Here is a 46,994-nt window from a genome sequence, read left to right as displayed (position 1 = left end):
CAGCGCGACTTCCGAGCCCGCGCCGCCGTGCAGAAGGCAGATGCCGGGGGTGTGAACAGGAACCGGGGCTTGTGGACCCGTTATTTCCTGTCCCCAGGCCCGGTTTGATGTTCACCGCCCCGACAACTGGCAGCTCCGCAGCGCGACTTCCGAGCCCGCGCCGCCGTGCAGAACGCAGATGCCGGGGGTGTGAACAGGAACCGGGGCTTGTGGACCCGTAATTTCCTGTCCCCAGGCCCGGCATGGAATCCACCACCCCGACAACTGGCAGCTCCGCATCGCGAGTTCCGACGACTGGGTGCCCGAAGCGAGTGGCGGCTGTGAGGCGGCGGCTGTGAGGCGGCGGCTGTGAGGCGGCGGCTGTGAGGCGGGGGTCAGCGGCGGCGGAGGGCTCTGAGGGCTTGGGTGGGGACGAGGCGCACGTTGTAGACCTCGGTACGCCGGCGCGGCGCGTCCAGTGGATGCTCTGCGATCTCGAGGAAGTCTGCGCCCACGCGGTCGATGGTGCCGGTCACAGGTCCACCGCCGCTGCAGAACAGCGTCACCGGCGACCGGTCCCGAGCGATCCCGCGCAGCAGATGGGCCAACCCGAGCTTTCCCTCGATCGCGCCGACGGCCGGCTCCGCCCACGGCCCCAACCGGTGTACGGCGACGAGCGCTTCGACCGGGATCAGCCACTCCTCGTACCGCTCGGTTTCGATCAGCAGGCAGTCCTTCCCGACCCGGCTGAGCAGCCCCCGGACGGGATCGGCGTCGTTCAGTTCGACGCGTACGACGGTGTTCACCGCGCCACGCAGCCGGTCGAGCACGGTGATCTTCCCGACCTCGGCGCGGATCCGATCCGCCACCTCGCCGTACAGATCACTGTCCTGGAGCGCCTCGAACTGAGACTCCAGATCCGCGAACAACGCATCCCACCGCATGCCGTGAACCTACCGTCCCCTGTCCCGGCGCGCGCTCCGACCCGTCACTGTCCGCAGCGAATACCGACGCAGAGTGGGTCAAGGACTTGCAAACCACGCCTAGCAGCGGTCTATAGTGGTCAAGCCAAAGCAAACTAACGCAAACTCATAGGTCAGAGAGGAAGCGGGATGAACGCGATGATCCGGCTGGTCAAAGGCACCTTCGCGGTGTTCGCGCTGGTCGTCGCCGGTTTCCTGCTCCGCTGGATGACCGCGGGCACGATCACCGGCCTCCGGACGTACGACTTCGACTCGCTGACCGTCCTCGCGGTCAGCACGGTCGCCTGGATCGCGTACGGCTGGCTGGTGCTGGCCGTCCTGCTGACCGTCCTCGAGCAGCTTCCCGGCGCGGTCGGCACCCTCGCCGGCGTTGTCGCGGGCCGGATCACCACACAAACCGCCCGCACCCTCCTCCGCTCCGGCCTCGGCGTCGCCGCCGTCACCCCCCTCACCATCGCCGCCGCCCACGCCGCCCCCGCCGACACCACCCACGTCCGCCAATGGACCCCAGGCGCCACGAGCGACGCGGTCGCCGGTACGCCGGACCTCACAGGTGCAAGCGCTACCTTCGGCGGTACGCCGGACCTCACAGCAACGCGATCGCACACGCCGCCGTCCGAGAACGTGGGCGGGGGCAACGCCGCACCCAAGAACGCGACACTCGGGAACTTGGCGCCAGGCAGCACAGGTCCTCAGGTGGGTGCCAGCGAGTTCCGCGCCACAGAGCCGCGCTCGACCGTGCAGATCGGCAACGACAGCACGCCTCAGGCGAGCAAGCCGCCCACCAACCAGATCGCCCCGGACCACCGCGCCACCGAACCGCAGTCCGGTCAGCGCACTGCGGACTTCCGCGCGACCGAGCCGCCGTCCACGGTGCTGGGCTCCACCCCGTCGCCGAAGACCGCGCCCACCCCGGAACGCCCCACCGAACCGCAGACCGGTCAGCGCACTGCGGACTTCCGCGCGACCGAGCCGCCGTCCACGGTGCTGGGCTCCACCCCGTCGCCGAAGACCGCGCCCACCCCAGACCGACCCACCACACCGGAACGCACGGACACACCGGAACGCACGGCCACACCGGAACGCGCGGCCACACCGGAACGCGCAGCGACGCCGAAGCGCCCGACCACGCCTGAGCCGCCGGCCACGCCTGAGCCTCCGACCACCCCTGAGCGGACCGTGGCACCGGAGCGAGTGGAGGTGCCGGACCGGCCGACGTCGGGGGCACCTACCCGGTACACCGAGCTGCGGCCGAAGGTCCCCGTCCGCATCGTCGTACGCGACGGCGACACCCTCTGGAGCCTCGCCGCCCGCGAACTCGGCCCGAACGCCACCACCGAAGCCATTGCAGCGCGCTGGCCGCAGTGGTACGCCGCCAACCGTCACGTGATCGGGAGCGACCCCGATCTCATCCTTCCCGGGCAGGTCCTCCGCATCCCGCCCACGCCGACCGGCGACCGCCTTCCGCCCCAGCAGCAGGAGCAGTGACATGAGCCAGCCCCAGAACCTCCAGCCGGACGACCTCCAGCTGAACGGAACGCACCCCACTGCGCCGCTGTCCGTCGTCCCCACCCGTACGACGGACCCCGCTCACCACCACCCGACGCTCGCTCACCCGGACGCACCGGAGGCTCCGATGGCCGTCACCCCGACCTCGCCGACCACCAAACTCACCCAGCCCGCGGGTACCCCCGTTGCACCGGTCGGCGCAGCCATGGACCCGCAGCAGGTGCTCGCCGAGATCACGCGGCCGCGGCTGTCGTCGGTGGGCGGTTCGGGACACTCACTGCCGGCCACCGCGCGGTACGCCGATCACCTCACCCACGGAGCCCTGGCACTCCGGCGCCAAGCCCTCACCCGCCTCGGCCTCGACCCCGTGTCCACGCACCCCAACTCGAAGGCTGACCCGAGCCGGCAACTGGCCTCAGCCACCGACCCCAGCCGAAAGCTGACAGTGGTTCCCGAGGTCACCCCGGACCCCACCAGCGCCGAGTCGCCGCAGGCCACCACTCCCGCCACCGAAACCCCAACGACCAAGGCCGCTGGGGTGAAGGTTGCTCGGGGCACCGAGGCGGCGGGCGGGCAGGAGCAGGCGCGGGAGCTGGGGACGGCGCCGCCCTTGCCGGAGGTACGGGCCTGGGCGGGGCGGATGGCGCAGGCGGTGTCCGAGGTACTCGCGGGAGATCGGCCGATTTCGCAGCTGGTGCGGTTCACCGACGACGCCGTGTTCATGGAACTGAACCGCCGTGTGCGCCTCCTCGGGCTCAACTCGACCGCGGACACGCGTGGCGCGCGGGAGAAGAGCATGGTGCGTTCGGTGCGGGTGTTCATGCCCGAACCGTTCGTCGCCGAGGTTGCCGCCCACGTACGCCACGGCCAGCGTTCCCGCGCCGTCGCCTTCCGCCTCGAAGTCCGCCGCCACCGCTGGGTCTGCACCGCCCTCGAGCTCGGGTGACCTCACCAGGTACCTCGGCTCCGGCGGATCCCGCCGCCCTCGAACTCGCCTGACCTCACCAGCTACGTCGACTCCGGTGAATCCCACCGCCCTCGAGCTCGGCTGACCTCACCAGCTCTGTCGATCCGACGGACGCCCACCACTCAGCAACCCGCCACTCCCCGGCCCACCCGAGCCTGACCATCGCCTGAAACACGCCGATGAGTTGGGTTTGGTGAGTGACGCACGTCCGCCAGCCGATGATTCCGGAGGTGGTAGTGGTTGGGAGCGCCGGCGATGCCCAGCGGGCTGAGTTCGGTCGTACGTGGGGCTTTGGGTGTGATGCGTTCTGCCGGGCCGTACAGCGGTTCGCTGGTCGCGCGGTCGAACAGCCCGCAGGCACCTCGAACAGTCTGCGGTGACCTTGGACAGGCAATTGCCTGTTCAAGGTGCCCCGACGTGTCCACACCGACCGCCGACTGTGCACACCTCCGGATGGCTGTCAGTGCGCGGCGCCGCGGTAGTTCGCGGGGACCGTGGACGGTCCGTGGGGCCTTGGACGATCCGCGGTGACCTCGGACAGGCAATTGCCTGTCCAAGGTGCCCATGACCTGTCCACGCCCACCGCCGACTGTGCACACCCCCGCGCCGCTGTCAGCTCCACGGCACCAGCGCCACTCGCAAGCACCTCGAACAATCCATGGGGGCCTTGAACAAGCAATACCTTGTCCAAGGTGCCCACGACCTGTCCACATCCCCGCCTCGCTGTCAGATCCACGGCGCCAGTCTGCTCCACGGCACCAGGGCCACTCGCAAGCACCTCGAACAATCCGCGGTGACCATGGACGGTCCCGCGGGGTTAGCGCGCGGGGTGGGAGTGCAACTGGATTGTGGGGGTTTGTCATGAGGTTGGGGTGGGGTGGGTCGTACGGTGGCGGAGGTCTTCTGGTCGGGGGGCGGGATGTCGGAGAGTACGGCTGCTGCTTGGCAGGTTGGAGTGGGCGAGCTCACCGCGGCTGAGCGGGCGCGCATCGCGCCGGTGGTGGGGCGGCGGCGGTGGAGTGAGCGGGTGCGGGGCCTGTATCCGTTGGCGGTTCGCTATCACCGGGCGGTTAGACGGCTCGAATGGATGCGTTCCACGACGCCGTACGCCGCAGACCGCAGCGCAGCCGGCTTACCGCGCCGGATCAAGCAGCATCGGTCGTTGTTGTTGCGGCAGCTCGGGGAGAGCGAGATGTGGATGCAGCACAACAAGGTGCTGAATCTCAAGCTCGCCTGTGCACAGGTCGACGGGCTGCTGATTCGGCCGGGTGAGACGTTCTCGTTCAACAAGGTGGTGGGGAACGCGACCCGCCACAAGGGCTACCGACCGGGGATGCGGCTGTCGAACGGCGAGGCGAAGCCGGGGATCGGCGGTGGCATCTGCCAGCTCGCCAACCTCCTGCACTGGATGGTGCTGCACTCGCCGTTGACCGTGACGGAGCGGTCGACGCACAGCTTCGACCCGTTTCCGGACAACGGGCGGGTGCTGCCGTGGGGTGTGGGGTGCAGCATCGTCTACAACTATGTGGATCTGCAGTTTCGTAACGACACCGAGCAGACGTTCCAGCTCAAGGTGGGCGTCGGCGCGCGGTACCTCGAGGGCGAGCTCCGGGCCGATCGGCCGGCCGCGACGACCTACCGGGTCTTCGCCAAGGACGAGCGGTTCCTCCGGGTCGGCGCGCAGTACTTCCGGCGCAACGAGATCTGGCGGACCGTGATCGATCGCCGCACGGGTACGGCGCTGTGCGACGAACTGATCCGCGAGAACGTTGCCCTGGTCAAGTACATTCCGACCGGCGTCCCGGTCCTCGACGTGGTACTGCCAACCTGAGCACTCACTCCAGCAACGCACACCCGTACTTCTCGAACAGCGCCGCCACATCCCCCGAGAATCCGCCATGCAGCTCCCGCAGCAGCGCATGTGTGGTCGCCGACATCACCAGCACATACCGCGCCGGCTCCGCCTCCGGGTTACCGAACGTATGCGGCACACCTCGCGGCCCCACGATCCCGGAGCCGGCCGGGACGTCGTAGTCCTCCCCGTCGATCCGCATCCGCATCGTCCCAGACAGCACGTACCAGGCCTCGTCGTCAGCGTGATGAACGTGCATTGGCGCCTGCCAGGCGACCTCGTCGGTCGTGCGCCCCGCGGCTTCCCACTCGGCGAGCACCAGCCCGGACCCCTCGGGCGCCACGGTACGACCGAGTAGCGGCACCCCAGCCAAATCGTCACGACGAGTCACGGCAGTACTCATGCCCACGACGCCCAGATGCAAACTGTCGGTACGCCGTAGCAAACTGGAAGCGTGACGGGAACGGTCGAGCCGTACCGGGAGCGCCCCGCGCGCGTGCCCGGCGCCGACCTGTGGACGCGGACGGCGGCGGGCGGGGAGTACCGGATCCTCCCCGACGGCTGCATGGACCTGCTGCTGATGGACGACGACCTCGTGGTCGCAGGTCCCGACAGCCGCGCCTGGACGGGCAGCGCGCCACGCGGCACGCGGTACGCCGGGATTCGCTTCCCGCCCGGGACCGCGCCGGTCTTCCTCGGCGTTCCCGCCCGCGAGTTGCTGAACCAACGCGTCCCGCTCGCCGACCTGTGGTCCCCGACCAAGACCAGACGCCTCCTCGACACGGTCCGCGCCGCTCCCGATCAAGCCGCGGCGCTCGACCTCGAGGTCGCCAGACTCCTCGAAGAGCCGGCCGACAAGCTCTCGGCCCAGGTATTGCGCAGCGTCCGCGGCGGACTGCTTCGCGGCTCGGCCGGTGTGTCCCGCCTCGCGCGTACGATCGGGCTGAGCGAGCGGCAGCTGCACCGCCGCTGCCTCGACGCGTTCGGGTACGGACCGAAGATGCTCGACCGGGTCCTGTGGATGAACGTCGCGCTCGACCACGCCCGTACCGGGCTGCCGCTTGCCGACGTCGCCGTCCGCACCGGGTACGCGGACCAGGCGCACCTCACCCGCGACGTCAAGGCACTGACCGGCCTGCCACCCACAATCCTGCTCGCCTGAGACAGGCACCTGCGACACTGGTGGTCATGACCGAAGTCGGTACGACGACGCTGCGGCACAACCCCCTCAACGCGGTGACGGCGACTGTCGAGCGGGTGACGTACGCCGACGGGCGCACTGCGGTCCGCAAGGAACTGAAGAAGCCGACCGAGACCGAAGGCCCCTGGGCCGCTTCGACCGACCCGCGGCACTGGAACTACTGGCGCCGCGAACTCGAGGTCTACCGCGACGACGAGCTCCGCGCCCAACTCGCCGGCACCGGACTGATCCTCCCGGCCGCACAGGTCGACGAAGGACCGGACGGCGGTGTCCTGCTGATGGACGACATCGACGGTACGCCGGGTACGCACTTCAGCCTCGCCGAGCACGCGGCGCTCGCCCGCGCGTGCGGCCGCTGGCAGGCACGCCCCGCCCCGGAGCGTCCGTGGACGTCGACCGGATTCCTGCGCGACTATTCGACGACCCGTGCGGTGCCGTGGGACCTGATGACCGACGACGCGGCATGGCAGCAACCGCTGATCCGTGAAACCTGGCCGGTCGAACTCCGCGAAGCCTGGACCGGTCTGCTCATCCATCGCGACACCCTGCTCGCGCTGGTGGCGAGTCTGCCGCGCGCCCGCTGCCATCTCGACTTCTGGGTCTCGAACGTGATCCAGCGCCCGACCGGCGAACTCGCCCTGTTCGACTGGGCGTTCGTCGGCGACGGCGCGCTGGGCGAGGACATCGGCAACTACATCCCGGATGCGGTGTTCGACCTGTTCTGGCCGGTCGAACGCCTGCCCGAGCTCGCCGACACCTGTATCGCCAACTACCTCGACGGCCTCAAAGAAGCCGGCTGGCAGGGCAACCCGGACGATGTGTACCTGGCGGTGCTGGCGTCGGGCGTGAAGTATGCGTGGCTCCTGCCCCTCCTGCTGGGCCAGGCCTCGCAGCCCACGCACAACGCCTACCACCGCCAGGTGGACAGCAGGCACCTGTTCCATCAACGCGGACAGGCCCTGCTGTTCCTCGCGAACTGGTGCGCCGAGGCGCTCAGTCGAGCACGACGGTGAACCCACCCGGTACGACGAGCGAAGCGCCGCGCGCGATCAGCCGGCCACCGGAGTCGTAGGTGTACGTACGCCGCCCGCGCACGTCGACCACCCGCGGACGAGAATCGACACTGACAAGCAGCGTCGCGTTCCCGACCCGCAGACGGCTGATCGTCGGCAGCAGCAGTACGGCGTCGACCTGAGCTGTACCGGTCGCACGCGCGGTCAGCGTGGTCGCACCGGCAGGCAAGACCTTGCCGAGTGTCAGTGGCAGCAAGGCCCCTGGCGCTGCCGAGATGCCCTGCGCACCGCACTCGTGCGTCAAGGTGCCGAGAGCAACCTCGCCACTGGTCCACGCCGTCCGAGGCGCAGCCGTGGAAACGAGGTTCACGACTGGTAGCACCAACCGCTCCTGCGTCGACGCCGGCACGGTCCACGTCGCCGTACCGTCGAACGACAGGTAGGCGCCGTTGCTCCACTGCGACTCACCGGTCCACGCCGACGGCGGGGCGACGACCGTGCCGCCACTCCCCGACTCGCCCTCCACGACCTGCAGACCGTCGTACGCCGTCGCGCCCGACAGGTGGGCGACGTCCGGGTGCGCGTCGAGGGCGAGCATCGACAGTTGTCCGTGGATCGTGGACTCGGCGCCGGAGTTGCGGTTGATGACACCGTCGCCGGAGATCCCGTCGTACGTGCGGCCGGTGGTCGCGTCGTACATCGGCTCTCCTGCGCGGTTGGCGCCGAAGTACCAGGCCGCGACGAAGGCGGCGAGGTGGCGCTGCCCCGGACGGTCGATCGCGAGCAGCGCGTGCAGCCGCGCATCGACGCCGTAGGCGATCTGCGAACGGTCGATCGGCACCGGCAGCCAGCCGTTGTCCGGACCTCCCGACGTCAGCAGGAGCGGCGTGAAGCCCGCCGTGTCACCGATCGCCGCACTCAGCAGCGCGGGCTTGCGGAGCACCTCGGCAGCGGCAGCCAGCGCACTTGGCATCTGGGCACCCCATGCGTGCCAGTCCGAGATCGACTCGCCCCACGGGAGCAGCGCGCGGAACGGCCACTCGCGAGTCGAGCCGGCGTGCATCTCGGCGATGCCTTCGGCGAAACGGCCCAGGGCACGGCGCGCGGCCGCGGATCCACCTGCCTCGACGTACGCGGAAAGTCCGAGCACTGCTTCGGACGTCGCGTCCGCACCGTTGACGATCAGCCACGCAGGGAGCCGACGGCCGTCGACCACGTTGTAGCGGCCGTATCGCACCAGCACCTGGCGTTCCAGCGCGGCGATCGCCACCTCGAGCCGGTCCCGCAGGAAGTCGGCGAAACCCCGGTCGACGCCGCGGAAAACGCTGTACCCCTCGCCCAGCGCCCACACCGTCCGGGCCAGCCAGTACGACGGACCGGAATCGGACGGGTCGGGCAGTTCGACCGGGTCGGCGCTCGGGTTGAGCGTCCCGTCGGGCTGCATCCAGAGCACGACGTTCCCGTTCGGTGACTGCAGGAAGGTCAGCCCACGCAGCAGATCGCGGGCCACGCGCAGCGACGACTCCTCGTGGAACTGCTTCCAGTGCCGCAGGTACACGACCGCGGCCCGGGCGATGTCGTCCGCGTTGAAAGCGCCCTGCCCGTAGGAGTCCGTCACCGGATCGTAGGTGCCCCCACCGATCCGGCGGTACGAACCGTCGGGCTGGTGGTCGGCGTACGTCCACAACACACCGAGCGGGCCGGAGCCGTAGGTGGTGTGCCCCGCGGCCGGCGGCGGCGTGACGAAATCGCGCAGGAAATCGAGATGACCGAGGTTCGACAGGCGCCCGGCGGTCGGCCGGCGCGTGGTCGCACCGGCAGGCAGCGTGGTGGCAGCAGGCAGGGCGACCGCCGACGCCGCGGCCGCCGCGACTGCCCCGCCGAGGAGGGTCCGGCGGGTCGGGTTCACGACTGCCGGTCCAGGCGGGCCACGCCGATCGCGGCGTCGGCCATGCCGTAGAAGACGTAGTGCACGCCGGCGACCTCCTCGATGGCGGTCGGGAAAACGACGTTTCCGACCGTTCCGACTTTTTCCTCCTCGGTTTCCGGAACCATCAGCGGCTCGGTGGTCCGGGTGACGACCTTCGTCACGTCCTCGGCGTCCAGGATCAGCGCGCCGGCCGCGTAGCAGACCTTCTGCGTGGTCGGGTCGAAGCCCTCGGGCTGCTCCCCGGTGACACCGTGGTGGATGACGAGCCAGCCCTCGGGGATCCGCAGCGGCGCCGGCCCGGCGCCGATCTTCAGTTCCTCGAACGGGTACTCCGACATCGCGACCAGCCGGTGGTGGCGCAGGTGAACGAGGTTGCGCACATCCTCCTCGACCGCGGCCACCGGGACGAACGACACCCAGATGCCCGGACGGTCGTCGGTGACGCCGGCCGGCAGGTGCACGCCCTCGCCCTCGCGGAACCAGCCCAGGTCCCACATCGGCCGGTGCAGCATCGCGTACGACGGCGCACCGTCCGGGCCGGGCACCGGCTCGGGGAAGAAAACGGTGTCCTTGTTCGGGAACAGGTTCAGGTCGGTGTCGAGATCCGGCTGGTACTCGAAGTGCAGCGGTCCGAGCCGCCGCCACTCGCGCAGGTCCGACGACACCGCGAGCGCCGGCTTCGGCCCGAGCGGACCGTAGGCGACGTACGTCATCACGTGCAGCCCGAGCGACGGAATGAAGGTGACCCGCGGATCCTCGACGCCGGCGTTGTTCTTGCCGCGCTCCCAGCCTTCGTCCGGCGCGAGCACGACACCTTCGCGGCGTACCCCGGCCGGCACACCGTCGTCGAGCTGCACGGCGGCCAGGCCGACGCGCGACACGTTGCCGGTGGCAACCAGGCGCGGCAGCAGGTACAGCTCGCCGTCAGGGGTGTGCCCGGTGGCCGGGTTCAGCACCCCCTCCGCCTCGAGCTCGTTGCCCGGCTCGGCCGTCATCAGCACGCCGACGCGGGTGAGGGAGTAAGGAACAGTCACGGAAAAGCCTTTCGGAAATTAGCCCTTGACGCCGGAGGACAGGTTCGTGGAGATGAACCGGCGCTGGAAGATGATGAACAAGGCCACCGCGGGCGCGGCCAGCACACAGGCACCGGCCAGCACCGCACCGAACGGGTTCGCCGCCCGGGCGGACACGGTGGTCAGATAGTTGGACAGCGAGACCGCGAGCGGCTGCAGGTCCTGCTGCTTGGTGATCAGGAACGGCCACAGGAACTCGTTCCACGGACCGATGAAGGTCAGCAGCACGGCGGTCAGCAACGCCGGCCGGACCAGCGGAAGCGCGATCCGCCAGAGGATGCTCAGCTCGGACGCACCGTCGATCCGGGCCGCGTCGAAGAGCTCGGCCGGCAACTGCAGGAAATACTGCCGGAAAATGAACACCGCGGTCGAGTTGATCAGGAACGGCAGGATCATCCCGAGGTAGCTGTCGGCCAGCCCGTAGCTGCGCACGATCAGCACGTAGAGCGGGATCGTGAGCAACTGGAACGGCACGACCTGGATCAGCAGCATCAGGTTGAACACCACGCCCCGGCCGCGGAACTGCAGCCGGGCGAGTGCGTAGCCGGCGAGCACCCCGAACACCAGCGTGCCGAGGATGACGCCCCCGGTGAAGATGCCCGAGTTCAGCAGCGACCGGCCGAGGTGGATCGCCTTGTTGATCTCGACGTAGTTGTGCCCGGTCAAGCTACCGGGCGACGGAAATGCTCCGGAAACCGTCGGATCCGGCTCGGCCTGCAGCGAGCCGATCAGCATGTAGTAGAAGGGAAACAGGAACACGAACGCACCGATCAGCAGCGCGACGAACTTGAGTTTCATCAGTCCTCCTCGCGGCCGACGAACCGGCGTTCGATCAGGGCCAGCAGCAGCACGCCGATCACCAGCAGAACACCGATCGCGGCGCCGATGTCCGGGTTCCCCTGCTCGATCCCGCGCTGGTACATGATCAGCACCGGCGACGCCGAGGCACCGTCCGGACCACCACCGCCGGTCAGCAGATACGGCTCGGTGAACAGGTTCGCGCCGGTGACCGTCGCGACCAGGACGACCAGCGTCGTCGCCGGCCGTACGCCGGGCACAGTCACGTTCAGGAACGATTTCCAGCGTCCCGCGCCGTCCATCGAGGCGGCCTCGTAGAGGTCCTTGGAGACGTTCTGCAGCGCCGCCAGGTAGAGCAGGATGAAGAAGCCGAGCTGTTTCCAGGTCACGTAGATCGCGATCGTCGGCATCGCCAGCTTCGAGTTCACCAGCCAGGACGGATCCGGTGCGAGCGGGCCGAGGATCGAGTTGACCAGACCGTTGGAGTTGAACAGGAACAGCCACACTCCGACCACGGCCACGCTCGCCGTCACGTACGGAACGTAGTACGAGACCCGGAAGAACGTCCGCCACCGGATCGCCGCGTTCAGCGCGTTCGCCAGCACCAGCGACAGCACCACGGTCAGCGGCACGTTGATGACCAGGAAGACCAGCACGTTGCCGAAGGCCCGGCGGATCGCCGGGTCCGACAACACGGTCAGATAGTTGTCGAACCCGACGAACGGACGGTCCACGACCGCGCCCGGTGCCGCGAAGAAGTAGTCGTGGAACGACATGTACACCGCGAAGCCGAGCGGGTACGCGAACACCGCGGCGAGGAACACGACGTACGGCGTGACGAACGCCGTCCCGATCGGATGATCACCGAGGATCCGGCCGAGGAGTCCGCGTTTCCTCATGACTGCTTGGCGAGTTCGTCGACCTTCTGTGCGGCGCCGTCGAGGGCCTGACCGACGTCCTGCTGCCCGAAGATCACGGACTTGGAGTACGCGTCCCGGAACGTCTGCCAGATCGTGATCGAGTTCGGCACGTTCGGCACCTCGACGGTCCGCGACGCCTGGTCGGCGAACGTCTTGTAGTCCGGGTTCTTGGTGAAGTAGTCGGCGTACACCGAGGCGGCGTCCTTGCGCAGCGGAATCTGACCGGTCATCGACAGGAACTTTCCGTCCTGTTCCTTGCTGGTCGCGAACTTCAGCACGTCGGCCGCGGTCCCGCGGTTCTTGCACGCCGAGTACATCGCGACGTTCTTGGCGTCGGAGAACGTGTGGATCTCGTCGGCCGGCTTGCCGGACGAGGTCGGCACCGGCACCACGCCCCAGTCGACCTTGCCCTTGTACGTCGCGATCGCCCACGGACCGACCACGGCCATCGCCGAGGTGCCGTCCACGAACGCGTCACCGGTGTACTTCTCCTGCGACGCGAGCTTCTCGGCGTACATCGTCCGCCAGAACTGCGCGACCTTCTTGCCGTCCTCGGAGGCGAACGTCGCCTTGCCGTCCTCGACCAACTGCTTGCCACCGCTCTCGGCCGCGTACAGCGGGTAGAAGTCGAACCAGGACTGGAAGAACTCGTTGCTCGGCGCCGGGTAGATCGCGAACTTCGCGGCCTTCGACGAGACGACCTTCCGCGACGCCGCGAGGAACTCGTCGTACGTCGCCAGCTTCGGGTCGGGGATGCCGGCCTTGGCGAAGATCTTCTTGTTGTAGAAGATCATCACCGGGTTCGACTTCCACGGCAGCTGGTAGTACTTGCCGTCCGGCGACTTGTACTGCTGGGCGACCTCACCGGAGCGCTCTTCGATGTACGACGCGTCCAGCGGGACCAGACCGCCCTGCTTCTGGAACTGCGACACCGACGCCGGAGAGGTGTTGAAGATCAGGCACGGTGCGTTGCCGGCCGTGATGGCCGCGCCGATGACCTCCTCCGACGACTTGCCGGTCGGAATCTCCTGGGCGGTGATCTTCTGGTCGGCATGTTCGGCGTTCCAGGCCGCGACCATCTGTTTGCCCCAGGCCACTTCTTCGGCGTTGTTCGAGTACCAGATGGTGATCGGCCCGCGGGCGTTCGCCGCGGCGTCGGCGTCACCAGCGCCGCCGCCACCGCCGCCGCACGCGGCGAGTGAACCGGCCAGAACCACGGCCAGCAATCCGGCTTGCAACTTCATGGGTGCCTCCTCAGGCATGCAGCAGTGGAGCGTCGTACGACGAGTTCCGCGGGCGGCAGTTCGACATCGGGGACGTCGGTCTCGCCGTCGACGACCCGGTTGAGGGTTTCGGCCGCCGCCGCACCGAAGCGGAACGGGTCGGCGCGGACGGTGGTCAGGCCGGGATGCACGTATTCGGCGATCTCGCTGTCGTCGAAGCCGGCAATGCTCAGGTCGTCCGGCACGGTCAGCCCGGCGGCCTGGGCGGCTCCGAGACCGGCGATCGCCATCCGGTCGTTGGCGTAGACGATCGCGGTCGGCGGCTCGGGCAGCGCGAGCAGTCGCCGCGTCGCCTCGATCCCGCCGGCGGCGGTGAAGTCACCGGTCTCGACCGCGACCGGCTGCAGTCCGGCGGCGGCCAGCGTCTCGGCGAAGACCGTGGCGCGGACCGTGGCGTGCACGAACGCGGGCGGACCTGCGACGTGCGCGATCCGGGTGTGCCCGAGCTCGACGAGATGCTCGACGACGGCACTTGTCCCGGGCCGGTCGTCCAGGGTGACAGCCGGAAACGGAGAGTCCTTGTCCGGCCGGTTGAGCGTCACGGCGGGGAGGCCGAGCTCGGCCAGCAACTCGATCCGCGGGTCGTCGTGCCGGAGGTCGGACAGGAACACCCCGTCCACCCGGCCGTCCTGCGCGAGCCGCCGGTAGCCGTCGGCCTCGGAGCCGTCCCCGGCCACCTGCAGGACCAACGCCTGCCCCCGCGGGGCGAGCACGCTCTCGACACCGGCGATGAAGGCCGGGAAGAACGGGTCCGACGACAGCACGGCCGGGTCCCGGGTGATCACCAGGCCGAGAGCGAACGCCTTCGAGACCGACAGTGAGCGGGCCCGATTGCTCGGCCGCCAGCCGAGCTCGTCGGCGGCCGCGAGGATCTTGTCGACGGTGGCCTGGGCCAGCCCGGGGCGTCCGTTGAGCGCGAACGACACCGCACCCTTGGACACGCCGGCCCGGCGTGCCACGTCGGCGATCGTCGGCCGCTTGCTCACTCGAACCTCCATTTAAACCGGTTTAAGGAGTATCTAAACCGGTTAAAACCCTACCTGTCAAGCAGTGGTCTGCTGCGCAATAACGCAATCTCCGGGCGGTTGTGCGCACTCGTTTGCAGCCGATCGCTTGACGCCCGTCGGTTGCAGGCGCTTCACTGGTCGCCAGTGACGCACCCAGCCGGTACCAGGCCGACGGCCTGAAGTCCGGTTTTCCGGCGCCAGGGTGGTGAGAACACCCGAGGCGGGGTCGCGTCCCCGGGACCCGATGGAGCAATCGTGTCCAGACTCACCCGCAGCGTGCTCGCCGCAGCCGCAGCCACCGCCCTCGCAGTCACCGCCGCCACCCTCACCGGCGCCCCACCGGGCCAACCAGCCACCACGAGCAGCGTTGCCGAGGTGACGCTCCCGCCCACCGGCGCGAACTTCGACTACCAGATCGGCGGCGCCTACACCCCGACCGCCGGCGTCCAGGTCGTCTCCCGCGACCGGACCGCCGAGCCCGCCGCCGGGCTCTACAACATTTGTTACGTCAACGCCTTCCAGGTGCAGCCCGGCGAGCAGGACGACTGGGACGCCGACCTGCTCTTGCGGGACGCCGAGGGCAATCTGGTCATCGACGAGGACTGGGGCGAACCGCTCCTCGACCTCAGGACCCCCGACAAGCGCAGCCGGATCGCGGCCAAGGTCAACAGCTGGATCGACGGCTGTGCCGCGAAGGGTTACCAGGCGATCGAGCCGGACAACTACGACAGCTACACCCGCTCGCAGAACCTGCTCACCGCCACCCAGGCCAAGGCATTCCTGACCTTGCTGGCCGGCCACGCCCACGACGTGGGTCTCGCCATCGGCCAGAAGAACACCGTCGAACTGGCCGGCGATCGTACCGCGGTCGGCCTCGACTTCGCGGTCGCCGAGGAATGCGGCCAGTACACCGAGTGCGGCGACTACGTCGATGCCTTCGGCAACAACGTGATCGTGATCGAGTACACCGACCGAGGCCGGCGGACAGCGTGTTCGCAGTACGCCGGAACGCTCTCGATCGTGCAGCGTGATGTGGACGTCTCCGTCCCGGGCGATCCCGGGTACGTCCGCAAGACCTGCTGATATCTCTTCCACTCCCTCTCTGGAGACCGTCATGTCTCAGCATGCTCGAAACCTGTCCCGTCGCGACGTCCTCCGGGCGGCCGCCGCCGTCGCCGCTGCAGGCACCGTCGGCACCTTGGGTGCCTGCGGCAAGAACGACGACGAAGGCGCCGACCCGAACGGAGTCGTGACCCTGGAGCTGTGGCACGGGCAGGTGGATCTCGGCAAGGCCGCGATCGACTCCCTGATCACGGCGTTCAACCAGTCGCACCCGAAGATCAAGGTGGTCGGCGGCGGTGGCGGCGTGACCGCGGACAGCATGCTGCAGAAGGTCACCGCGGGGCTGGCGGCGGGGTCCTACCCGGACATCGCGTACATCTTCGGGTCGGACCTCGCCAGCCTGACTAAGAGTCCGAAGGTCGCCGATCTCAGCGGGCAACTGAAGCTCGACGACTACTGGCCGGCCGCGAAGGACGCGGTCAGCGTGAAGGGCAAGGTTCGGGCCGCGCCGGCGCTGCTCGACTCGCTATGCGTGGTCTACAACAAAGAGCTGTTCGCCGCAGCCGGTGTAGCTCCCCCGAAAGCCGGCTGGACCTGGGACGACTTCATCGGGATCTCTAAACAATTGACCGATCCGGCGAAGGGTGTCTTCGGCACCGGCTGGCCGGGCGTCGGCGACGAGGACACGGTCTGGCGGCTCTGGCCGATGATCTGGGACCTCGGCGGCGACGTCATCGACCTTGACGGCAAGAAGGTGGGTTTCGACGCGGTCGGCGAGAAGGCGCTCGCCACCCTGGACCGGCTACGCACGGACAAGTCGCTGTACGTCGACCCGAAGCCGGGCAGCGAGCAGCTCTACCAGGTCTTCCTCGGCGGCCGGATGGGAATGGTTGCCACCGGCCCCTGGCAGCTCCCCGAGCTGAAGGACAACGACCTCGAGTACGGCGTCGTGCCGCTGCCGTCGTATTCCGGGAAACCGATGACGATCTCCGGACCGGACACCTGGACGATCTTCGACAACGGCAAGGCCAAGGTGCAGGCGGCGACCGAGTTCGTCACTTGGCTGGCCGATCCGGCGCAGGACATCCAGTGGGACATCAAGGGCGGCAGTCTGCCGATCACCAAGGCCACCGCGGAAATGCCGGAATGGAAGAAGCATTCCGCGGCGACCGACGGACTCGACGTGTTCGTGACCGCCCTCGACACCGCGAAGGTGCGGCCGACGATCTCGACGTACCCGCAGATCTCGCAGCACGTCGGCGAAGCGATCGTGTCCGTCCTGCTCGGCAAGCAGAGCCCCGCCGACGCGCTGAAGCAAGCCGTCGACCAGTGCAACCAGGTGCTGGCGGTACCGAACTGATGGCCAGCGTGGTCGGTACGTTCACCGTCGATCCGCGCGCCCGGGCAGCAAGACGGCGGGCGCGGGGCGAAGGGGCGACCGGGTGGGCGTTCGTCAGCCCGTCGGTGCTGCTCATCCTCGGGCTCAGCGTCGTACCGGTGCTGTGGTCGCTGCTGTTGTCGTTCCAGGTGAACGACCTGGTGTCGCCGAGCGAATGGGTGGGCCTGGCGAACTACCAGGCCTTGGTGAAGGATCCGGCGTTCGGGTCGGCGGTGGTGCACACGCTGGTCTACACGGCGTTGTACGTGCCGCTGAGTGTCGTCGCGGGGTTGGCGATCGCGATCGCGCTGGACCGGAAGATCGCCCTGATCGGGGTGTACCGGACGCTGGTGTTCGTACCGTTCGTCGTCTCGGCCGCGGCGCAGGGAGTGTTGTTCTCGTTCGTGCTCGACCCGGAGTTCGGGGTCGCGAATTCCTTGCTGCACAAGGTCGGGTTGCCCGCGCAGGGGTTCTTCAGCGATCCCGGTCAGGCGCTGTACCTGCTGGTCGCGATCTCGTTGTGGAGCGGCACCGGGTTCTGCGTGATCGTGTACCTCGCCGGTCTGCAGGGCGTGTCGAGTGACCTGGTCGAGGCCGCGCGGATCGACGGCGCCGGACGCTGGGGCGTACTGCGGCACGTGACGCTGCCGGCGCTGACACCGGTGACGATCTTCCTGCTGTTGTTCCAGACCATCAATGCGCTGCAGGTGTTCGACCTGGTGTTCGTGACCACGAAGGGCGGCCCGCTCGGGTCGACCACAGTGATCGTGTACTTCATCTGGGAGAAGGCGTTCAAGACGTTCACGGCCGGCTACAGCGCCGCAGCGGCGTACACGCTCGCTGTCGCTCTGCTCGTGATCGGCGTCGCCCTGCAGCTCTACCGAAGGCGGGTGGCGGCCCGATGAGACGCGTCAGTGGCTGGCATTTCGTCCTGGCGCCGTTGGCGCTGCTGTTCGCGTTGCCGCTGGTCTGGCTGCTGATCAGCTCGGTGATGAGCAACGCGGAGATCAACCGTTTTCCGCCGGCGCTGTGGCCGCGTGGCATCGATCTCGGCGGTTACGAGTACGTGCTCGGAAACGCACTGTTTCCGCGCTGGTTCCTGAACTCGTTCGTGGTGTCCGCGGTCGCGGTGACGGCGAACCTGGTGCTCGGATCGCTCGGTGGGTACGCGTTCGCGCGGATCCGGTTCGCCGGGTCCAAGCTGGTCCTCGGGCTGATGCTGGCGACCATGGTCATCCCGTTCCAGCTGACGATGATTCCGACCTTCCTGGTGATGAAGCAGCTCAGGCTGATCGACACGCTCGGCGCGCTGATCGTGCCGTCGCTGGTGACCCCGCTGTCGGTCTTCCTGTTCCGGCAGTTCTTCGTCTCGCTGCCGCGCGAACTCGAGGAGGCCGCCTGGCTGGACGGCTGCGGCCGTCTGCGCATCCTGGTCTCGATCGTGCTGCCGCTCGCCCGCCCGGCGCTGAGCACCGTCGCCGTCCTCACCTTCCTCGCGACCTGGAACGACCTCACCTGGCCGTTGATCGCGATCAACACCGAATCCACCTACACCCTCCAGCTGGGACTCACCACGTTCCAGGGGCAGCACCACACCCAGTGGTCGGCCGTGATGGCCGGCAACGTCATCACGGTGCTGCCGGTCCTGCTGGGGTTCCTCCTGGCCCAGAAGGCGTTCATCCGCTCGCTGGCCTCCACCGGACTCAAAGGCTGACAGATGTATGACCTGCTAGTCATCGGCGACACGAACCCCGACGTGGTCGTCGGGCCCGTCGACCACCCGATCCTGTTCGGCCAGGCCGAGCGCCTGGTTCCCGGCGGCTCCATCGTGCTCGGCGGCTCCGCGTCGATCATGGCCTGCGGCGCGGCCCGGCTCGGACTCCGCGTCGCGTTCGCGGGGCGCGTCGGCGACGACGCCGCCGGGACTTTCGTTCGCACCGCCCTCGCCGATGCGGGGGTCGACGTCGAGGCGCTCGTCACCGACCCCGACCTGCCTACGCCGCTGACCACGATCCTGACCACCGGCGATGACCGCGCGATCCTCACGGCGCCCGGCTGCCTGCCGAACATCTCAGCCGATGACGTGCCCCCGGCGCTGCTGCGGTCCGTCCGGCATGTGCACGCGGCCTCGTTCTATTTGCTGCCCGCGCTCGCGGCCGGTCTCGCTGGGATCTTCAAGCAGGCAAAAGCCGCGAAGGCCACCACCTCGCTGGATCCCAACGACGATCCGGCCGGGAAGTGGGACCGCAGTGTCCTCGATCCGGTCCTCCGGGTCACGGACTATTTCCTGCCCAACGCGGCCGAGGCCCTCGCGCTCACCGGTCACCACTCGGTCGAGGACGCCGCCGGCATCCTGGCCCGCCGCCTCGCGCGGCACGGCACCTTCGTCGTGGTCAAGAACGGCGCCGACGGAGCCCTTGCCCACAACGGTTCCCGGGCTCTCACCGCGCCCGCGCTCAAGGTGGAGACGGTCGACGCCGTCGGTGCGGGCGACAGCTTCGACGCCGGCTGGGTCGCCGCGCTGCTCATGGGCAGCAAACCCGACCGCGCCCTCGCCATCGCCGCGGCCTGCGGCTCACTGTCCACCCGAGCGGCCGGCGGCACCGCCGCCCAACCCGACTGGGACCTCGCCGTCAGGAGCACCACACCATGACCACGACCATGACCAAGATCGCCTTCGTCGGCGCCGGCAGCGTCGTCTTCACCCAGGGTCTGCTGGCCGACCTGTTCGCGCTCGACCTCGGCCCGTTGCACATCGCGCTGCACGACATCGACCCCGAGCGGCTCGAGACGGCGGCGGCCGCGGCGTCGTACATCGCGCAGGAGCGTCACGTCGTACCGACCATCAGCACGCACCTGGAACGACGAGCAGCTCTCGACGGCGCCGCCTTCGTGATCAACATCGTCCAGGTCGGAATGAACGCGGCGACCCATGTCGACTTCGAGATCCCGGCCCGGTACGGGATCCGGCAGACGATCGGCGACACGCTCGGCGTCGGCGGTGTGTTCCGTGCGCTGCGGACGTTCCCCGTACTGCGCGGGCTGGCCAAGGACATCGCCGAGGTCTGCCCCGACGCCTGGCTGCTCAACTACACGAATCCGATGGTGATGAACGTCTGGTACCTCCAGGCCCTCGGCGTCCGCAACGTCGTCGGCCTCTGCCATTCGGTGTACTGGACGATGCACGGCCTGTCCGAACTGGTCGGCGTACCGTACGACGAGGTCCGGTATCTCGCCGCGGGCGTGAACCACCAGTCGTGGGTACTGCGGTTCGAACGCGGCACGGAGAACCTGTACGACCGGTTGGACGAGGCGATCGCGGCGGATCCGGAGTTACGTCGACGGGTCCGCGTGGACATGTACCGGCGGCTCGGGTTCTACCCGACCGAGACCAGCGAACACTCGGCGGAATACGTGCCGTGGTACCTCGGGCACACGTCCGAGATCGACCGGCTGCGGCTGCCGATCGGCGCGTACCTGGACATCGTCGCGGACAACCTCGCGTCCTACGAACGCACCCGCAACGCGCTCAAGGTCGGCGCTCCCGTCGAGGTCGATCCGACAATGGAGTACGCCCCGCAGATCGTGCACAGCATCGTCACCGGCACGCCGCGCACGGTCTACGGCAACGTCTCGAACACCGGCCTGATCTCGAACTTGCAGGCCGGCGCGGTCGTCGAGGTGCCGTGCCTGGCGGACGGCACCGGTGTCCGGCCGACAGCCGTCGGTGCGCTCCCGGCACAGTGCGCCGCGCTCAACCGCTCGTATTTGAACGTCGCCGAACTCGTCGTCCAGGCAGCGATCCAGCAGGACCCGCGGGCGATCCGTCAGGCCGTGATGGTCGACCCGGCAACGGCGGCGGCGCTACCGGTCGAGCGGATCTGGGACCTGTGCAACGATCTCGTACTTGCTCACAGCAACTACTTGGATCCATCGCTGAGGGCTGCCCTCAGATAGCCGCGGTACGCCGCGAAGCTCCCGAGCACCTCGGCCGCCGTCGGCCGGCCGGACAACGCACCGACGCCCTGGCCCGCATAGATCGCCATGCGGGCCGGGTCGGCGGCCTTGACGCCCTCGACCCAGTGCTCGTGCGCGGAATCCTTCTCCTTCAGCTCCTCCTCGTGGCCTTCCCAGCTTTCGAAGAACGGGTTGCGGAGGGACCGCCCGCCGAATTCGTCCGGCCACCCGGCACGGGACGCGGCGTCGAACACCGTGCCGTACACCGTGTCGGTCTCGCCGGCCGCGATGATCGCCTGCCGCACCGGCTCCTTGGTCAGCGCCTCCTCGCAGGTGAGGAACGCCGTACCGATCCAGCCTCCGACCGCCCCCGCGGCCAGTACCGCGGCCAGCCCGCGCGGTCCGGAGATCCCGCCACCGGCGAGCACCGGTACGTCGGTGAGGTCGAGAATCGCCTGCAGCAAAGGCAACGTGGCGACGGCGTTGCGACCGTGCCCACCCGCTTCGGCGCCGCGTGCGACGATCACGTCCACGCCCGCGTCCACCGCCTCGCGGGCATCCGCGACCGTGCCGGCCTGGGTCGCGACGACGATCCCGGCGTCCTGCAGCGTCCCGACGTACCGCCCGTAGTCACCGAAGCTCAGCGAAACAAGCGCCGGTCTCAGCTCGAGCACTGCCTCCAGATGCTCCGGGTGATCGGCGACCGACCAGGCCATCAGCCCGATCCCGTAGGGCTTCCCGGAAGCGGCGGCAATCGCGCCCTCGGTGCGGATCCACTCGGCCGACACCGCCGATCCCGCGCCCAGCATCCCGAGCCCGCCGGCGGCCGAGACCGCCGCGGTCAGGCGGCCACCACTGACTCCCGCCATCGGCGCACCCACCACCGGAACCGCCAACCCGAATTTCTCCGTCAGCCACATGCCTTCAGCGGACCACATCACGACCGGCCGGCGCTATAACCCGCGCCACGAGAACGGCCCCCGGCAGGAGCTCCCGGGGGCCGTCGACGGCGTGTCTCAGAACTTGTAGGCGTCCGACTGCGGGTCGCCGTGGCAGCGCTTGTACTTCTTGCCCGAGCCGCACGGGCAGACGGCGTTCCGGGGCGTACCGGCGTACTGCAGCTCGCCTTCGGCGGAGCCCTCGGAGTGCGTCGCGATCTCCTCGTCGCCGTCGATCGTCGGCGCCGAGTACGTCAGGCGCTGCGGACGCGGCTCGTTGCTGAGGCCCTTGGCGCGCAGCCGCGGGGTGTCCTTCGGCCGCGGCGTGTCCTGCGGGCGCTCCTCGTCGGCCTCGGCGACCGGTGCGCCCGGGGTGAGGATGTCCTGGACCCGGCGGCCCTCGAGCGTGGTCTCGTCGGCCAGCGCCGCCTCGTTCGCGACCTCCATCTCGGCGCGCATCGCCTCGACGTCGACCTCGACGTTGAAGATGAAGCCGACCGACTCCTCCTTGATGGACTCCATCATCGCGGCGAACATGTCGTAACCCTCGCGCTGGTACTCGACCAGCGGGTCGCGCTGCGCCATCGCGCGCAGACCGATGCCCTCGCGCAGGTAGTCCATCTCGTAGAGGTGCTCACGCCACTTGCGGTCCAGCACGCTCAGCACGACGCGCCGCTCCAGCTCGCGCATCGTCTCCTCGCCGAGCAGCTCCTCACGCTTCTCGTACGCCGCCCGTGCGTCGTCCAGGAACCGCTCGATCAGGAAGTCCTGCGTCAGACCGGCCTTGTCACCGCCGGCCTCCTCGATCAGCTGCTCCTCGGTGAGCTCGGACTTGTACAGCGTCCGCATCGCGGTGAACAGCGCGTCCAGATCCCAGTCCTCGGCGAAGCCGTCCGCGGTCGCGCCCTGCACGTACCCGGTGACGGTCTCCTCGAGCATGTCCTGCACCTGCTCGCGCAGGTCGGCGCCCTCGAGCACCCGGCGACGTTCCTCGTACACGACCGAACGCTGCCGGTTCATCACGTCGTCGTACTTGAGGATGTTCTTCCGGGTCTCGAAGTTCTGCGCCTCGACCTGGGCCTGCGCGGACGCGATCGCCTTGGTGACGACCTTGTTCTCCAGCGGCTGGCTGTCGTCGTTGTTGCGCGACATCGCCCAGTCGACCATCTCGCGCTTGAACAACCGCATCAGGTCGTCCTCCAGCGACAGATAGAACCGGGACTTGCCCGGGTCGCCCTGTCGGCCGGCCCGGCCGCGCAGCTGGTTGTCGATCCGGCGGGACTCGTGCCGCTCGGTGCCGAGCACGTAGAGGCCGCCGAGCTCGCGGACCTCCTCCTGCTCCGCCTTGACCTGCTTCTCGAACTGCTCCAGCACCGCCGGGTACTGCGCCTCGTACTCCTCCGGCGACTCGGCCGGGTCGATACCGCGGGCGCGCAACTCCTTGTCGGCGAGGAACTCCGGGTTGCCGCCGAGGATGATGTCGGTACCACGACCGGCCATGTTGGTGGCCACCGTGACCGCACCCTTCCGGCCCGCCTCCGCGACGATCGCGGCCTCACGCGCGTGCTGCTTCGCGTTCAGCACCTCGTGCTTGACGCCTTCCTTGAGCAGCTGCCGCGACAGCCGCTCGGACTTCTCGACCGACGTCGTACCGACCAGGATCGGCTGCCCGGTCGCGTGCACCGCGACGATGTCCTTGACCACGGCGTCGAACTTGGCGTCCTCGGTGCGGAAGATCAGGTCCCGCTCCTCGACCCGGATCATCGGCTTGTTGGTCGGGATCGGCACCACGCCGAGCTTGTAGACCTTGGAGAACTCGTTCGCCTCGGTCATCGCCGTACCGGTCATGCCGGCCAGCTTGTCGTAGAGGCGGAAGTAGTTCTGCAGGGTGATCGTCGCGAGGGTCTGGTATTCCTCCTTGATCTCGACGCCTTCCTTGGCCTCGATCGCCTGGTGGAGTCCCTCGTTGTAGCGGCGGCCGTGCAGCGTCCGGCCGGTGTGCTCGTCGACGATCAGGACCTCTTCCTGCCCCGCGTTGCCGACCACGACGTAGTCCTTGTCCCGGTGGAACAGGTCCTTGGCCTTCAGCGCGTTGTTCAGGTAGCTGATCAGCGGGGTGTTGGCCGACTCGTACAGGTTGTCGATGCCGAGCCGGTCCTCGACCTTCTCGATACCGCGCTCGAGGATCGCGACCGTGCGCTTCTTCTCGTCCACGTCGTAGTCGGCGACCCGGCGCTTGGTCTCGTCGATCTCCAGGTCGGTGATCCGCGGGTTCTTCCGCTTCAGCTCCGCCTCGTCGGCCAGCGTCCAGGCCTTCAGCGAGTTCGCGATCCGGGCCATCTCGACGTACCAGCGCTGGGAGTCCTCGGCCGGACCGGAGATGATCAGCGGGGTCCGGGCCTCGTCGATCAGGATCGAGTCCACCTCGTCCACGATCGCGTAGTTGTGCTCACGCTGGACGCAGTCCTCGATGCTCTGCGCCATGTTGTCGCGCAGGTAGTCGAAGCCGAACTCGTTGTTGGTGCCGTAGGTGATGTCCTTGGAGTAGGCGACCCGGCGCTCCGCAGGCGTCATCTCCGGCAGAATCACGCCGTAGTCGAGACCGAGGAAGTGGTACACCCGGCCCATCCACTCGGCCTGGTACTTGGCCAAGTAGTCGTTCACCGTGACCACATGCACGCCCTTGCCGGACAGCGCGTTCAGGTACGTCGGGAGGGTGCCGACCAGGGTCTTGCCCTCACCGGTCTTCATCTCGGCGATGTTGCCCAGGTGCAGCGCCGCGCCACCCATGATCTGGACGTCGTAGTGGCGCTGGTGCAGCGTCCGCTTGGCCGCCTCCCGGACCACCGCGAAGGCCTCCGGCAGCAGCGCATCGAGAGACTCCCCGTTCTCGTGCCGCTGCTTGAACTCCGCCGTCTGGGCGCGCAGCTCCTCGTCGGACATCTTGACGAAGTCGTCCTCGATGGAGTTGACCATCTTCGCGATGCCCTGCAGCTGGCGGAGGATCTTGCCCTCGCCGATCCGCAGGACCTTGTCGACAACCTTCATGGTGGGGAGTTCACTCCTTGCTGCTGAAGCCTGGGTTGCGGCCGAACGCCGACAGGGCACGGCCGACCGCAGCGGACGGCGTGCGACCCCCATCGTACGGTGCCCGGTGTGCCAAGCCACGCGCGCAGCGTGCCTCGAGCCCTAACGGACCCACGACCGGGCCCGCCGGAAAGTTCCCGGGCGGCTGCTTTCCGGTTTGCGGTCAGGCGGTCACTGAGCGTGGACGAGCGCGTCGCTGAGTGCGGGTGAGAGGTCGCCGCCGCCGGACACCTTGACCTGGTCCAACCCGAGCCACCCGGCCAGCTGGACCAGCTCGGCGGCCAGCTCGTCGGCGGTCTCGACCGGCGCCTTCGGCTCCGCGTGCGCCGACTGGACCAGCAGGATGCCGCCCGGACGGTCCGCCTTGAGGTCCACCCGGGCGACCAGGCGGTCGCCGAGCAGGAACGGCAGCACGTAATACCCGTAGATCCGCTTCGGCGCCGGCACATAGATCTCGATCCGGTACCTGAAGTCGAACAGCACCTCGGTCCGGGTCCGCTCGAACACCAGCGAGTCGAACGGACTGACCAGGGCGCGGGTGTTCACCCGGCGCGGCAGGCGCGCATCACGGTGCAGGTACGCCGGGCGCTTCCAACCCTCGATCTGGACCGGGAGCAGCTCGCCGTCCTCGACCAGCTCCGCGATCGCCTGCAGCGTCGGCTCCGGCGCCGTCCGGAAGTAGTCCCGCAGGCACTGCGCCGTGGCGACGCCATGGGCTTTGGCAGCGATCGACACCAGCCCGCGATGCGCCTCCTCGGGCGTCGGCGTCGGCGTTTCGAGCACCGCGCGCGGCAGCACCCGCTCCGGTACGTCGTACAGCCGCTCGAACTGCTGGTTGCGGCCGGCCACTGTGATCTCACCGGCGAAGAACAGGAACTCGAGCGCGCGCTTCACGTCGGACCAGTTCCAGCCCCAATTGTCGCGGGCGCGCTCGACGTCGTCGTCGATCTCACGAGCGGTCAGCGGCCCGTGGCCGCGGACGTCGGCGAGCACCTGCTTCAGCAGGTCGGGCCGCTCCTTCGCGATCGACCGCGGCCCGCCCCACGCCTCGGTTGTCGCCCGCGCCATCCGCCATCGCATCAACGGATGCGTCTCGACCGGGATCAGCGACGCCTCGTGCGCCCAATACTCGACCAGTCGGCGCGGGGCCTTCCCCGAGGCGCGGTCCAGCACGTGCCGTGGGTACGGACCCAGCCGCGAGTACAACGGCAGGTACTGCGCCCGGCTCAACACGTTCACCGAGTCGATCTGGATCAACCCGATCCGCCCGAGCACCCGACTCAGCGCCCGCGCGTCCGGAACCCCCTTGGGCCGCGGATCCATGAACCCCTGCGCCGCCAGCGCCACCCGCCGAGCCTGAGCCGTCGACAACACCTGAGTAGTCACGAACCGCATTCTCCCGCCCGCCACCGACACTTCCCGCGCCCTCAGGCCGCATCTGGCCTCTTTGTGCACCAGATCCGTATTTTCCGGCCCCAAAAGTACGGATCTGGTGCACAAAGAAGGAGAGCGGGGTGGCTGGGCATAACTTTGGAGTTACCGAAAGTGGGAGGTGTGCTACGGAGGGTGTGCGGGAGATGGTGGCGGGAGGCCGTCCGCCCGTGCGGCCCCTATCACCCTGGAGTGAGGCATGACAGGAAAGAAGCAGGCGGTTCGCGCTGCCCTCGCGGCCGGCGTACTGGCCGCGGCGTCCCTCGGTGCGGTGGCCGTCGGCGGCTCCGCGTCGGCCGCGCAGTCGCCGGAAGTACCGAAGACCCGGATCGTCGGCGGCGATATCGCCCACACCGCCGACACGCCGTGGGCCATCCAGCTGTCGAACAGCGGTTCGCCCGATCCCACCGGTGAGTGGTGCGGCGCGACGCTGGTGAAGGCGAACAAGATCGTCACCGCCGCGCACTGCGCGCAGGAGGCGGCCTCGACGTACACCGCGATCCAGGGCCGGGACGTCTTGAGCGACACGTCGACCGGTCAGGAGTCGGGGATCAGCGACATCTGGGTGGACCCGGATTACGGCAAGTCGCCCGGTCACGACGTCGCGGTGATGACGCTGACCACGCCGTTCGACGGTGTGGCCACGCTGGAGTTGGAGACGGACAAGGCTGCCGACGCGGAGGGCGCGGCGTCGACCGTGTACGGCTGGGGCGCGACCGAGGGCACCGGACCGGCGAACACGTTCCAGAAGGTCGACGTCCCGGTGCTGGGCGACGCGTACTGCGAGCAGGCGTACGCGAACGAGGGCTACACCGCCGACGGTGAGATCTGCGCCGGCTACGAGGAGGGTGGCAAGGACTCCTGCCAGGGCGACTCCGGCGGCCCGCTGGTCCTGAACGGCCGGCTGTTCGGCGTGGTCTCGTGGGGCGTCGGTTGCGCGGATGCCGGCAATCCGGGTGTGTACGCCGAGGTTGCGGCGTACGCCACCGACCTGCAGCAACAGATCGACAGCTGACCCCGCAAACACAGCAGCAAGCGGCAAACAGAGCAACAGCAGAGGGGCCGGGCGAACAGCCCGGCCCCTCGTGCGCTCCTCCCGGGGTCTAGACGGTCAGCCGGATCACGCCGTAGTCGTAGCCGCGACGGCGGTAGACGACGCTGGGCTGGTTCTCGTCGGCGTCGACGAACAGGTAGAAGTCGTGCCCGACCAGTTCGAGCTCGTAGAGCGCCTGGTCCAGGGTCATCGGCTTGGCGGTGTGTGTCTTCTCGCGCATCACCAGCGGTCCGTCGCCGGTCACGGTGAGAGAGCCGTACTTCTGTGTCGCCACCTCGTCGTCGGCGACTGGTTCCTCCACCTGGGTTGTGATGCCGGGAACCGGCTGTTTCGCGTTCAGGTGCCGCAGTCCTTCGGGTGTGCGCTCACCCCGGTGGACCCGGCGCCGGTCGGCGGCCTTGCGCACCTGGGACCGGAGCCGGTCCAGGCACACATCGAACGCCGCCTGCTTGGTCTCGCCGCAGGCCTCCGCGCGGACCACCGGACCCTTGGTGTACATGGTGATCTCGACGCGCATCGCCCGATCGTGCTGTCGCGGGTTCTTCTCTCGGCTGACTTCCACCTCGCACCGCAGTACCCGATGATCGACCTTCTCGATTCGCTCGAGCTTTTCCTCGACGTACTGCCGGAAGCGGTCACTGACCTCGCAGTGATGACCCTTGACAACGACGTCCACGGAAACCTCCATCGATCGGCGACTTCTTTACGTGTTCGGACCCCCGTGCTCCAGATGACGGTGCCCGAAACGAAAACGCCCGCTGTCGAACCGGTCGGATCCGGTGGCGAGGAATCCGGCTGATCCGGTCCTCCACCACTCCACTGCCCGACAGGCCCCAGCGGGTGTCATATCCCAACGCTAGTCGGCTTCGGCGAAAACCGGTAGGGAAGTTCTCATGAACCAGACGGGTGCCGCCGGGCGGTGGCGGCCAGCAACGCACAGCCGAGCACCTCGATTCCCCCGGATTCCAAGGCGCGACAGGCTTCCCTGAGCGTGGAACCGGTGGTGATCACGTCGTCGACCAGCAAGACCGGTTGACCGCTCAGCGTTTCAGCCCAGCGCGAACGCAACCGGAAAGCCCCCTCCAGATTGGCCGTACGGCGTTCCGCGGACAGGCCGGCCTGATCGTCGGGGCGCCCGACGACTTGCAGCGCGTCGGCGCGCCGAACGTGAATTCCCTGTCTGCGCAGGGATCTGACCGCACTGTCGGTGATCCGCCGCAGCGGGTCGTGGCCGCGCTGCCGGACTGTTGCCCGCAGCGACGGCACCGGACACAGCCAGGCTGCGCCCCGGCCTTCGAGTGCGACGCGGACCGCATCAGTGAGTAGACCACCGAGCGGCCGGGCAAGGCCATAGCGCGCGTGTTCCTTGTGCGCGACGATCAGATTACGGAGTTCCCCGGCGTACGGCGCGGCAGCGGTCGGCGGCGCCAGACCGGGTGGCGGCGGATCGGGCCAGGCACGGAACGGAGTCGGACCGGTCAGTAGCCGACGGCAACGACCACACAGCGTGACCCCGGGCCGGGCGCATCCCGCACACCGCCCGCCCAGCACCAGGTCCACGAAGCCGTCCCACCCGCGCACCGCCCCACGGTCCGCGAATCACCGCTTCCGGGCAACTCGCCATCCTCGTGCCTGTGGACAACCCGGCTCGACAAACCCGGCTCGACTAACTCGGCTCGACTAACTCGATTGGACAAGCTCGGTTCGACAACTCGGCGGAGGCTCGGCTCCAGTTCGGCTCAGCCCGGGTACGTCGGTGTGACCGCACCGTTGATGTCGCCGGGCTCCGGGGAGACCCAGGCGAGGTCCTTGCTGAGCCAGTGGATGCGGCCGGCGTCGTCCTGGATGACGGGCAACGTGTCCTTGTTCGGGTTCGACGCGACTCGCTGCGGGACGAACTCCAGCGACGATCCGGGCAGCAACTGCAGGCTGGAGCCGTCCGGGCTGACCAGCCAGGCCTGCCGCACCGAGGTGTTGGTGAGGGCAGCGCCGATCACGACGATGCCCTGCTTGTTCCAGGCGGCGTCGGTGATGTTGGTCAGCGCCAGGCGCAGCGGGCGGAAGGCGGCGAGCACCTTCTTCTTCCCGTCCGCAGCGGTCTGAATGGTTGCGGTCTGCACGTAGTTCTGCTTCGTGCCGGCCGCCTGCATCACCAGCAGCGCGCGAACGCCGTCGGGTGCCATCCGCAGCGCGACCGGAGTGTCGCCCTTGAAGTCGGTCTCCACGGTTTCGACCGATCCGTCGTGAGTGCGGACCCGCAGCCGCGGCCGGCCGCTGTCGACCTGGTCGAGGAACCACAGCTTGCCCTCGTCGTCGAAGGTCGGCGGCAATGTGGTCCCGTCCAGCGGGATCTTCACCGCGGCGGGGTCGCTCTCGCCCGGATCCAGCTTGCCGTAGATGAGCTCGCTCTCGTCGGCGGTGACGATCGCACCGGTGTCGCCGGTGAGCCCGACCGCGAACCACTTGGCCCGGTGCTGCGCCAGGGGACCGTTCTCGAGCGGTTGAGCGCTGATGTCCGAGGCGCCGTCCAGGCCGAGGATCCGGTGCGGCTTCTGGTTCAGCAGACCGTACAGCTTGGTCGCGGCGCCGGCCGGGACCTGCGGGTCGTACGCACTGAAGGTGCCGAACGGCAGGATCTCGGGCTCGTCGGGCAGCAGCGGCGCGCCGCCGACGGTGATCTTGGCCCGCAGGTTCAGCTGGTTGAGGGTCCAGACGATCTGTGCGGCCAGCAGCCGCCGGTCCTGGTCACGCAGGGACCCGGCGGCGTCGTTCAGCGCGACGGTGGCCACGCCGAGGTCGACCGGGACCGACACCTGCACCTCGGTCCCAGGAGGCGCGATGGACACCACGCCGTTGCCGAGCCGGCTCGTCGGGCCCTTCAGCAGCTCCTGGACGAGCTGCGTCGCGGCCTGGCCGGAGGGGAGGTTCTGCGGCAGCCAGACCTGGTCCGGCACCAGCAGTTCCTTGGTCTGGTTGAAGAAGTAGAGGTCGCGCGGCGCGAGCTTGAGGTCGACCTGGTTGCTCCCCAGGTACGCGCCCGGCGGCACGGAGTCCACCCGGAACTGCCCGTCGATCTTCTTCAGCCGGAAGAAGAAGTCGGCCTTCTCGTTCGGCCCGGCGGGAATCCACTCACCACGGGCGCCGATGGTGGCGATCTTCCGGGCGGTCAGCTGGACCCCGTCACCCTTCCGGGTCAGTGAGTCCGGACTCTGGTCGTACACCACGGTCCGCGCGTCCGGCCGCCACTCCCCCGCGGCGTCCGGCGTCATGTACTGGCGCGCGACGTCGTACGCCTGGGAATCCGACATGGCTTCCAGGAAGCCGCTGACGATGGCCAGGTCGTTCACGTTCGCGCGCGGCGGCTTCGCTTCGACGCCGACACCGCCCAGGTCGGGCGCCTGCCCCTCGCGCTCGCCGTTGCGGATGGCGCCCTTGGTCGGCACGGTCGCGCAGCCGCCCAGCATTAGCACAGCCAGCACGGCCCCGATCAGCTTGCGCCTCATCGCTCGTCACCGCCGCTCAGCTTCTGGTACGGCGCGCCGACGTCGACCAGGTCGGTGACCACCCGGGTGGCGTCCGGCGGGCGCGGCGGCAGCGGCGAACCGGTGAGCGTGACGTCCGGACGACGCGGCAGCGTCAGCCGGAAGTAGGCACCGTCGCCGGGCGAGCCCCAGGCGTCCAGGCGGCCGCCGTGCAGGCGGGCGTCCTCGAGCGCGATGGACAGGCCGAGGCCGGTGCCGCCAGTGGTCCGGGCCCGCGCCGGGTCGGCCCGCCAGAACCGGCTGAACACCATCTCCGCCTCCTCGGGACGGAAGCCGATCCCGTGGTCGCGGACGGCCACCGCGGCGGCGCCCTCGTCGTACGCCGTGCTGATCTTGATCGGCAGGCCCTCGCTGTGCTCGATCGCGTTGCCGATCAGGTTCCGCAGGATCCGCTCGATGCGGCGGGAGTCCACCTTGGCGCGGCACGGCTCCGGCATGTCCAGCTCGACCGGGCAGCCCTTGCGGTGCAGCAGGGTCTCGTGGCTCTCCAGCACCCGGTTGACGATGTCGCGCAGGTCGACGTCCTCCAGGTCCAGGGCGGCGGCCCCGGCGTCGAACCTGCTGATCTCCAGCAGGTCGGCGAGCAGCTCCTCGAACCGGTTGAGCTCGTTCTGCAGCAGTTCGACCGAGCGGCGGGTGATCGGGTCGAAGTCGTCGCGGCTCTCGTGCAGCAGGTCGGCAGCCATCCGGACCGTGGTGAGCGGTGTCCGCAGCTCGTGCGAGACGTCGGACACGAATCTGCGCTGCAGCCGGGACAGCTCCTCCAGCCGGCGGATCTGCCGCTGCAGATTGGACGCCATCTTGTTGAACGACACGGCCAGCCGGGCCAGGTCGTCGGTGCCGCGGACCTGCATCCGCTCCTCGAGCTTGCCGGCCGCCAGCCGCTCGGCAATCCGGCGTGCCATCCGCACCGGCGTCACGACCTGCCGGGTGACCAGCCAGGCCACCGCGCCGAGCAGAACGATCAGCAACAGACCTGCGGTCACCAGCGCGCGCTGGACGACGTCCAGCGTCTCCTGCTGCGCCGTGAGCGGGAACAGGAAGTAGATCGCGTACCGGTCGCCGGTGGAGTCGATCCGGAGCTGGGAGCCGATCACCAGCCCGGGCACGCTGGGGCTGTCGCGGTAGTTGATCAGCGTGTAGGTGTCCCACAGCTTGGTGCCGTCGCTCACTACAGAGGACGACAGCGGCTGCGGGATCGAGTCGCTGTCGACCAGACCGGTGTAGCGGATTGCGTTGGACGCCGCCTGGTCGGTCGGCACCAGCAGGACGTCGTACAGCCCCGGGCGGTTCGTACCAAGGACCAGCTCGGACAGCTGCTGGTTGACGGTGTTGGCGTTGGCCGCGTCGAGGCTGACGGTCAGCTGCTGGATCTGGGCGCGCACCTCGGCCTGGGCGCTGGTACGGCGTGACTCCAGGACACCGTCCGTGACCTGGCTCATCATCACCCAGCCGACCAGCAGCAGAACCAGCGTGGACATCAACAGGGTCCCGGTGACGATCCGGGCCTGGATCGAGCGCCGCCAGAAGTCCGGCCAGTGCTTCGGGTGCGTCCGCCACAGCGGCGGCTGGGCAGACCAGTCCGCCGCGGCGGCGGTCAGCTCCAGCTCCGTCCCGCGGGACTCGGCCACCTCCTGCTCCGGTGGTGCCGTCGGCTGCCCTGCGCGCTGATCGGTCCGGTTGTCGGCCGACCGGTCGGCCCGGTGATCAGCGTGGTCAGCGTGATCGGGGTGCTCGGTAGGCACCTCGGTGCCGACCATCTGATCGCCGGGGGCAACCTGCGGCTCTTGGCCGCGCTCGTACTCGATCAGTCCGCACCCGCCTTGTATCCGACGCCCCGGACCGTCACGACGATCTCCGGGTGCTCAGGGTCCTTCTCGATCTTGGAGCGGAGCCGCTGGACGTGCACGTTCACCAGCCGGGTGTCGGCCGCGTGCCGGTAGCCCCAGACCTGCTCCAGCAGCACCTCGCGGGTGAACACCTGCCAGGGCTTCGAGGCGAGGCAGACCAGCAGGTCGAACTCCAGCGGGGTCAGCTGGATCGTCTCGCCGGCCCGCTTCACCGAGTGGCCGGCGACGTCGATGGTGAGGTCACCGATGGTCAGCGACTCCGGTCCGGGCTCGTCCATCCGGCGCAGCCGGGCCCGGATCCGGGCCACCAGCTCCTTCGGCTTGAACGGCTTGACCACGTAGTCGTCGGCGCCCGACTCCAGGCCGAGCACCACGTCGACGGTGTCGCTCTTGGCCGTCAGCATGACGATCGGCACCCCGGACTCGGCCCGGATCGCGCGGCAGACGTCGATCCCGTCCATCCCCGGCAGCATCAGGTCGAGCAGCAGCAGGTCCGGCTTGAACTCACGGAACGCCGGTACCGCCTTGTCACCGGTCGCGCACAGATAGGTGTCGTAGCCCTCGTTGCGCAGCACGATGCTGAGCATCTCCGACAACGCGGTGTCGTCGTCGACGATGAGGATGCGGCCCCGCATCGTCCGGTTACCGTCTGCCACGCCCATAGCTCCTTGTGCTCCGTTGTCGTTGGCTTGCCGTTCGCTTCGGACCGATCGGTGTGCGCCCGGCGGGGTGCCGTGCCGTACGCACTACGGATAGTGTCCCATTCCCCTGGTAGCGCACACGCCGGATCGCCGTGTGACCCCGGGTTGGGCTGTGATCATCCGGGATCATGGTGCACTTCCGGGGTTCACCACAACTCACGTGACGTCCGGTACGGCGGTTCACCGGCGAGAGGAGGTACGCGGTGGGAGGGTCTGGCCTGGGGCGTACTTCCGGCTCTGATCACCCGGCTGATCACACTTCTGATCGCAGTTCTGCTCACAGTATGCGCCTGCACGACGACGTGGCGACCGAACCGCTGCGACCGTGGTTGCCCGCCGATCTGCTCGACAACGCGGCCCGGACGATCTCCGACAACAAGACGATCATGCTGGGCCTCCCGGTGCTCGCCGGGATCGCACTGGTCGCGGTTCAGGCCGTGCTGACCGAGATCGCCGTACCAGGCGGACTGGGCGGCTTTTTCGGAGCGGACGACCCGTTCGGGCAGGCCGGTGCGGCGCTGCTGCTCACGTACGGCGTCCAGGTGGTGCTGTTCACGGTGGTGTCGAGCATGCTCGCCGGAATCATCGCGCTGGCCGCGGTGCGTAGTCAGCTGGCGCACAGGGCCGGGCCGCGCGAGCTGATGCGACTGGTGCGGCCCGCGCTGCCGGCACTGGCCGCCGTGGGCCTGGTGCAGTCGCTGTCGTTCATGCTGCTCATCGGTGGCTGGGGGCTGGCGGTGTTCGGCATCGGCGCCGGTGCCGACGCGGCGATCTCCTCCGACGTGGCCGGTGCCGCGGCGCTGGGAATGATGTTCGTCGGCGGCGTGCTGGTGCTGATCTTCGGCGTCCGGCTGGTGCTCGCCGGGACCGTCGTCCTCCTGGAGGGCCGGCACGCGCCGGACATCGGGTTGTACATCCCCGCCCGGGTGGGTGTCTGGGGCGCGCTGCGGCGGTCGTGGCAGCTGGTGCGCGGCAAGTTCTGGCGGGTCTTCGGGATCCTGCTCTTCGGCGGGGTGGTGGTGAACATCATCGGGTACGCGCTCCAACTCGGCGTCTCCCTGCTGGTTTTCACCCTCGAGGGATGGGCCGGCACCAGCGAGAGCGCCGGAGCCCTGGCGGTAGTGATCGTGTTCGGTCTGGCCGCTGCACTGATGACAGTGCTGACGCTGATCGCCAGCCTGGCGTTCATGTCCGCCGTCCAGGCACTGATCTACCTCGACCTGCGGGTGCGGCGGGAAGGCCTCGACCTGTGGATGCGGCCCGCACTGCGGTTCGGAGAGCACCCGTGATCCTTCTCCCGCTGGAACCACCCGTCGACATTGACCGGGACCAGGCTGCCCAGGAGGCGGCCAAGGAGCTGTCCAAGACCGCCTACCGGGACTCTGGCTCGTTCCTGGGGCGCGCGATCCGCCAGGTGCTGCAGTGGATCGGTGATCTGCTGGAGAGCCTCACCGGTTCGTCGCCCAACGGACGTGCCGGTTTGGTGATGCTGATCGGCCTCCTCGTGCTTGTGGTCATCATCGTGCTCTGGCGCTCCGGCGTACTGCGGACAACGCGCAAAACCCCGAAACAGGCCGTGTTCGACACGGAACGGCGGCGTAGTGCGGCCGAGTACCGCACACAGGCCGAACAGGAGGCTGCGTCCGGTGACTTCGCGTCGGCGATCCGCAGCCGGTTCCGTGCCTGCGTGGCGGAGCTGACCGAGCGGACCGTACTGGACGAGCGGGCCGGACGGACGGCGTACGAGGTCGTAGCCGATGCGTCGCGTGCGGCACCGGTACTGCGTGAACCGCTGCAGCCGGCCGCACTGATCTTCACAGAGGTTGTCTACGGCAACCGCCCGGGGACGCCGGAGCGGTACGCCGCTGTCGTGGCAGCTGACAACGCCGCACGCACCGCACGGGTGGCGGTATGAGTACGTCGACGACCGGCCGGAGTGTCGGCGACAGCTGGCGCGCGTTGCGGATCCCCCTGCTCGTCACCGCTGTGATCGTGCTCGCTGCGTTCGTTCTGCTGGCCGCCACGGCTGCGCGAACGTCAGGCCCCCTCAGCCCGGACTCCACCGACGCGGACGGCGCGCGGGCGCTGGCAGCCCTGTTGAAAGACCACAACGTCGACGTGACGGGTACGGACGACTTGGAGGACGTCGTCGAGCCGGCCGCCGGCAAAACGCTCCTGATCGCACCAGGCGGCTCGCTGGACGTGAGCGACTGGCGGCGGATCGCCGATGCGGGGTGGAGTCATATCGTCCTGATCCGGCCGACCGGTCGCGCACTCGAGGCCCTCGCGCCCGAGGTGCGGCTGACGGGTAGTTCGCTGCCGAGGCGCAGCCGCGAACCGGGGTGTGACCTGCCGGCTGCGGTTCGGGCCGGCACAGCCACCGTCGGCGGGCCGACGTACAGCGCTCCCGACGCCGCGACCACCTGCTACGGCGACGGCTTCAACAACATCCTGGTCCGGCTGGAGCTCGGCGAACGGACGGTCGACGTGATCGGCTCGCGGCTGACGTTCACCAACGAGGAGCTCGCCGACGACGGCAATGCGGCGCTGGCGCTCAATCTGCTGGGGACACATCGGGACCTGGTCTGGTACCTGCCGCAGTGGGAGTCCGACTACTCCAGCTCCGGCGACAGCGGTACGCCGCTGATCCCGCCCGATGTCCGCTACATCGCCTGGGCGCTGGCGTTCGCTGTACTGGTCGTGGCGATCTGGCGTGGACGGCGGCTCGGTCCGGTCGTTGCGGAGCAGCTGCCGGTGATCGTGCACGCGGCCGAGACCACCGAGGGGAGGGCGCGGCTGTACCGCCGTTCACGGGCGCGGGACCGCGCGGCCTCCGCGTTGCGCGAGTCGGCGCTCGGTCAGCTCCACAAGGCGCACGGCATCCCACGCCGCGCCGATCCGTCGGCCGTCGTCGCGACTGTCGCCGCGCGCACCGGCAGGGACCCGGCCATGCTGTACGAACTGCTGTACGGCCAGCCGCCGCTCACCGACGCCGCTCTGATGTCCTTGTCCCAGGAACTCGACGTACTGACGCAGGAGGTACGACACCCGTGACGACTACCGAGGTCACCGCGGAGCAGGCCAGACAGTCGCTGGTGGCGCTGCGGACCGAGATCGGCAAGGCGGTGGTCGGCCAGGACACCGCGGTGACCGCACTGGTGCTCGCTCTGCTCTGCCGCGGCCACGTGCTGCTGGAGGGCGTGCCCGGTACGGCGAAGACGCTGATGGTGCGGGCACTGTCGATGGCCCTGCGGCTGGGCACCAAGCGCGTCCAGTTCACGCCGGACCTGATGCCGGGTGACGTCACCGGGTCACTGGTGTACGACGCGAAGACGTCCGAGTTCGAGTTCCGTCCTGGTCCGGTGTTCACGAACATCCTGCTGGCGGACGAGATCAACCGGACGCCGCCGAAGACACAGGCGGCGTTGCTGGAGGCCATGGAGGAGCGGCAGGTCACCGTGGACGGTGAGCCGCGCCGGCTGCCCGCACCGTTCGTCGTTGCCGCCACGCAGAACCCGGTGGAGTACGAAGGCACCTACCCGCTGCCTGAGGCCCAGCTGGACCGTTTCCTGCTGAAGGTGACGCTCGACATCCCGCCGCGCGACGCCGAGATCGCCGTCCTCGCCCGGCACGCCCAGGGCTTCGACCCGCGTGACCTGGCAGCTGCCGGTCTGCGTCCGGTAGCTGGTCCGGAAGACTTGGCGGCCGGCCAACAGGCAGTACGGCGGGTTGCGGTGCGGGACGACGTACTGGCCTATGTCGTGGACCTGTGCCGCGCTACCCGGCAATCGCCGTCGCTGCAGCTGGGTGTCTCGCCGCGTGGTGCCACCGCGTTGCTGGCGGTGTCGCGAGCGTGGGCGTGGTTGTCCGGCCGGGACTACGTGATTCCGGACGACGTGAAGGCGATGGCGCGTCCTTGCCTTCGGCATCGGGTGCAGGTGCGTCCTGAGGCCGAGCTGGAGGGTGTCAGCGCGGACGCCGTCCTGGAGAGCGTGCTCGCGACGGTGCCGGTGCCACGCTGATGGTTCTGACTGGCCGAGCCGGCGTCCTGGCTGCTGCTGGAGTGGTGTTCGTCGCTCTGGTGATGCCGTCCTGGACAGGTGTCGGTCTGGTGGTTCTGGCGGTGCTGGTGGTGTGTGGCGTGGACATGCTGCTGGCAGGGTCGCCACGGCGACTGCAGTTCGAGCGGTCGGGCGACAACGCCGTACGGCTCGGTGAGCAGGCCACTGTGGACCTGCTGATCACCAATCCAGGTCGGCGCGTCCGCGGACTGCTACGCGACGCCTGGCCGCCGTCTGCCGGCGTCCTGGACCCGCCGCACAAGCTGGACCTGCCGTCCGGTGAGCGGCGGCGGCTGACGACACACCTGGTCCCAACGCGCCGCGGCGACCGAAAGGCTGCGCGGGTGACGGTCCGGTCGATCGGTCCGCTGCGCTTCGCTGGACGTCAGCGGTCGCACGAGGTGCCGTGGACCGTCCGGGCGCTGCCGCCGTTCAACAGCCGGAAGCACCTGCCGTCGCGGCTGGCCCGACTGCGCGAGCTGGACGGTCGTACGGCGTTGCTGGTGCGCGGGCAGGGTACGGAGTTCGACTCGTTGCGGGACTACGTACCTGGTGACGACGTACGCAGCATCGACTGGCGTGCCACCGCACGGCGCGGGAACGTCGTACTGCGCACATGGCGACCGGAGCGGGACCGGCAGGTCGTCATCGTGATCGACTCCGGTCGGTTGTCCGCCGGCCGGGTCGGCGATGCGCCGCGGCTAGACCACGCGATGGACGCTGCGCTGCTGCTGGCCGCCCTGGCCACGCGGGCGGGCGACCGGGTCTCGTTGCTGGCCTGCGATTCCGCAGTGCGTGCCGACGTACGGCGTCCCGCACCGGAGGACGTACTGCCGTCGTTCGTGAACGCGCTGGCCAACGTGGAGGCAGAGCTCGTCCAGACCGACTTCCGCATCGTCGTGTCGCAGGTGCTCGAGCGGCTGGGTCAACGCTCACTGGTCGTGCTCCTCACCGGCCTCGACCCCGCCGTCATCGAAGAGTCGCTGCTGCCCGTCATCGGCCCGCTCCTACGCCGCCACGTCGTACTGCTCGCCTCGGTCGCCGACCCGCGGCTGACCGAACTGGAGTCGACCCGCGGCGACCTGCTGGACGTCTACGGCGCCGCCTCCGCCGCCCGCACCCGCCTCGACCGAGAACGCCTCATCGCCACCCTCACCCGAGCCGGCGTCACCGTCGTCGACGAACCTCCCGCCCAGATAGCCCCCGCCCTGGCCGACACCTACCTCGCCCTGAAGAAAGCCGGCCGCCTCTGACCACAAGGTGTGTGGGGTTGTCGCCCTGGTGGTCGTCGACTCGCACCGAGGCACCGCAACCGTGGTCGCGCCTGTGCCTGGGCCTGCGCCTGGGCCGTGGCGTGGTGGTGCGGCGTGGCTGGTGGCACGGCGTGTCGTGGTGGCGCGGCGTGGCGTGGCGCGGTGGTACGGCGTGGAAGTGAGGGTTTCCGGGTTTCCGCCGCACGGTGGGTTCACCCATCGTGTTGTGGGTTCCGCACCCTTCACACGGGTCAGGAACCCACAACACCGTGGGTAAACCCACCGCGCGGGAACGGACGCGCGCGGTCGTCCAGCGCGGGCGCCGACTTGGTCACCCGGGGCCCACCCACGGATCGGTCACGAGAGCCGGATATCCCCCGGCGTTGCATCAGTCGCAAGAACCGGTTGACCGGTCACTGCATTGTTGGGCGGGCTTGGGCGAAGGTCCAGCGGTGGCCTTCCAGGTCTTCGGCTTCGTAGCAGCGGTAGCCGTGCGAGTGGATCTCGGTGAGGATCTTCGCGCCGGCCTGCTGGGCGTGGGCGAAGTGCGCGTCGAGGTCGTCGACGTACACCCAGACGTTGTGGTCGATCGCGGTCGGGCGCGCTTCGGTGCGCTTGAACAGCAGTACGGCGACCCGTCCGACGTGCAGCTCGATCCACGAAGGGTACTCGCCCTCGGCCGGGAAGGTGTCCCAGGAGTCGATCGCGAACACCTCGTGCAGCCACCGCGCGGCGGCGGCCGGATCGTCGTAGTACAAGGCGATCGAGAGCCGCTCGATTTCCCGCGGCGGACCGGACGCGGCGGCCCGGCGCTCGACCCAGTCGGGCAGCCAACGGATCACGCGCGGCCAGAAGTAGAACGCCTTGCCGTCAGGGGATTTCAGCTTCTGTACGACAGTCACCCGCGTCCCGCCCGTCACCGCCTCGAAGTCGACGCTGGTCTCGGTGTCGTCGACCGAACTGCGGTACCCCAGCCGCGCACCGGGGTCCCACGCGGTGATGGTGGCCAACTCGAGGACGTCGTCGGCGTACACCTCCAGCACCCGTCCGCCGACCCCCGGCTCGATCCGCATCGCGGTGACCCGGCCGGAGTCGAAGAAGTTGATCGGATTACGCAGCCACCAGTGGTCGATCTCCGCGGTGAAGACCTCGAACGCGGTCGCGGGATCGACGGACACCTCGACAGACGCCGTCGCGGACGGTTCAGTCATCGGACTTCCCTCTCTGCTCGACGTGCTGCTTGAACGAGGCCAGCTGGTCCCGCCAGTGGGCCTGGACCTGGTCGAGCCAGGCCTGTACGGCGACGACGGGCTCAGGGTTGAGCCGGAACACGCGCACCCGGGCGTCGTCCGGCACGCGCTCGTCGGCGACCAGGCCGGCCTCCAGCAGAATCCGCAGGTGCCTGCTCATCGCGGGCGACGAGGCCCCGGTCGCGGCCGCCAGCTGACCGGCCCGCCGCGGTCCCTCGCCGAGCAGTTGCACGACCTGCCGCCGGGTGGGATCGGCCAGGGCTTCGAAGAAGCGGTCGACCTGGTCTTGCGCCATACCGCAATAGTTCTAGCATCTGTTAACTATTGTCAATAGCTCGAAGAACCTGCGGCCTGGTTGGATATGCGGCATGGGTACGAGAGATGTCGAAATGGACTACACGGTCGGCGAGTTCGCGGCGAAGTTGCGGCGGCTGGCCGACGCGCTGGAGTCGGGCAAGGCGTTCCGGGTGCAGGTGGCGGGTGAGCGGTTCACGGTGCCGCGGCATGCCCGGATCAGCGTGGAGCACGAGCGGGGCGAGACCGAAGAAGAGGTCGAGTTCCAGCTGAAGTGGTCGCTCGCGGACGCCGATCAGGAGCCGGAGGGTGACACCGCCGTCTGATCGGCGGTGACCAGGTGGCACGCGACCTGGACGGCGGTCCCTGCGTTCAGAATCGGCAGTGGTTGCGTGCTGCAGGCCGGCTTGCCGTTGCCCTGGGCCACCACATGGCAGCGGGGGTGGAAACGGCAGCCCGCTGGGACCCGGGTCGGGTCCGGCGGCTCACCGGTGAGGACGATCCGGTTCGGCGACTCCGGCAGGACCGAGAGCAGCGCCTGAGTGTACGGGTGCTGCGGATTCGTCAGGACGTCCTCGGTGCGGCCGGACTCGACGATCCGGCCGAGGTACATCACGGCGACCCGGTCGGCGATGTTCCAGGCCAGGCCGAGGTCGTGCGTGACCACCAGCGCGGACAGGCCGAGTTCGTCGCGCAGCCTGAGCAGGAGCGCGAGGATCTCGCCGCGCACCGAGGCGTCGAGTGACGCGACCGGCTCGTCGGCGATCAGCACCTTCGGGTCGAGTGCGAGCGCGCCGGCGATGACCACGCGCTGACGCTGCCCGCCGGACAGTTCGTGCGGGTACCGCTGGAAGAACCGCTCCGGTGGCCGCAGCCCCGCACGCGCCAGCGCCGACGAGACCACGTTTTCCTCGTCGGCGAGCTTGTGGATGCGCGGCCCTTCGGCGACCGCCTCGTAGACGGTGTGCCGCGGATTCAGCGACCCCATCGGATCCTGCAGTACCAACTGGACCTGACGACGGAACGCCTTCAGCGCGCGTCCCGAGTACTCCAGCGGCGTGCCGTCGTACGTGACCTCGCCGGACGTCGGACGTTCCAGGCCGAGGAGCGTTCGGGCGAGTGTGGTCTTGCCGCAGCCGGACTCCCCCACGAGCGCGACGATCTCGCCGGCGCCGACGGACAGGTTGACGCCGTCGACGGCCCGCGCCCGGCGGCCGCCGCGACCGGAGAACTCGACATGCAGATCACTTGCCTCGAGCAAGAGTCACTCTCCTACCAGGACACAGGCAGCGGTCCGGTCGGCACCGGCGGGACGTAGCTGTACGTCGGTTGTCGCGCACGACTCGAGCGCTACCGGGCAGCGCGGATGGAACGCACAACCGCCAGGCAACTGCTGCGGATCGGGCGGGTCGCCGGCCAGGCCGCGCGGCGCCAGCCGGGACGCCGGGTCACCCACGGTCGGGAACGCCGCGGCCAGCGCCTGGCTGTACGGATGCCGGAACTGCCCTGACGACGGGCCGATCTCGACCAGGCGCCCGGCGTACATCACGGCCAGCCGGTCGCAGACGTCGGCGAGGACGGACAGGTCGTGCGAGATCATCAGCAGCGAGATGCCGTGGTCCGCGATCAACTGGCGGATCAGCGTCAGCACCTGCGCCTGGACCATCAGGTCGAGGGCGGTCGTCGGTTCGTCGGCGATGATCAGCTGCGGTTCACAGGCCAGCGCCATCGCAATCATCACTCGTTGCCGTTGGCCACCACTTAGCTCGTGCGGGTAGCTGCGCGCTCGCCAGGCCGGCAGACCGACCTGTTTGAGCAGTTCGCGAACACGTTTTCCTGCGTCCGCCGTGGAGGCCAGCTGGTGCACGAGCAATGGCTCCGCGATCTGGTCGCCGATCCGCTGAACCGGGTTCAGGCCGTGTTGCGCGCCCTGGAAAACGATGGACGCCGACGACCACCGGACCGCACGCAGGCGGCCCCACTTCATCGTCAGCACGTCCTCGCCGTCCAGCAGGACCTTGCCGTCGACGACCGCGGACCGCGGCAGCAGCCGGAGCAACGCCAGCGCGACCGACGACTTCCCCGATCCCGACTCCCCCGCCAGTCCGAGGGCCTGGCCGGCCGGGACGTGCAGCGAGACACCGCGGACGGCGGGCACCTCGCCGCCGGCGATCCGGTAGCGGACGGACAACTCGTCGAGCTCAAGCATGGGCACGCGTCCGCAGGCGGGGATTGAGCACGGTCTCCAAAGCCCTTCCACACAAGGTGAACGCCATCACCACGATCACGATGCACAGGCCGGGAACCAGGATGTACCACCAGGCACCGGCGGTCGCCGCACCCCAGTCGTACGACCCACGCAGCATCGTGCCCCACGAGGTCTTGTTCGCGCTGACACCGAGGAACGCCAGCGTCGACTCGGTGACGATCGCGCTCGCCACCTCCAGCGTCGTACTGGCCAGCAGCAGCGGGGCCACGTTCGGCAGCACGTGCCGCGTGGTGATGTGCCAGTGGCCCGCGCCGAGCGCCAACGACCTTTCGATGTACGGGCGTGCCTCGACGGCCAGCGTCTGCGCGCGGATCAGGCGCGCGGTCGACGGCCACGACGTGACGCCGATCGCGATGATGATCGTCGCGGTCGAACCGCCCAGGATCGCCGCCAGCACCAGCGCGGTCACCAGCGACGGAAGCACCAGGAACCAGTCGGTGATCCGCAGGATCACCGCACCGGCCCAGCCGCGGAAGTGCCCGGCCGCGATCCCGAGCACAGTACCGATCACCATGCTCAGCAGGGCCGCCAGGAAGCCGATCAGCAACGAGGTTCGCGAACCCCACCAGATCATCAGCAGCACCGACCGGCCGGACTCGTCGGTGCCCAGCGGGTGGTCGAGGCTCGGCGGCGCCATCTTCGCGCCGGTGCCGCTGACCACGTTCGTCACGCCGGCGTCGATGAACAGCGGCGCGATCAGCGCCAGCACGACGGCGACCGCGAGAACGACCAGTCCGGAAACACCTGCTCGATGTTTCCTGAATTCCGCCCAGAAGTTTCCTACGGCATTCCGCCGCCGGACCCAGGCCACGCTGCTCATGCCGACCTCACCCGTGGATCGAGGACGTGGTAGATCACGTCGGCCAGCGTGTTCATCACGATCACCGACACCGTGATCAGCAGGAACGTGCCTTGCATCAGCGTGAAGTCCGGTACCCGGATCGCCTCGTAGAACAGCTGCCCGAGGCCTGGCCAGCTGAAGATCGCCTCGACCGTCACGGCACCTCCGACGACGAACCCGATTCGCATGAACACCAGCGTCACGGTCGGCAGCAGCGCGTTCGGTACGGCGTGTTTCCGCCGTACGTCGTCGTCCCGCAGACCCTTCGCCCGCGCGGTCGTGATGTAGTCCTGGCCGACCTCGTCGATCACCGACGACCGCATCACCAGCAGGTACTGCGCGTACACGACAGCAACCATCGTCAGGCACGGCAGAACCATGTGCTGACCGACGTCGAGCACGCCCGCGAACCCGTCCGGCTTGTCCACGCTCGAACTGCCGCGGGTCGGGAAAATCCCCGGAATCGGACCGATTCCGGCTGCGAACACCATCAGCAGCAACAACCCGAGCCAGAACGTCGGCACCGACCAGAGCACCAGCGAGATCGCGGTCGACACCTTGTCGAACCGGCTGCCCGGCTTCCACCCGGCCCGCGCGCCCTGCCAGAGACCGAGGCTGACGGCCATCACGAGCGCCGTCCCGGTGAGCAGCAGCGTCGACCCGATCCGCTCGCCGATCAGGTCCAGCACCGGACGCTTGTACTCGTACGAGACGCCGAGATCGAAGCGCAGCGTCTGCGACACGAAGTGCAGGAACTGCTCAGGAAGCGATTTGTCCAGGCCGAGCCGGGCGCGTTCCAGGTCGAGTTGCTCGGGCGTCATGTTCCGGCCCTGCGCCAGCGCCCGGACCGGGTCGCCCGGCAGCAGCCGGAACAGGAAGAACGTCGCGACGATCACCATCGCGATGCTCAGCAGCGCCCCGCCCGCCTTGGTCGCCGCGTAACGCGGCAGACCGTGGCGGGCCGGGCGCTCCTCGAGCGCTTCGGCTGCGGTGGTGTCGACCGTCATTCGCGCTCGTCGGCCGCGCCCTGACGGCGTCGCAGGACGAGGAACCCACCGATCAGCGCGACCACGACCACCGCGGCGATCCCGGTGATCGCGCCACCACCCAGTCCACCGCTTTCCGCGGTTTCCCCGTCCTTCGTCACGGCCTCGACGGTGTAGAACGGCCAGTAGCCGGAACCGCCGTACAGCAGGCCCTTGTCCTCGGGAATCGGGGTGATGCTGGCGATCCGGTCCTTGCGGTACCCCTCCAGGTCGTTCGGGTAGTAGAGCGCGATGACCGGAGCGTCGGTGTAGAGCCTTTCCTCCATTTTCTTGATGATTTCCGCGCGCTTTCCGCGGTCGAGTTCCTTCTGCTGCTCCTTGTACAGGCTCTCGTACGTCGGGTCGCAGTAGAACGACTCGGTGCCACCGCCCTGGCCGGACGCGGTCGGGCGCCGGCTGCACAGGTGCGTCGCCAGGACTTCCTCCGGGTCCGGGTTCACCGACCAGCCGCTGATCGCGATGTCGAAGAGCGCCGTCGTACCGGTCTCCTCGGTGAACTTGCTCGAGTCCAGCCGCTTGGTGGTCAGCTGGATACCGACCTCCTTCAACCAGCCGGTCAGGTACTCCGACAGCTTGTCCTCGATCGGGGTGTCGGTGTGGATGCTGAACCGGAACTGCAGTTTCCGCGACCCGTCCGGCATCGTCCGGATGCCGTCGGCACCCTTCTTGTAACCGGCCTCGTCGAGGATCTGGTTCGCCTTCGCAGGATCGAACGAGATCTTCTGGTCGCCGCTCGCCTCCCAGAAGAAGTCCTTGTACAGCGGCGGCACGATCGAGCCGTCGGCCGGTTTCGCCAGGCCGCCCTGGACCTCGTCGACCAGCTTCTGCTTGTCGATCGCGTAGTGCAGCGCGGTCCGCACCTTCGGGTCCGTCAGCGCCGGGTGCCCGTCACCGATCGGCTTGTTGTCGCTGGTGGTCGCACCGTGATTGATCTGCAGGTACGTCGCGCGCCGGCCCTGGGTGTTCCACTGGACGATGTTCTCGTCGCCCTTCAGCGACTCGAAGTCCGGCGGGTTCAGCCGGCCGATCAGGTCGATGTCGCCCTTCTTCAGGCCGACGATCGAGGCCGCGGGGTTGTCGTAGAAGATCACCTGCAGCTCGTCCACCTTCGGGCGGCCGCGCCAGTAGTCCGGGTTCGCCTCCAGCCGGACGAACTGGTCCTTCTTGTGCTCCACCGCGACGTACGGTCCGCTGCCGACGGCCGGGTACACCTCCGCGTCGTACTCGGCGATGTTCGGGACCTTCTCCCAGACGTGCTTGGGCATGATCGGCACCGGGTTGTCGAGCATCGACGCCTGCGGAGCCTTGAGCTTGATGGTCAGCTCCTGGCCGTTCGCGGTGACGCTCTCGAAGTTCTCCACCGCCGGTCCGTTGCCGGTCTTCGCGCCGTCGTCGGTCATCATCTTGTTGAACGTCCAGGCCGCGTCCGCCGCGGTGATCGGCTGCCCGTCCGACCACTTCGCCTCCCGGATCTTGAACGTCCAGGTCAGCCCGTCCGGCGACGTCGTCCACGATTCGGCCAGATCCGGGCTCGGCTGCAGCGTCTTCGAGTCCGGCACCGTCAGGAACCCGTAGATCAGCCGCTGGATCGACCCCGTCACCAGCCGGACGGCGAGGAACGGGTTCATCGAGTCCACCGACTGCGTGACCCCGATCTTGATCACCTTCTTCGCCGCCGGATCGGCCGCCGACGCCGTACCAGGTACCGCCGCCAGCAAACACAACGCCGCCAGCAGCGCCAACAGCTTCCTCATGGGAGCCCCACCTTCCCCAGCCGGGTGTTGATGTTGGAAAAGAAACCACACCAGTAACCGCCACCCTGTCAACAAGATACGAAACTTTGTCACCCCGAAGTAACCTCCCGCCACCACACCCCGCGGGCGGGTGGACCACGATCGTGGCGACGTCACTGCGGTGGCCGGGTGGCTGGGGGTGGGCGGGTGGCTGGGTGGGGTGGCTGGGTGGGGTGGCTGGGTGGGGTGACTGGGTGGGGTGACTGGGTGGGGTGGCTGGGCGGGCGGCTGGGCGGGGTGACTGGGCGGGGTGGCTGGGCGGGGTGACTGGGCGGGGTGGCTGGTTGAGTCGGCGCCCGTACTTCGATCGGCGGCGTCGCATTGGGCTCCGCCGCGAGCGGTACGGCGTGCCACGTTGGGCTCGGCGTACTTCGATCGTGACGGCGCCGCGTTCCAGTTCGTTGCCGCCCCTCGTCGAGTCGTGGCGTTTGGCTCGCACGGGCTTCGTCGAGTCGTGGAAAGTGGTTGCCTGCCCCCGCCGAATCTCACGACTCGCCGCAGGTCGGGCCGTCCGGACCTGTCCGATGGGGGCGTGAACAGGAAATCGCAGGTGGTGCACCCACCACTTCGTAGTCAACACGGTGGGTTCACCCATCGTGTTGTGGGTTCCGTACCCTTCACACGGGTCAGGAACCCACAACACCGTGGGTGAACCCACCGTGCGGGGACGCG

Annotated in this window: 41 protein-coding genes; 18 read left to right on the top strand and 23 right to left on the bottom strand. The window is 68.7% G+C overall.

Annotation, left to right across the window (positions count from 1 at the left end; translation table 11 throughout):
• Positions 1–374 precede the first annotated feature (374 nt).
• Positions 375–923 (bottom strand): hypothetical protein, encoded by a 549-nt coding sequence (locus tag AB0B82_RS24310; RefSeq protein ID WP_360172702.1) that lies wholly within the window; start codon positions 921–923, stop codon positions 375–377.
• A gap of 168 nt (positions 924–1,091) precedes the next feature.
• Here AB0B82_RS24310 and AB0B82_RS24305 point away from each other — a divergent pair, with 168 nt between their 5' ends.
• From AB0B82_RS24305 to AB0B82_RS24295, 3 genes are all read left to right on the top strand, one after another.
• Entirely contained in the window at positions 1,092–2,450 is a 1,359-nt protein-coding gene (locus AB0B82_RS24305; protein ID WP_360172699.1) for a LysM peptidoglycan-binding domain-containing protein, read from the top strand.
• A gap of 1 nt (position 2,451) precedes the next feature.
• Complete coding sequence (locus AB0B82_RS24300) at positions 2,452–3,417, top strand: Rv3235 family protein (protein WP_360172696.1); 966 nt, start codon at positions 2,452–2,454, stop codon at positions 3,415–3,417.
• Between the two features lie 1,108 nt (positions 3,418–4,525).
• Positions 4,526–5,269, top strand: a complete 744-nt coding sequence (locus AB0B82_RS24295) for a VanW family protein (protein WP_360172693.1) — start codon at positions 4,526–4,528, stop codon at positions 5,267–5,269.
• A gap of 4 nt (positions 5,270–5,273) precedes the next feature.
• Here AB0B82_RS24295 and AB0B82_RS24290 read toward each other — a convergent pair whose 3' ends face one another.
• Positions 5,274–5,693: a cupin domain-containing protein gene (locus tag AB0B82_RS24290; RefSeq protein ID WP_360172690.1), complete on the bottom strand. Its 420-nt coding sequence runs from the start codon at positions 5,691–5,693 to the stop codon at positions 5,274–5,276.
• A gap of 51 nt (positions 5,694–5,744) precedes the next feature.
• On the opposite strand from AB0B82_RS24290, the gene AB0B82_RS24285 reads away from it, so the two are divergent.
• Both AB0B82_RS24285 and AB0B82_RS24280 read left to right on the top strand, forming a co-directional pair.
• A complete protein-coding gene (locus tag AB0B82_RS24285; RefSeq protein ID WP_360172687.1) occupies positions 5,745–6,452 on the top strand; it encodes a helix-turn-helix domain-containing protein in 708 nt (235 codons plus the stop codon).
• A 26-nt stretch (positions 6,453–6,478) separates the two neighbouring features.
• The gene (locus AB0B82_RS24280) at positions 6,479–7,504 is read left to right on the top strand and encodes an aminoglycoside phosphotransferase (protein ID WP_360172685.1); all 1,026 of its coding nucleotides are present in this window, start codon (positions 6,479–6,481) and stop codon (positions 7,502–7,504) included.
• On the opposite strand, the gene AB0B82_RS24275 is transcribed toward AB0B82_RS24280, so the two are convergent.
• The 6 genes from AB0B82_RS24275 to AB0B82_RS24250 are packed head-to-tail and all read right to left on the bottom strand — an operon-like array spanning position 7,485 to position 14,494.
• On the bottom strand, positions 7,485–9,413 hold the full coding sequence (locus AB0B82_RS24275) for a hypothetical protein (protein WP_360172682.1): 1,929 nt from the start codon (positions 9,411–9,413) through the stop codon (positions 7,485–7,487). The two genes, AB0B82_RS24280 and AB0B82_RS24275, sit on opposite strands and share 20 nt — an antisense overlap.
• Entirely contained in the window at positions 9,410–10,468 is a 1,059-nt protein-coding gene (locus AB0B82_RS24270) for a glycosidase (RefSeq protein WP_360172679.1), read from the bottom strand. Before AB0B82_RS24270 ends, AB0B82_RS24275 begins: the two co-directional genes overlap by 4 nt.
• Positions 10,469–10,486: 18 nt before the next feature.
• On the bottom strand, positions 10,487–11,305 hold the full coding sequence (locus AB0B82_RS24265; protein WP_360172677.1) for a carbohydrate ABC transporter permease: 819 nt from the start codon (positions 11,303–11,305) through the stop codon (positions 10,487–10,489).
• Entirely contained in the window at positions 11,305–12,204 is a 900-nt protein-coding gene (locus AB0B82_RS24260) for a sugar ABC transporter permease (RefSeq protein WP_360172674.1), read from the bottom strand. Before AB0B82_RS24260 ends, AB0B82_RS24265 begins: the two co-directional genes overlap by 1 nt.
• Positions 12,201–13,469 (bottom strand): extracellular solute-binding protein, encoded by a 1,269-nt coding sequence (locus AB0B82_RS24255; RefSeq protein WP_360172671.1) that lies wholly within the window; start codon positions 13,467–13,469, stop codon positions 12,201–12,203. Before AB0B82_RS24255 ends, AB0B82_RS24260 begins: the two co-directional genes overlap by 4 nt.
• Positions 13,466–14,494 carry a LacI family DNA-binding transcriptional regulator gene (locus AB0B82_RS24250; RefSeq protein ID WP_360172668.1) on the bottom strand — a complete coding sequence of 343 codons (1,029 nt, stop codon included), beginning with the start codon at positions 14,492–14,494 and terminating at the stop codon, positions 13,466–13,468. Before AB0B82_RS24250 ends, AB0B82_RS24255 begins: the two co-directional genes overlap by 4 nt.
• 276 nt (positions 14,495–14,770) lie before the next feature.
• Between AB0B82_RS24250 and AB0B82_RS24245 the strand changes: the two genes are divergently transcribed.
• The 6 genes from AB0B82_RS24245 to melA are packed head-to-tail and all read left to right on the top strand — an operon-like array spanning position 14,771 to position 20,912.
• A complete protein-coding gene (locus AB0B82_RS24245) occupies positions 14,771–15,598 on the top strand; it encodes an endo alpha-1,4 polygalactosaminidase (protein ID WP_360172665.1) in 828 nt (275 codons plus the stop codon).
• A gap of 31 nt (positions 15,599–15,629) precedes the next feature.
• Positions 15,630–16,937, top strand: coding sequence for an ABC transporter substrate-binding protein (locus AB0B82_RS24240; RefSeq protein WP_360172662.1), 1,308 nt, complete (start codon positions 15,630–15,632; stop codon positions 16,935–16,937).
• Entirely contained in the window at positions 16,937–17,860 is a 924-nt protein-coding gene (locus tag AB0B82_RS24235) for a sugar ABC transporter permease (RefSeq protein ID WP_360172659.1), read from the top strand. The genes AB0B82_RS24240 and AB0B82_RS24235 overlap by 1 nt, the downstream gene beginning before the upstream one ends.
• The gene (locus tag AB0B82_RS24230) at positions 17,857–18,669 is read left to right on the top strand and encodes a carbohydrate ABC transporter permease (protein WP_360172656.1); all 813 of its coding nucleotides are present in this window, start codon (positions 17,857–17,859) and stop codon (positions 18,667–18,669) included. Before AB0B82_RS24235 ends, AB0B82_RS24230 begins: the two co-directional genes overlap by 4 nt.
• Before the next feature lie 3 nt (positions 18,670–18,672).
• Positions 18,673–19,608: a carbohydrate kinase family protein gene (locus AB0B82_RS24225; protein ID WP_360172653.1), complete on the top strand. Its 936-nt coding sequence runs from the start codon at positions 18,673–18,675 to the stop codon at positions 19,606–19,608.
• On the top strand, positions 19,605–20,912 hold the full coding sequence (gene melA, locus AB0B82_RS24220) for an alpha-galactosidase (protein ID WP_360172650.1): 1,308 nt from the start codon (positions 19,605–19,607) through the stop codon (positions 20,910–20,912). Before AB0B82_RS24225 ends, melA begins: the two co-directional genes overlap by 4 nt.
• On the opposite strand, the gene AB0B82_RS24215 is transcribed toward melA, so the two are convergent.
• The 3 genes from AB0B82_RS24215 to AB0B82_RS24205 all read right to left on the bottom strand — a co-directional run bounded on the left by AB0B82_RS24215 (position 20,876) and on the right by AB0B82_RS24205 (position 26,260).
• Positions 20,876–21,832, bottom strand: a complete 957-nt coding sequence (locus tag AB0B82_RS24215; protein WP_360172647.1) for a nitronate monooxygenase — start codon at positions 21,830–21,832, stop codon at positions 20,876–20,878. The two genes, melA and AB0B82_RS24215, sit on opposite strands and share 37 nt — an antisense overlap.
• A gap of 96 nt (positions 21,833–21,928) precedes the next feature.
• Positions 21,929–24,898 (bottom strand): preprotein translocase subunit SecA, encoded by a 2,970-nt coding sequence (gene secA / locus AB0B82_RS24210; protein WP_360172644.1) that lies wholly within the window; start codon positions 24,896–24,898, stop codon positions 21,929–21,931.
• Between the two features lie 210 nt (positions 24,899–25,108).
• Positions 25,109–26,260: a crosslink repair DNA glycosylase YcaQ family protein gene (locus AB0B82_RS24205; protein ID WP_360172705.1), complete on the bottom strand. Its 1,152-nt coding sequence runs from the start codon at positions 26,258–26,260 to the stop codon at positions 25,109–25,111.
• 307 nt (positions 26,261–26,567) lie between these two features.
• On the opposite strand from AB0B82_RS24205, the gene AB0B82_RS24200 reads away from it, so the two are divergent.
• The gene (locus AB0B82_RS24200) at positions 26,568–27,383 is read left to right on the top strand and encodes a serine protease (RefSeq protein WP_360172641.1); all 816 of its coding nucleotides are present in this window, start codon (positions 26,568–26,570) and stop codon (positions 27,381–27,383) included.
• Between the two features lie 88 nt (positions 27,384–27,471).
• On the opposite strand, the gene raiA is transcribed toward AB0B82_RS24200, so the two are convergent.
• The 5 genes from raiA to mtrA all read right to left on the bottom strand — a co-directional run bounded on the left by raiA (position 27,472) and on the right by mtrA (position 33,449).
• Positions 27,472–28,098 carry a ribosome-associated translation inhibitor RaiA gene (gene raiA, locus AB0B82_RS24195; RefSeq protein ID WP_360172638.1) on the bottom strand — a complete coding sequence of 209 codons (627 nt, stop codon included), beginning with the start codon at positions 28,096–28,098 and terminating at the stop codon, positions 27,472–27,474.
• A 215-nt stretch (positions 28,099–28,313) separates the two neighbouring features.
• The gene (locus AB0B82_RS24190) at positions 28,314–29,003 is read right to left on the bottom strand and encodes a phosphoribosyltransferase family protein (protein WP_360172636.1); all 690 of its coding nucleotides are present in this window, start codon (positions 29,001–29,003) and stop codon (positions 28,314–28,316) included.
• Positions 29,004–29,161: 158 nt separating this feature from the next.
• Entirely contained in the window at positions 29,162–30,925 is a 1,764-nt protein-coding gene (locus AB0B82_RS24185; protein WP_360172633.1) for an LpqB family beta-propeller domain-containing protein, read from the bottom strand.
• A complete protein-coding gene (gene mtrB / locus AB0B82_RS24180; protein WP_360172630.1) occupies positions 30,922–32,595 on the bottom strand; it encodes an MtrAB system histidine kinase MtrB in 1,674 nt (557 codons plus the stop codon). The genes AB0B82_RS24185 and mtrB overlap by 4 nt, the downstream gene beginning before the upstream one ends.
• Positions 32,596–32,771: 176 nt before the next feature.
• Positions 32,772–33,449, bottom strand: coding sequence for an MtrAB system response regulator MtrA (gene mtrA, locus AB0B82_RS24175; protein WP_141859693.1), 678 nt, complete (start codon positions 33,447–33,449; stop codon positions 32,772–32,774).
• Between the two features lie 350 nt (positions 33,450–33,799).
• On the opposite strand from mtrA, the gene AB0B82_RS24170 reads away from it, so the two are divergent.
• Genes AB0B82_RS24170 through AB0B82_RS24150 form a run of 5 tightly spaced genes read left to right on the top strand, consistent with a single transcriptional unit; the run spans position 33,800 to position 38,829 of the window.
• A complete protein-coding gene (locus AB0B82_RS24170) occupies positions 33,800–34,804 on the top strand; it encodes a hypothetical protein (RefSeq protein ID WP_360172627.1) in 1,005 nt (334 codons plus the stop codon).
• Positions 34,801–35,430, top strand: a complete 630-nt coding sequence (locus AB0B82_RS24165; protein ID WP_360172624.1) for a DUF4129 domain-containing protein — start codon at positions 34,801–34,803, stop codon at positions 35,428–35,430. The genes AB0B82_RS24170 and AB0B82_RS24165 overlap by 4 nt, the downstream gene beginning before the upstream one ends.
• A complete protein-coding gene (locus AB0B82_RS24160; protein WP_360172622.1) occupies positions 35,427–36,569 on the top strand; it encodes a DUF4350 domain-containing protein in 1,143 nt (380 codons plus the stop codon). Before AB0B82_RS24165 ends, AB0B82_RS24160 begins: the two co-directional genes overlap by 4 nt.
• Entirely contained in the window at positions 36,566–37,537 is a 972-nt protein-coding gene (locus AB0B82_RS24155; protein WP_360172620.1) for a MoxR family ATPase, read from the top strand. The genes AB0B82_RS24160 and AB0B82_RS24155 overlap by 4 nt, the downstream gene beginning before the upstream one ends.
• Positions 37,537–38,829: a DUF58 domain-containing protein gene (locus AB0B82_RS24150; RefSeq protein WP_360172618.1), complete on the top strand. Its 1,293-nt coding sequence runs from the start codon at positions 37,537–37,539 to the stop codon at positions 38,827–38,829. Before AB0B82_RS24155 ends, AB0B82_RS24150 begins: the two co-directional genes overlap by 1 nt.
• A gap of 413 nt (positions 38,830–39,242) precedes the next feature.
• Here AB0B82_RS24150 and AB0B82_RS24145 read toward each other — a convergent pair whose 3' ends face one another.
• Both AB0B82_RS24145 and AB0B82_RS24140 read right to left on the bottom strand, forming a co-directional pair.
• Positions 39,243–40,040, bottom strand: a complete 798-nt coding sequence (locus AB0B82_RS24145; RefSeq protein WP_360172615.1) for a VOC family protein — start codon at positions 40,038–40,040, stop codon at positions 39,243–39,245.
• Entirely contained in the window at positions 40,033–40,374 is a 342-nt protein-coding gene (locus AB0B82_RS24140; protein WP_360172612.1) for a metalloregulator ArsR/SmtB family transcription factor, read from the bottom strand. The genes AB0B82_RS24145 and AB0B82_RS24140 overlap by 8 nt, the downstream gene beginning before the upstream one ends.
• A gap of 73 nt (positions 40,375–40,447) precedes the next feature.
• Between AB0B82_RS24140 and AB0B82_RS24135 the strand changes: the two genes are divergently transcribed.
• On the top strand, positions 40,448–40,699 hold the full coding sequence (locus tag AB0B82_RS24135) for an amphi-Trp domain-containing protein (protein ID WP_360172610.1): 252 nt from the start codon (positions 40,448–40,450) through the stop codon (positions 40,697–40,699).
• Here AB0B82_RS24135 and AB0B82_RS24130 read toward each other — a convergent pair.
• From AB0B82_RS24130 to AB0B82_RS24110, 5 genes are read right to left on the bottom strand one after another with little or no spacing between them, the layout of a single operon-like run.
• Complete coding sequence (locus AB0B82_RS24130) at positions 40,669–41,634, bottom strand: ABC transporter ATP-binding protein (RefSeq protein ID WP_360172607.1); 966 nt, start codon at positions 41,632–41,634, stop codon at positions 40,669–40,671. The genes AB0B82_RS24135 and AB0B82_RS24130 overlap by 31 nt on opposite strands.
• A 3-nt stretch (positions 41,635–41,637) precedes the next feature.
• Entirely contained in the window at positions 41,638–42,582 is a 945-nt protein-coding gene (locus AB0B82_RS24125; protein ID WP_360172604.1) for an ABC transporter ATP-binding protein, read from the bottom strand.
• The gene (locus AB0B82_RS24120) at positions 42,575–43,462 is read right to left on the bottom strand and encodes an ABC transporter permease (RefSeq protein ID WP_360172601.1); all 888 of its coding nucleotides are present in this window, start codon (positions 43,460–43,462) and stop codon (positions 42,575–42,577) included. The genes AB0B82_RS24125 and AB0B82_RS24120 overlap by 8 nt, the downstream gene beginning before the upstream one ends.
• Positions 43,459–44,490, bottom strand: a complete 1,032-nt coding sequence (locus AB0B82_RS24115; protein ID WP_360172598.1) for an ABC transporter permease — start codon at positions 44,488–44,490, stop codon at positions 43,459–43,461. The genes AB0B82_RS24120 and AB0B82_RS24115 overlap by 4 nt, the downstream gene beginning before the upstream one ends.
• Positions 44,487–46,283 (bottom strand): ABC transporter substrate-binding protein, encoded by a 1,797-nt coding sequence (locus AB0B82_RS24110; protein WP_360172595.1) that lies wholly within the window; start codon positions 46,281–46,283, stop codon positions 44,487–44,489. The genes AB0B82_RS24115 and AB0B82_RS24110 overlap by 4 nt, the downstream gene beginning before the upstream one ends.
• Between the last annotated feature and the right edge of the window lie 711 nt (positions 46,284–46,994).

Origin of the sequence: Kribbella sp. NPDC048915 (genome assembly GCF_040649595.1) — a bacterium.
In the GTDB taxonomy this organism is placed as follows: domain Bacteria; phylum Actinomycetota; class Actinomycetes; order Propionibacteriales; family Kribbellaceae; genus Kribbella.
The sequence above is the reverse complement of the archived record's forward strand: the minus strand, read 5'-3'. Positions and strand labels throughout refer to the sequence as shown.

Bases quoted from the DNA above. Each gene is read 5' to 3' on its own strand.
- AB0B82_RS24310 (WP_360172702.1), bottom strand. From the start codon at position 923: ATGCGGTGGGATGCGTTGTTCGCGGATCTGGAGTCTCAGTTCGAGGCG.
- AB0B82_RS24305 (WP_360172699.1), top strand. From the start codon at position 1,092: ATGAACGCGATGATCCGGCTGGTCAAAGGCACCTTCGCGGTGTTCGCG.
- AB0B82_RS24300 (WP_360172696.1), top strand. From the start codon at position 2,452: ATGAGCCAGCCCCAGAACCTCCAGCCGGACGACCTCCAGCTGAACGGA.
- AB0B82_RS24295 (WP_360172693.1), top strand. From the start codon at position 4,526: ATGCGTTCCACGACGCCGTACGCCGCAGACCGCAGCGCAGCCGGCTTA.
- AB0B82_RS24290 (WP_360172690.1), bottom strand. From the start codon at position 5,693: ATGAGTACTGCCGTGACTCGTCGTGACGATTTGGCTGGGGTGCCGCTA.
- AB0B82_RS24280 (WP_360172685.1), top strand. From the start codon at position 6,479: ATGACCGAAGTCGGTACGACGACGCTGCGGCACAACCCCCTCAACGCG.
- AB0B82_RS24265 (WP_360172677.1), bottom strand. From the start codon at position 11,305: ATGAAACTCAAGTTCGTCGCGCTGCTGATCGGTGCGTTCGTGTTCCTG.
- AB0B82_RS24260 (WP_360172674.1), bottom strand. From the start codon at position 12,204: ATGAGGAAACGCGGACTCCTCGGCCGGATCCTCGGTGATCATCCGATC.
- AB0B82_RS24255 (WP_360172671.1), bottom strand. From the start codon at position 13,469: ATGAAGTTGCAAGCCGGATTGCTGGCCGTGGTTCTGGCCGGTTCACTC.
- AB0B82_RS24240 (WP_360172662.1), top strand. From the start codon at position 15,630: ATGTCTCAGCATGCTCGAAACCTGTCCCGTCGCGACGTCCTCCGGGCG.
- AB0B82_RS24235 (WP_360172659.1), top strand. From the start codon at position 16,937: ATGGCCAGCGTGGTCGGTACGTTCACCGTCGATCCGCGCGCCCGGGCA.
- AB0B82_RS24230 (WP_360172656.1), top strand. From the start codon at position 17,857: ATGAGACGCGTCAGTGGCTGGCATTTCGTCCTGGCGCCGTTGGCGCTG.
- AB0B82_RS24225 (WP_360172653.1), top strand. From the start codon at position 18,673: ATGTATGACCTGCTAGTCATCGGCGACACGAACCCCGACGTGGTCGTC.
- melA (WP_360172650.1), top strand. From the start codon at position 19,605: ATGACCACGACCATGACCAAGATCGCCTTCGTCGGCGCCGGCAGCGTC.
- AB0B82_RS24215 (WP_360172647.1), bottom strand. From the start codon at position 21,832: ATGTGGCTGACGGAGAAATTCGGGTTGGCGGTTCCGGTGGTGGGTGCG.
- secA (WP_360172644.1), bottom strand. From the start codon at position 24,898: ATGAAGGTTGTCGACAAGGTCCTGCGGATCGGCGAGGGCAAGATCCTC.
- AB0B82_RS24205 (WP_360172705.1), bottom strand. From the start codon at position 26,260: ATGGATCCGCGGCCCAAGGGGGTTCCGGACGCGCGGGCGCTGAGTCGG.
- AB0B82_RS24200 (WP_360172641.1), top strand. From the start codon at position 26,568: ATGACAGGAAAGAAGCAGGCGGTTCGCGCTGCCCTCGCGGCCGGCGTA.
- AB0B82_RS24185 (WP_360172633.1), bottom strand. From the start codon at position 30,925: ATGAGGCGCAAGCTGATCGGGGCCGTGCTGGCTGTGCTAATGCTGGGC.
- mtrA (WP_141859693.1), bottom strand. From the start codon at position 33,449: ATGCGGGGCCGCATCCTCATCGTCGACGACGACACCGCGTTGTCGGAG.
- AB0B82_RS24170 (WP_360172627.1), top strand. From the start codon at position 33,800: ATGCGCCTGCACGACGACGTGGCGACCGAACCGCTGCGACCGTGGTTG.
- AB0B82_RS24160 (WP_360172622.1), top strand. From the start codon at position 35,427: ATGAGTACGTCGACGACCGGCCGGAGTGTCGGCGACAGCTGGCGCGCG.
- AB0B82_RS24150 (WP_360172618.1), top strand. From the start codon at position 37,537: ATGGTTCTGACTGGCCGAGCCGGCGTCCTGGCTGCTGCTGGAGTGGTG.
- AB0B82_RS24145 (WP_360172615.1), bottom strand. From the start codon at position 40,040: ATGACTGAACCGTCCGCGACGGCGTCTGTCGAGGTGTCCGTCGATCCC.
- AB0B82_RS24140 (WP_360172612.1), bottom strand. From the start codon at position 40,374: ATGGCGCAAGACCAGGTCGACCGCTTCTTCGAAGCCCTGGCCGATCCC.
- AB0B82_RS24135 (WP_360172610.1), top strand. From the start codon at position 40,448: ATGGGTACGAGAGATGTCGAAATGGACTACACGGTCGGCGAGTTCGCG.
- AB0B82_RS24125 (WP_360172604.1), bottom strand. From the start codon at position 42,582: ATGCTTGAGCTCGACGAGTTGTCCGTCCGCTACCGGATCGCCGGCGGC.
- AB0B82_RS24120 (WP_360172601.1), bottom strand. From the start codon at position 43,462: ATGAGCAGCGTGGCCTGGGTCCGGCGGCGGAATGCCGTAGGAAACTTC.
- AB0B82_RS24115 (WP_360172598.1), bottom strand. From the start codon at position 44,490: ATGACGGTCGACACCACCGCAGCCGAAGCGCTCGAGGAGCGCCCGGCC.
- AB0B82_RS24110 (WP_360172595.1), bottom strand. From the start codon at position 46,283: ATGAGGAAGCTGTTGGCGCTGCTGGCGGCGTTGTGTTTGCTGGCGGCG.